Below are 55,370 nucleotides of genomic sequence, written 5' to 3' on the forward strand. Positions count from 1 at the left end.
CGGTCACGATCACGACGCGGTCGTCGAAGGAAAGCTGGTCCATCTGGGGTCCCTTCTCGGTCATGGACGGTTGGCTCCGCCGCTCACCTGGACCGGGACCTGCCAGATGGTCCCGCGGCGGTTGCGGCGGGACTCCGCCCAGTCCATGACGTCCAGGCCGGCGCAGATGTAGAGGGTGCGCCGGTCGGCGCCGCCGAGGACGCACGCGGGCGGCAGGGCCTCGGCGGCGTCGAACGGCACCACGTCGGTGATGGCGCCGCCCTCGACGAAGCGGGCGACGGCCACGCCGGGCATTCCCGCCCAGACGCCGCCGTCGTCGTCCAGGCAGATGCCGTCCGGTAGGGAGGGCGTAACGGCGAAGACACGACGGCCGTCCAGCCGGCCGAAGGCGTCGCGGTCCAGCACGGTGATGCGGTTGGCGAACGCCTCGGCGGTGAACACGTGGCGTCCGTCGGCGGTGATCGCGATGCCGTTCGCGCCGGACATGCCGCCCAGGCCGGTCAGGGCGTATGCGGTGCCGGCGGGTTCCACGACCAGCAGCGGCGAGTCGCGCGGCTCCTCCCCCTGGAACAGCTCGAAGCCGAGCTGGGTGACGTAGGCGCGGCCGTCTCCGTCCACGACCATGTCGTTGATCGGTCCGCTCGCCAGCTCCCGCAGGTCGGCGTGGACGGTGAACCGCTCGCCGTCGAAGGCCAGGACGAGCCGCTCGTGCATCGAGGTGACGATCAGTCTGCCGTCGGGCAGCCAGCCGAACCCGCCGGGGATGACCTCGGTGCCGTTGACGGACGTGCGCTGCGACAGGTCGGCCACGGTGTGCGAGGTGCCGTCGTCGTCGAGGCGCACGATGCGGTGGGCGTACATGTCGCTGAACCACAGCGCCCCGTCGTGCCAGCGGGGGCATTCGGCCCACGTGTACCCGCTCGACAGCCGTCTGGCTGCCAGTACGCGGGCGTCGGCGAACGGATCGGCCACAGGTTCTCCTAGGTCAGAAGGGCAGCGGGTGGGCGAACTTGGCGCGCAGCAGCGCGCCGATCTCGGCGACGGCCAGCCGGCCCCTGGCGAGGTGGTCGGACTGCGCGAGGAAGCCGTGGTAGGTGCCGGGATAGCGGGTGTGGGTCGTCTGGACGCCGGCCTCGCGCAGCCGGCGGGCGTAGCGTTCGCCCCAGTCCCTGATCGGGTCGGATTCGGCCGTCACCACGATGGCCGGTGGCAGGCCGCGCAGGTCGGCGGCGTAGGCGGGGATGCGGTAGGGGCTGTCCGGGTGGCCCTGTCCGGAGTCGGCGTTCTCGTTCAGGAAGAGGACGTCGTCCCTGCTCAGGATCGGCGCGTGCGCGTACTCGGTCATCGACCGGGCGGCCAGATCCCGGTCGATGCCGGGATAGGCGAGCACCTGGCAACGGATCGCCGGCCCGCCTCGATCCCGCGCGGCCAGGGCCACCGCCGCCGCCAGGGTGCCGCCCGCGCTGTCGCCGACGACGGCGAGCCGGTCCGGGTCGATAGGCAGGTCGGCGGCGTGTTCGGCGGTCCAGACGGTGGCGGTGTAGGCGTCGTCGAACTGGGCGGGCGGCGGCGACTCCGGCGCGAGATGGTATCCGACCGACACGACCGTGGCGCCGCTGTGGTGGGCCAGGTGGCGGGCCAGCGGTTCGAAGGAGTGGTTGGAGCCCAGGCACATGCCGCCGCCGTGGAAGTAAACCAGCACCGGCGCGTGCTCGTCGAGGGTCGGGCGGTGGACGCGTAGCGGGATCTCCCCCCACGGCCCGTCGATCGAGTGGTCCTGAGTGGCGGCCATGACGGGCAGGTCCGCGGGCAGCGGCATCGTCTCCATGGCGTGCCGGATCGCGGCGAGGCCGCGCTCGCGCATGGGCGGCACATCGGCCAGGGCCGCGGCGATGGCGGCGGCGTCCGGGTCCAGGTGGAAGGGCGAGGTCATGAGGCAGGGACGGAGAACTCGCCCTGCGGCAGACGCGGGGCACGGCGGTGGGTCAGGGTGTCGGCGCGTTCTGCCATGGCGTCGGCGACGAAGGGCTGCGACAGCAGGTAGAACTCGTCCGCGGCGGCCTGGTCGAAGAACACCCGGGCGGCGTCGAGCGGGTCCATCGCCTGGGCCTTGATCTGCAGCATGGCCGCGCGGTGGTCCTCGGCGGCGGCGACGTCCCCGTGTTCGACGGCGCCGGCGGACTCGAAGATGTTCGAGGCCACGGCTCCGGGAAGCACCGCCTGGACGTGGACGTGATGCCCGTGTCCGGCGAGCTCGACCTCCTGGCGCAGGCATTCGGTGAGCGCCAGGACGGCGTGCTTGCTCATGATGTACGGCGCCTGCAGAGGGCTGGCGCTGACCCCGCCGATGGACGACAGGTTCCACACCCACGACCGGCCCTGCTCGGCCATCATGCGCGGCAGGAACGCCTTGATGCCGTGGAAGACGCCGCTGATGTTGATCGCCACTAGACGCTCCCAGTTGGCCACCGGCGTGTCCCACAGGTAGCCGAACTGCTCCACGCCGGCGTTGTTCACCAGCAGCCGGACCGGGCCGAGCTCGGCGACAGCGGTCTCGGCCAGGCGATCGAGGGCGGCGGCGTCGCGCACGTCGCAGACGACGTCGAGGGCGCGGGCGCCGTCCTGCTCCAGCTCCGCCCGCAGGGCTGCGATCGCCCCGGCGTCCACGTCGGCCAGCGCCACGGTCATGCCGAGCTCACGGGCCGCATATCGGGCCAGGCCAGCGCCGATCCCCGCACCCGCCCCGGTGATCACCGCGACGCCGCCGCCGAACAATTCTCGTGCCGTACTCATCGCATGCTCTCCTCACGCTCGGCGACGATCTCGCGGATGGCGCGCACCACGGGCTCGAAGGCGCCCACCGGGGCGTCCATGTTGTTGTGGCAGATGGCGACCGCGATCCGGTCGCGGAGATCGGCCCAGGCGACGGAGCCTCCCGCGCCGGGGCTGTAGATGACGGAGCGGTGGTCGCCCACGAGCGGGTCGGAGGCGCCGGCCTCGCCACCGAGCCAGAACCCGTTCGCGCCGAACCACACCGGGATGGTCAGCACCTGGTCCGGGGCGTGCGCGTCCGTGCGCGGGCGGGTGAACCTGGCGACCCTGTCCGGCGACAGCAGCCGGACGCCGTCAAGTTGCCCGCCCTCGGCCAGCATCGCGAAGATCCTGGCCACCGAGCCCGCGGTGGCGATCGCGCCCGCGCCGGGGTCCACGGCCTGCTGCATGACCGGCTGATTGTGCACGTCGGAGCCGGGGAAGACGGCCTGGGGGCTGATGTTGTGCTCGTCGGTGATCGCGAACGCGTTGCCTCCGTACAGGGTGGCCACCCGTCCGAGGTCGCCGTCGGAGACCCCGAGGTGGAAGTCGGTGACGCCGAGCGGCGCGCAGATCTCCTCGGCGACGAAGACGTCGAAGGGACGGTGCGCGGGATCGGTGCGGCGCACGACCTCGCCGGCGATCCAGCCCCAGACCAGGACGTGGTAGGCGCTGGTCGTGCCCGGCTCGTGAAGAGGGGTGAAGCCGGCGATCTGGTCCGTCATCCAGTCCCAGTCGGCCAGCAGCTCCGGGGTGACGCCCTCGGGCATCTGCGGGATTCCCGCCCGATGCGACAGTGCCTGCTCGACCGTGATGGTCTGCTTGCCGTTGGCCGCGAACTCCGGCCAGTACCGGGCGATCGGCGCCTGGAGGTCGACCAGCCCGCGCTCGGCCTGCAGGTGGAGCGCCGCCGCGGTGACGCCCTTGGTCACGGAGAACACCGGGAACAGGGTGCGCTCGTCCACGGGTGCGCCGGTGGCGACGTCGGTGACCCCGGCGACGGCGTCGGCGATCAGCTCGCCCCGGTGGTAGGCGGCGACGGCGATGCCGATCTCCCCCAGATCGAGCGCGCGATCAAGGGCCTTGCTGAGGCGAGGGTCGGTGGTTGTCATGTGCTGTCCCCCTGCGGTGAGCGGCATCGCTTACGGGCTGGTGACCCGACGCTAGGGCTGAGGCGACGCGGTCGCGGGACGGTGTTCCGGTGAGTGGACGGCTATGCGCCTCAGGTCGTCACCTCGCGGCGTGCCAGGAGCCAGCGGCCGTCCTGGCCGCGTCTGAGCTCGTCCCGGTAGGAGCCTGCGACGGCAATCGCCGGCGGGCCGGACGATACGAGCAGGAAGTAGGACGATGCCGTGGCGCGGTCGCCGGCGGCGTGCACCTCCAGGTTGGTGATCACGTGCCGGTTGCCCGACTCCGGGCCCGCGTGTCCGAGCTCGCGCATCTGGGTGAGCCCGGCGACGGTCTGCTCGCGTCCGCGCCAGTGCGCCCCGGCCATCGTCCACTCCACGTCATCGGTGAGCAGGGCGCCGAGATCGTGCGGGGTGCCCTCGTCGGCCAGCCGAGCGAACGCGTGCAGGAGGTTGGCGATATCGGAAGTCATGGATATGCACTGTCCCCTTGATCGCTCGCCGTCCGGTGGCGGACGTCCACTGAGCGGACACCTCGGTGGGGGCGGTGACCGGTGTCGGGCAGCTTAGGAGGCGAACTCATTCCCGACGGTGTGGAGGCCGTTCGTGCAAGCAGACACCGCGGCCCGTTCAGGGCCGGACCTGTCGGTCACGGTGGAGAACGGGGTCGGGCTCCTGGAGATGCGCCGGCCGCCCGCCAACTACTTCGACGAGCACCTCATCGGCCTGATCGTGGACGCCGCCCGCGAACTGGACGACAGGCCAGAGTGCCGGGTCCTCGTCCTGGCGTCCGAGGGTAAGCACTTCTGCGCCGGCGCCGACTTCGGGACGGGCGGCGGTTTCGACAGCGACCGGGTGGCCGTGTCGGAGCGCCTGTACCGGCGGGCAGCGGAGCTGTTCGAGATCAGGACGCCGATCATCGCCGCCGTCCAGGGCGCCGCCGTGGGCGGAGGGCTGGGGCTGGCGTGCGCGGCCGATTTCCGGGTGGCCGATGAGCACACCCGATTCGTCGCGAACTTCGCGATGCTGGGCTTTCACCAGGGGTTCGGGCTGAGTGTGACGCTGCCGGAGATCGTCGGCCGGCAGGCGGCAGCCGACCTGCTGCTGAGCGCCCGTCCCGTGCGCGGCCGGGAGGCACAGTGCATCGGGCTGGCCGACCGGCTCGCCGAGCCCGGCCGGCAGCGCGAGCACGCGCTGGCCTGGGCCCGTGAGCTGGCGTCGGCGGCACCGCTGGCGGTCAGGTCGATCCGCTCGACGTTGCGTGCCGGTCTCGCGCGCCGCGTCGCCGAGGCTCTGGAGCACGAGCTGGCCGAGCAGGCGCGGCTGTGGGCGACCGCGGACTGCGCCGAGGGCATCGCGGCGAGTCTGCAGCGTCGGCCTCCGGTGTTCCGCGGGGAGTGACCACGTCAGGGGTGCGGGCTGCCCCGCATCCCTGACGATCAGCTTTCGGGCGCCGGGGTGAACACGTGGTCGCGCGGCTCCGGCACGCGCAGCATGGCCCAGTAGTCGACCAGCCGCCAGGGGCAGGCCACCCAGGCACGTCCGGCCTTGTTGCGGTAGTACCCGGTCGCCGTGCCGCCGTGTTTCCAGACGGTTTTGTCCAGCTCTTCATCGACGCGACGGTTGTAGTCGTCAGTCGCCTCCCGCGTCGGCTCCATCGCGGTGTGGCCGTTCTCTACGAGGTACTGCAGGCTCTCCACGATGTAGTGGACATGCTCCTCGCTGGTGACGTTGTGGCCGCCGCCGTGATTGGGTGCGGCGTTCGGACCGGCCGTGACGAAGAAGTTGGGAAAGCCCGGCACCGTGACGCCCAGATACGCCCGCGGGTTCTCCTCTGCCCATTCCTCGGACAGCCTGACGCCGCCGCGGCCGACGACGTCGAGGAAGCCGAGGTATTCGAGCTTGAAGCCGGTGGCCCAGATGATGATGTCGGCGGCGATGAACTTGCCCTCCGTCGTCACCACGCCGTCCGGGCGGATCTGCCGCAGCGACCCGCGGTGCAGCGACACGTTGTCGCGCTTGACGGCTTCGAAGAAGCCGGGGTCCTTGACGATCCGCTTGGCGAAGGGCGGGAAGTCCGGCGTCAGCATCTCCTTCAGATCGGGACGGTCCGCGAACGACCGGTCAAGGTAGTCCAGGCAGACCTGCATCACCATGTCGTTGGCCGGGGACGCCGAGACGTGCGTGGCGTACCACTCCTCGTCGATGCGCGGAATGGACCAGCCCTTGTCCGCGGCCCACCAGTAGGTCTTGACGCGGAACCACTGGTGGAAGTACGGAATGTGCTCCAGCGCCCACCTCATGCCCTCGGGCACGTCGGCGGCGACCTTGCGCTCGGGGATGACCCAGTGCGGCTGGCGCATCACGACGTCCAAGGACTCGACCTGCTCGGCGATGGTGGCCACCACCTGGACGGAGGTGCAGCCGGTGCCCAGAACGACCACCCGCTTGCCGCTCAGGTCCACGTCGTGGCGCCACTCGGCGGTGTGCATCGTCTCGCCTTCGAAGGTGTCCATCCCGTCGATGTCGGGGATGGCCGCGGCGTTGAGCACGCCGGTGGCGGTGACCACGGCGTTGGCCCGATGCGTCCGCGCGGAGCCGTCCTGGTGGCGGACCGTCACCTCCCAGACCTGGTCGTCCTCCTGCCAGCGACAGCCGAGCACCTTCGTGGAGAAGGAGATGTGCGGGTAGAGGTCGTATTTGGCGGCCACGTGGTGCAGGTAGCTCAGGTATTCCGGACCCGTCGGGTAGTACTTCGACCAGCAGGGGTTGAGCTCGAAGGAGTACGAGTAGAAGTGGCTCGGCGTGTCGACGGCGGCGCCCGGATAGGTGTTGCGCGACCACGTGCCGCCGAGGTCGTCGCGCTCCTCGAACACCTGGTAGCGGAAGCCGGCCTGGCCGAGCTTGATCGCGGCGTTCAGGCCGATCATGCCGCAGCCGATGATCGCGACGGTGAAGTCCGCCGGTGGCGTGCGGGTGGTGGGGACCACCCGCCGGGCGGCCTCGAACCCGCCCTGCTCCAGCAGGTGGGGGATGTACTCGTCGCCGACGGCGTCGTCCACGCACACCTCCGCCATGCGGCGGAACAGCGTCTCGTCCGGAACGGCGATCCTCGGGGTGAGCGGCCCGGCGAGCAGGTGCCGGGCGCGCTCGCGCACCTCGGCGGCGACCGTCGCGGGGTACTCCCCCATGATCGCCTGCGGGTGGCCGCGCTCCTGGTCGAGCCTGGCCCTGAACTCGTCGAGGAGACCGGTGTCCCCGCTGTGATGGACCAGCGCCATCAGCAGGGCGCCCGGCTCGGCGACGTCGATGGCCGCTTCGAGGGCCTGGCGGTCGACGTCGGTCATCGGGGCCAGGACGTAGGTGGGCTGGTCCGGCGATATCAAGGTCATGGGTTCACCAGTTCCTTCGTATGGGGGGTGGTTCAGCAGGTGCCGGTGATCGCGGCGGCACCCGCGGGCCGTCGGGGGCGGCGGGTAAGTCCGGAGGCGGCGTACCAGATGTCCATGGCGGCGATGCGCACCGCGTCGCCGGCTTCCTGGACCGGCATCGACTCGGCGGGCCCGCAGAGTGACAGGGCCGCGCGTAGGTCGCTGCCGGATGGTCCGATGGAGGCCGCCACCGCAGTGATGCCCGCGGTGCACCCCTGAACGTCAACGGCGACGCCGCCTCGGTCGCGTACGCGCTCCAGGTCGCGTCGCAGCTGGGTGAGGGTGTGGAGGCCGTACACGGTGGCCGGGGCGGGGAAGCTCAGGTCCGGCCATTCGGCTTCGGTGAGTTGCGCGAGGATGGCACGGCCCGCGGCCGAGTGCACGGCGGGCTGGCGGCCTCCGGGGCGCCAGGCGTCTCTCCTCTCCGGCCAGTCGCCGATGCGCTCCAGGTGCAGGACCTCGTCCGACATCAGCGCGCTCAGGTGCACCGTCAAGCCGGTGGAGCGGTGCAGGGCGTACATGAAGGGAAGGCATGCCTGGTGCAGGCGCTCGCGCTGGACGACCTTGCTGCCCAGCTCGAACATGCGCAGGCCCAGGCGGTACTGGTAGCCCTCTCGTTCCACCCAGCCGAGCTCCACCAGGCGTTGCAGGATCCGGTGCGCCGATGAGCGCGGCAGGTCGGCCTGCCTCGAGATCTGCGCGAGCGTGAGCCTGGGGTGGCCGTCGAAGACCTGCAGTAGGGACGCCACCCTGTCGATCATGGTGATGGGCGAGCCATGGCTCTGTGCCGTGGTCATGTTTGCCTCCCCGGCAACATCGCCGGTTGCACATTGTGCCTACATGGCACAAACTGACACCTCGTGAGCTTACGACCCCGTTGCAGTGGTGTAAACGGATCGGATCCAATTTCCGCATACGAAATGCGTAGCGGGCTTCTGGGAGACTGGGAGGCTATGAGGTGCTGCCCATGACGAAGCCCAGCCGGCCGAGCTTGACGGAGCGGCGTACCGAAGAGCTGCGGATGACGATCGCTCACAAGGCGGCCGAGATCTTCGTCGCCGACGGCGACACCTCGGCGACGGTCGAGCGCATCGCCGAGGCGGCCGGTATCGCCACGCGTACGTTCTACCGCCACTTCCCGGTGAAGGAGGACGTCGTACGGCCGCTGTTCCGCCACAGCTCACAGCTGGTCATCAAGGCGCTGCGGGACGCGCCCTCCGACGGGAACCTCGTCGAGGTGCTGGTCGCGGTGTGGATGTCTGCGCTCGAAGAACAGGTGGTCGGTCCCTCAGAGCGCCGCTTCCTGGCGGTGGTGGCCGCCAGCCCGCAGTACCGGCTGCGCTGGATGGAGGTCGACGACGAGCTGTCCGAGGCGGTGGCGGAGTTCCTCGCCCAGCGCATCGGATGGAGCGAGCGTCCCTTGGAACGCTCGCTCCCCGCTTACCTCGTGGTGCAGGCCACCCGGCACGTCTTCATGCGGTGGATCACCTCCGACGCCGGTCAGGACATCGCTGACCTGCTGCGGGAGGCCTTTCACATGGTGCTGGACGGCGTCCGGACGCCCTCAGGGTGAGTGCGGCCCGAAGGCCCCCGAACCGCCGAGCGCCGAGATCCGCTCCGGGCTGTAGCCCAGCTCGGTCAGAACGCGGCAGGTGTCGGCCCCTGCCGCCGCGGGGGCACGCGGCGGCACCCCCGCCGACCGGCCCAGCTTGATCGGCACCCCGATACCGCGGTACGCCCCGTCCTGGACGACCATGGCGCGGTGCCGCGTGTGCGGTGCGGACAGAGCGCCGTCGATGTCGTGCACCGGACTCGACGGCACGCCGCGCGCCGCCAGCTCTTCGGCCAGATCGCCCGCATCGTGCAGCAGGAAGACCGGCTCCAGCTCCGCCAGCAACTCCGTACGATGGCCCACCCGGTCCTTGTTGCGCCGGAAGCGCGGATCGCCGGCCAGGTTCGGGCGGCCGAGCACCTCGGTGAGCGCGGCGAACTGGGCGTCGCTGGCGGCGGCGACGAACAGACGGCCCCGGCCCGCGGTACGGAACACCTGGTAGGGCGCCACGGTCGGATGCGCGGCCCCGGTTCGCTCGGGCACCTCGCCCGACTGCAGGTAGGTGGCGGAGTGCGGATGCAGGATCGACAGAACCGCGTCGAACAGCGTCACGTCCACGAGTTGGCCCCGCCCGCCGCCGGTGCGCTCCAGCAAGGCCAGCAGCACACCCCCGAACGCCTGGTGGGCCGCGGTGAGGTCCACGATGGGCACCCCGACGCGTAGCGGGTCCCCGTCGCGTTCGCCGTTCAGGCTCATCAGCCCGCCGTAGGCCTGGAGCACGGCGTCGTAGCCGGGCAGACCCCCCAGAGGGCCGTCGACGCCGTAGCCGGTGATACGGCAGTAGACCAGCCGGGGGAACTCCCGCGCGAGCCGGGACTCGTATCCCAGCCCCCAACCCTCCATCGTCCCCGTCTTGAAGTTCTCCACGACCACGTCGGCCCGGGCGATGAGGTCGTGCAGCACCTCTCGGCCCGGTGGTGTGCGCAGGTCGAGCACGATGTTGGCCTTGCTGCGGTTGAGGCCCTGGTAGTAGGCGCTCGTCGTCTCGGACTCGTCGACGAACGGCGGCCCCCACCGGCGGGTCTCGTCGCCCGCGGGCGCCTCCACTTTGATCACTTCCGCGCCGTGGTCGGCGAGCATCTGCGCGCACAACGGCCCGGCCAGGACCCGGCTCAGGTCGAGCACGCGCACCCCACGGATGGCCCCGCTCACCTGGTGCCCCCTGCGAGCAGCGGCCACCAGGCACGGTCGTGAAGGGCGGCGGCCAGGCGGTCGTGCCAGTGGCTCTCGTCGCCGAACTCCTCGCGCCAGGCCCACAGCCGCGTGGTCACCGCCCCAAGGTGGTGCTCGCCGGTGTAGCCGAGCGCGCCGTGCAGCTGATGGCCGATCGCGGCGACCTGCTGCGCACCGGCCGAGGTGGTCGCCTTCGCCGCGGCGACGGCCACCTCGGCGTCCGCGTCCTCGTGCTCGACCGCGGCCACGGCGGCATCCGCGCTCACCTGCATGGCGGTGACGTCCGCGGCCAGTGCCGCCAGGTGCTGCTGCACCGCCTGGAAGCGGGCGAGCGGGCGGCCGAACTGCTCGCGTTCGGTGACGTAGTGGCGGGCGGAGGCCAGCACCGCGCGGGCCGCCGCCGCGAGCTGGACGGACCTGGCCAGCGCGCCCCGCAGCAGCAGCGCGGTGGTGTCCAGGCCGGGCGGCGCGGCGGCGGAAGCGTCCGCCACCGTTCCTTCCAGGACCAGCATGTCGCGTGGCTCGCCGGCGAGGTTCTCCGCTGTCACGAGGTCCGCCCGGGCATCGCCCGGGATGACGGCGACTACGTTCTCCTGCCCGCACCGGACCATCGTGACGACGTGGTCGGCATGGCGGGCCCACGGCACGCGAAGGCGTCCCGACAGCCGTAGCGCACCGTCCTGCCGGTGCCCGCGAGCCTCGTCCAGCGAGGCCACGACCAGCCCGTCGGGCACGGACAGCCCGGCGCCCGCCAGCAGCCAACCGGCGAGAAAGGCGGTCTCCACCACCGGCACCGGGACGGCGTGGAAGGCCGCGAGATCCGCCACCACCGCCAGATCGCCGAGGCTCCCCCCGCTGCCGCCGGCCGCCTCCGGAACGCCCACGAGATGGAATCCGCCCTCGCTCAGGTCCTTCCACACCCTCCGGCCGAAGCCGTCGTCGCACGTACGGCCCTCGCCTTGCCCGCCGAGGATGGCGGTCACCGCGGCGCGGATCTCCGCGCGCAGATCGTCGTTCATCGGACCCCCAGTCCTCGCGCCACGACCGAGCGGAGGATCTCGTTGCTTCCGCCTCGCAGGGTGAAGGCCGGGGTGTGCAGTATCGCCTCGGCGAGCAGCCCTTCGAGGCCGGGCCCGTTCTTACGAGGCTCGATGCCCGCCAGCCTCCGTACGGTCTCCACCACGTCTCCTTCGAAGCGGGATCCGAGATCCTTCACCAGCGCGGCGGCGATCTCGGGCGGCCGCCCCTCGGCCAGGGCCGCCGCCACGGACAGCGACATCTGGCGCAGGGTCCAGGCGCGTGCCGTGAGCCTGCCCAGCTCCCGCTCCGCGACCGCGTCGCCGCCCTGCTGCCGCATCTGCTCGGCCCAAGCGCGCAGCAGCGGCACCGTGCTCATGTAGCGCTCGGGACCGGACCGTTCGTGGGCCAGCTCGGCGGTGACCTGCCGCCACCCCGCGCCTCGCTCGCCCAGCAGGCTGTCCTCGGCGACGACGGCCGCATCGAAGATCACCTCGTTGAAGTGGTGCTCCCCGTCGATGGTGCGGATCGGGCGGATCTCGACGCCCGGCGCCGGCAGGTCCACGATGAACTGCGACAGCCCCGCGTGCCGGTCCGCCGGCGAGCCGTCCGTACGGGCCAGGACGACGATCGCGTGAGCGAAGTGCGCCCCGGTCGTCCACACCTTCGTCCCGGTGATCTCCCACCCGCCGTCGACCTGCCGGGCGCGGGTGCGTACCGAGGCCAGGTCGGAGCCCGCGTCGGGCTCGCTCATCCCGATGGCGAAGTAGCACTCGCCGCGCGCGATCGCCGGCAGGTAGCGCTCCCGCTGCGCCTTGCTGCCGTGCCGCAGGATCGACGGCGCTATCTGGCGGTCAGCGATCCAGTGCGCGGCGACGGGCGCGCCCGCGGCCAGCAGTTCCTCGCTCACGACGAACCGCTCCAGCGGTGAGCGGTCATGGCCGCCGTAGGCGCTCGGCAGCGTCATGCCGATCCAGCCGCGCGCGCCCAGCCGCCGGCTGAAGTCCGGATCGGTCACCGACATCCACGCGTCGCAGCGCGGGACGAAGGCGCCTGCTTCCAGCTCGTCGTTCAGGAAGCTCCGGACCTCGTCGCGGAGCCGTTGCGAGGCCGCGCTGAGGCGGTGTGGGGGAAGATGGATGGTCGTCGTCAACCGGACTCCTCCTTCAGTCCGGTTCACGCTATGAGGTCAGAGCCGAGCAAAGGAGACAATGTTCCGTTGAGCGGACGGTCAGCGTGCCATGCCTGGGGCCAGCATCAGGCTCAGCTGTGCCGCCGATCCCGCGCGGTGCGTGTCCATCAGCTCCACCAGCCGGTCCACGTCACCTGCACCGAGCGCGGCGACCATCGCGCGATGCTCGTCCAGGATCCGTGCCCGTCCCGCCTCGTCATGGAGGTAGACCGCGTGGTAGGGCAGTGCCCGCGTCCAGATGCGTCTGATCTCGCCCACCACGAGGTTCAGCTCGCTCAAGGCGAAGATCGCGAAGTGGAACCGGCTGTTGAGAGTGCGCATGCGCGGCAGATCCACCTCGGCGGCGGCTCGTTCGACCTCTTCGGCCAGGGCCGCGATCTGGTCGAGCTGCTCGGTGGCGGGCTGCGGCAGGCTACGGATCACCTCGGTCTCCAGCAGCCGGCGCATGAGATACACCTGGTCGAACTCCACCCGGCTCAACCGGGCCACGGCGAAGCCGACATGTTGCTCATGGACCACCAGGCCGTCCGCGGCGAGCTGGCGCAGCGCCTCGCGCACCGGCAGCCGGCTGACCCCCAGGGCGGCGGCCATCTGCTCCTGCCGGATCTGCTGACCGGGCAGCAGATCCCCCGACACGATCAACTGCTTGATCTCGTCGACCACCCGTGACACCACCTGGCCGGCGGCAGGCGCGACGGCGGTGGCCGAGGTCTTCCTGGACGGCATGGCACTCCTCACGATCCCCCTCCACCGTAGGGGTGGGCCACCCCGGTACGCTCCCCGGTACTCAGGCGGTGACGCTGCCGCCGTTGAGGTTGAGGGTCTGGCCGGTCATCCAGGACGCCTCCGGCGAGGCGAGATAGACGACGGCCGCTCCGACGTCCTCCGGCGTGCCGAGCCTGCGGGTCGGGATCCGCTGCGCGAACTCCTGCGTGCTGTCTCCGGCGACGTTGCTCTGCAGCCCGAGCGCGAGCGAGTTCGCGGTCACGCCAAACGGGGCGAACTCCTGGGACAGATGCCGGATGAAGCCCTCCACGCCGCTCTTGGCCGCCCCGTACAGGGAGATGCCCGCCGCCGAGCCGGTGCGCGCCGCCCCGGAGGAGATCTGGACGATCCGCCCCCAGCCCGCCTCGCACATGTCGTCGGCCACCGCTGCCACACAGTTCATGGCGCCGAACAGGTTGATCTCCACCGGTGCCCGCCACCGCTCCGGCGCAAGCGTGCGGAACGGTCCCTGCCCGAAGTCGGCAGGGATGCCCGCGTTGTGGACCAGGATGTCGAGGTGACGCCCGAACTCCGCGCGGGCCCGGCCGACGCCCTCACGCACCGCCTCCAGGTCGGTGACGTCGAAGACGACGGGCACCGCGATGCCGCCGGCGGAGGTGATCTCTTTGCTGACCGCTTCGGCGCGCTCAGGCACCAGATCGTTGACGGCCACGCTCGCGCCCTGCGCTGCGAGCGCCCTGGCGATCCCGGCCCCCGCGTTCTGACCCGCTCCGGTCACCAACGCGGTCTTGCCCGACAGATCAAACATCGTCTCCCCTTTCCTTCGCGCTTGTCATCTGCACCAGCTCCACCGCGTGGCCTTCGGGATCCTCCACCTGTGCGACGCGCACGCCCGCCTGCGGCACCGCCGTGGGTCCGGAAACCACGACGCCGCCCGCGGCCCGCGCCTGCCGTACCACCTGCTCCACGTCGTCGACGACGAAGCCGAGCACGGTCTCACCGGGGTCGGGGGCCGCTTGGTGAGGACGGTGCAGCAGGATGAGCGAGGGCCCGTCGTCTTCCGCGGCGGACAGGATGATCTCCTGGTACGCGGCCTCGCCTTCCCCGCCGGTGACGCGGTGCCTGGTGAGCAGGCCCAGCACCGCGGAGTAGAAAGCGGCCGCGGCTTCCAGATCGGCGACGAGGAGCTTGGTGAACGCGAAGCGCTGGCCGACGGCCATGGTGCCTCCCGGGACGTGGTGGGTCGCTCGGCCCAGTACATCGGCTGGCGGACGGAAGCGGACGCCGGTGTTCCACTGACTGGGAGCACCAGGGGCGTTACCCCAGTGTGGATTCGCGGCCCATGACGGCGAGGTGCAGGGCCAGGCTCGCGAGGCGGCGCCCCAGGCCGACGCTGTCGACGCTCACGCTGGACAGCGACGGGTAGAGCATGCCCGCCAGCGGGGTGTCGTCGTGCCCGATGATCGATGGTCCCCGGTGACAGTCAGTACGAGTAGACGGATATGCGTGCGATACCCGCGTCAGGAATACGGGTCGGGATGACGCGTCCGGGAATCAGCGGCGACCCCGCGAACGGGAAGGCAATGAGGGTCCCGCCCGCCGTCTCGTCACCATTGAGGTGCCGGACCGGCCGCAGGACTTCTTCCTCGAGGCGGTAATGGGTTGCCGACGCGAACGACACCTGCTTGTCGTCGCTGCCGGCCAGCGTGATCCAGAACCCGCGCCCGATGATGTACAGGCCGTCACCGTCCTCGATCGCGATTCCGTATGCGGGATGGACCGGTGTGACCATGCCCCACTCGTCCTTCGAGTGAATATGGACCGTGGCGTCGCCGAATCGCAGCTGAGCTCCCGGCTGAGCCTCTGACAGCACGAACGCCTGGACGGCAGCGTCCGGATTCTCGCGGATGAGGAGCGCGGCTGCCCTGAGCAGGTAGTACGCATCGATGAGCTGAGCGCTTGCCCGATCGGAGGGGTCGAGGCTGTCCACCCCGAACGGCGACACTCCCAGCGCGCGGTGGGTGCCCAGCGCGGAGAACATCTGGCCGATGCCGACGGCGTCCGCGCGCAGTTCCGGGATGAAGAGCCGGCCGCGGCGGCTGCGGTAAGCCTCGAACACCTCCTCGCCCTCGTCGACGTACATGTCGACCGCGAGAAAGTGCAGCGCGGGCGCGAGGCTCTCCCAGATCGCGGCCATGGGAACGACGGGGCCGCCGCTGGGATAGTCTCCCGGGCGTTTGCCCCCCGCGACGGCGACGGGCCCATCGAGCACGCTGTCCGCGTCCAACCAGGCGTTGACGAACAAGGGCACGTCGTGCTCCGCGGCGCCGGCGGCTGCGACGTGACCGACGTAAGCGGCGAAAGCCGCCGCCATGAAAGCCTCGTCGCGCCGGTCGCTGTCGGGGAAGATCTCCGACCAGGTACCCTCTCGACGAGATCCGTGGTCGGCCCACTCTGCATGCAGCGGCATCGACCGGTCGCTCGCAACGGCGTCCACCACCTCGGCGGGCACGGCCGACGCGAAGGCGGCTTCCGCGAACTCGCCTCGGTCGCGCGTGTCTCCCAGAAGTCCGATCTCGTTCTCGACCTGCACGGCCAGGACGATGCCGTCCGTGTCGACCTCGCGAATGCGCCGCATCAACGCGGCGAACGCGCGGGCGTCGGCATCACGGGATTCGGGGCAGAACGCCGTGAGATGCTCGATGCGGCGCCCGCCGCTGAGAACGGCACGAGGGAAACGATCGAGGTCGGTCTTGACCCAGCGCGGCACGTAGGTCGACACGGCGTTCTTCCACGTCCCGAACCACAACGGGATCAACCGCAACCTGAGGCTGGATGCTGTGGAGATCATTGTGTCGATCAGCGAGAAGTCGAACGCCCCCTCCGCCGGCTCGAAGAGCTCCCACGCCACTGGCGCCAGCACGGTGTTCGCACCGAGCTCGCGCACTGTCGAAAAGGACTCGGTGATCGCGTGGGCCGTGCTCGAACTCGAGTTGTGGACCTCGGCGCCGATGATCGGGAACGGGGCGCCGTCGACGGCGATGTAGGAGCCGTTCCAACGGGGTGTCGCGGTGCTGTCGCTCATTCTGTATCTCCGTGAAGAGGTGTGATGTCGGGAGGAGTGGTCGTGGGCGGCCAGAGCCCTCTATGCGGCGGCCACGATCAGCGCGGCCGGCCGGCGGCTGGCTCGGTACTCCACCTGTCCTGGGGCACCTTTACTCCCAGTCTCATCGCGAGCGTGCCAATGCGGTCTCCAGGTCGCTCTTCAGCTCCTCGGACGCGCCGGGGATGAAGCCGACGATCTGATTGAGCGAATAGAGGGCCGCCTCGGGGGCGGTTCCGTCGAGGGGCATGCCGGGGAAGTGCTTGGCGAACACCTCCGTCAGCGCCCGCCACACCGTCAGATCACCGGCGAGCGTCTTCAGCGCGGTGTCCATGGTGTACGGCTCGCGGGGGGCGTCCTTTCCGGGTAGCTCGCAGTTGAAGGAGTGATCGCCGCCGGTGACCTCGGCAGTCTGACCGTCGGGCAGTTCGACCAGGGCGTGGGTGCCGTCGGGGATGGTCACGTCGAGGGTGAACCGGTCGGTGACGCGCCAGCCGATGCGGACCTCCCCGTGGACGGTCGTGTGGGTGAGGGTGGTGTGGGTGAGGCCGCCGCCGGGCTTGGGGGCGATGCGCATGCGCCGGTAGCCGGGTTCGAGGGGGGCCAGGCCGCCGACGGTCTTGTGCAGCCAGTCGCAGACCGCGCCGAGGGCGTAGTGGTTGAGCGAGGTCATGCCGGTGGAGTTGAGGCTGCCGTCGGGGCGGACGGCGTCCCAGCGCTCCCAGATCGTGGTCGCGCCCATGGTGACCGGATACAGGAAGGAAGGACAGCCGGTCTCCATGAGCAGCAGGTACGCCTCCTCCAGGTGGCCTGTCCTGCTGAGAGCGGGCAGGATCAGCGGGGTTCCCGCGAAGCCGGTGGAAATCTTGAATCCAGCCTTGGCGACCAGTTGCGCCAGCCGGGTGCCGGCGTGCGCTTCTTGGGCGGAGTCGAGCAGGTCGAAACAGATGGCCAGTGCGTAGGCGGTGGCGGTCTCGCCGGCGACCCGGCCGTTCTGGGTGACGTATTCGGCGCGGAACGCCTCCCGTGTCCTTTCGGCCAGCGACGCGAAGTGAGCGGCATCGGCCGTGTCCAGGATGCGAGCGGTGTCCGCCATCTCGCGTGTGGTCCTGGCCAGGTAGGCGGCGGCCACCAGATGGCGGTCGGTCTTGCCGCCTCCGGCGTTCTCCGGTGGCGCGTCGGGGTCGAGCCAGTCGCCGAACTGGAAGCCGCTGCTCCACAACCCGGTGTCGTCGAGCCGGGTCTCGACGTCGCGGATGAAGGCGGCCATGGAGTCGTAGCAGCGCCTGAGGATCTCCTCGTCACCGTACTCCTGGTACAGAGCCCACGGCAGGCTGACCGCCACGTCGCTCCACAGGGCGGTGGGAGAGGAGGGAGTGGACAGCACGTCCGGCACCACCCAGGGCACGAAGCCTTTCTCGCGCTGCTCGGCGGCGAGGTCTTCCAGCCAGGAACCGAGAACGTCGCGGACGTCGTACAGGAAGGCGGCAGTGGGGGCGAAGGCGTTGAGGTCGCCGGTCCAGCCGAGTCGTTCGTCGCGTTGCGGGCAGTCGGTCGGCACGCCGACGAAGTTGCCGCGCATCGACCAGACGGTGTTCGCGTGCAGCTTGTTGACCAGGTCGTGGGAGGTGTCGAGCCAGCCGGTACGGCGCATGTCGCTGTGCACCACCACCGCTTTGACCTCGTCGAACGGGCCGTCGATCTCGGCGTGGCGGAAGCCGTGGAAGGTGAAGCGCGGCTCCCAGATCTCCTGGCCGCCGCCGCGCAGCGTGTAGCGATCGGTGGAGCGGGCCGTACGCAGCGTTTCGGTGTCGAGGGCGCCGTCGCGCAGGAGCTCCGCGTGGCGGATCGTCACGCTCTGCCCGGCCTCGCCGGTGGTGGCGAGCCGCACCCAGCCGGAGATGTTCTGCCCGAAGTCGACGATCGTCTTGCCGTCCTTGACGACCGTCTCCACCGGGGTCAGCTCTTCGATCCGGCGAATCGGCGTGGCGACCGTGGGCGCCAGCGTGCCGAGATCCCAGTCGAAGAGCTCCACCGGCGACCAGGCGCCGGTGAACCCCGGCAGGTTCCAGCCCTCGGGCTCCTGCCGGGCGTCGTGTGTCTCGCCGTCGTACAGGCTCGCGGCGAGCACCGCGCCGGTGCCAACCGTCCACTGCTTGTCGGTGGTGACGATCACCGTCTGCTCGCCGTAGGTGAGTTCCAGCCGCATGTACAAGGCGGGCTGCCGCGTGTAGTGGTGCCTCTTGCCCTCGTAGCCGAGGCGCCCGGCGGCCCAGCCCTCGCCGACGATCGCGCCCAGGGCGTTGGCGCCCGGGCGGATCAGCGGGGTGACATCGTAGGTACTGACCTGGAGCCGGTGCCGGTAGGAGGTCCAGCCGGGGGCCAGCACCTCATCGCCCACCCGGGTGGCGTTGAGGTATGGCTCGACGATACCCAGTGCTGTCACCTGGAGCCGGGCGTGGTCCGGCGGCCCGTCGGAGGTGAACTCGCGCCGGAAGTAGGGCGCCTCGGCGGGGAACGGCGCAGTGACGAACGACATGAAGGCAAGCTCCTCAGCGGACGGACTTGATACGGAGAATGACCAGGCCACCGAGCAGGGTGCAGGCGGCGGCGACGAGATAGAGCAGGGCGTAGTTCTTCTCCCCGCCGCCGGCGCCGACGGCGAGGAAGAAGGGCGCGATGAACGGCGCGACGGATTGCGGGACCGAGGCGGCGAAGCCGAGCACGCCCAGGTAGCGGCCCGCGTCGGTGTCCCGCTCCGGCAGCACGTCCAGAGCGAGCGCCTGGTCCACGGCCGAGAACATGCCAAGTCCGAGCGAGCAGACGAGCGATCCGGCGAACAGCAGCGGCACGCTGGCCGACAGCGCCATCGCCGCCGTACCCGAGGCGTAGACCGCTCCGGCGGCCAGCACGAACACCCGGCGGCGGCGCAGCCGGTCCGACAGGAATCCGCCGCCCAGCGCCCCGCCGGCGGTGGCCAGCACGCCCAGGCCGGCGACCGTCGCGATCGTGCCCGCCACGTGCTCCACACTCACACCCAGCCGGGAGGCGAAGAAGAAGGCGGTGAAGGTTGTGTTCAGGGCCAGACCGAAGTAGAAGGCAAAGCGTCCCAGCCAGTTCAGGGAGAAGTCCGGGAAGCGACGCACGCTCCAGGTGTACTTCAGCAGCAGCGACCCGAAGGTCAGCGGCTCGGCGGGGGGCAGGTGCCTGCTGTCGGCCTCGCCCGCCAGGCAGACGAACAGGATCACCGACAGCACGCCGACGGCGCCGGGGACGAGGAACAGCAACAGGGCGTTGCTCGAGAGCGTCCCGGCCAGGATCACGCCGACCACGGGCGAGACCAGCGCGGCGAAGCCGCTCAGCCCGGCGACCTTGCCGCGCTGCTCCTCCGGCAGCCGGTCGGCTTGGGAGCTCAGCAGACCGCCCAGCGTGCTGCCCCATCCGAACTGGGCCAGGACCCAGCCGGCCCCCAGGACGAGGATGCTCGGGGCCAGTGCCATCACGATCAGGGAGGCGACGCCCACGAGCGCGCCGCCGATGATGAACGGCCGGCGGCGGCCCAGGTGGGAGCGGGTGCGGTCGCTCCACGTGCCCATCAGCGGCCCGGTCACGAGCGGGACCAGCGCGCCGACGCCGGTGAGGTAGCCAAGGTACTGCTCCTGACCCGGAGCGAGCTGGGCGACACGGATGGACAGGGAGATGGCGAGCGGCGTGGTCAACGCCATGAAGACCCCGAACTGGGCCAGGACCATCAGCGAGATGTACGTCGGGCCGACTTTGGGAGGAGGGGAGAGTGCCGGTGCGCTCATGGGCGACCCCGTGGTTTCGAAGGGGTGAGATGTGTTGATCACCCGCTACTTTCGCGCGCAAGTAGGGCGTCGTGCGTCGGCGCGAAGCGGTGGGCAGCCCGTCAGGGCTGGGTCGTGGTGGTGTTGTGGGGGTGGTAGGAGATCTCGTGGACCACGACCTCGCCGACGACCGGCTCGACGCCGAACGTGCGGCCGGTGAAGCCGCCGGCCACTTCCGTCGACAGGTAGCGTCCGTCGAACGTGCCGAGGGCCTGAGGCGTGCCGTCGGCGGCAAGGATGGCCAGTTCCACGAGGTCGGGCTCCGGCGGCGGCATGAGACCGCCCGCCGCGGGTTCCCGGACCGAGATGCGCAGCTTCACGCTGTCGCCCGGGGGGACCGGCACCCGCGCGATGGTCGTGCTGGCGGGTCCGATGACCACGCTGGCCTCGACCGTCTCGGCGTCGGCCGTGAGCCCGTACCAGTGGGAGTCGTCGATGCCGACAAGGAGGCGCCCGGTGCCCCTGGAGGTGTCGAGCCGGGCCTCCGCGGTCCATTCGAGGTCTCGTGCCCGCGCCGCCAGCACCGGCCTCGGGCCGCCCTTGGCAGGCGCTGTCAGCACGAGGCGGCCGGGCGCCTGCCACCTGGCGAACGTGTGCGGGAACAGGTTCGGCGACACCCAGCGCTGGTCGAGTTCGGAGGAGGCGAACCGATCGACGAACGAGTGGTCCGGCGGAACCGGGGTGAAGCGGTCCTCATCGACCACAGGCCAGCCGTCAACCCACTCCACGCCCGCGATGAACGTCTCACGACCGTTGACGTGGAACATGGGGCTCTGGCCACGGGGGCGCACCCCGAGATACACCATCGCCCACGAGCCGTCGGCCAACTGGACCAGGTCGGCATGGCCGGTGTTCTGCACGCGATGGCTCGTGCTGCGATGAGTGAGGATCGGATTGGTCGGTGCCGCCTCGAAGGGCTCGTGCAGTGAACGGGAACGCGCGATGGTCACCGCATGCCCCCGCTCCGTTCCGCCTTCCGCGAGCATGAGATACCACCAGCCGTCACGCCGGTAAAGGTGGGGCCCCTCCGGATACGCCAGCCCAGTGCCGAGCCAGAGCAACCGTGGCGGAGCGAGCATCTTGCCCGTCGCGGGGTCGATCGGCGCGCTGGTGATGCCGGTCAGCTCAGGCGCGGCCGACGCCCAGGTGAGGTGACAGGTCCCGGCCTCGTCCCAGGCGAGGTCCGGGTCGATACCGATGGCGCCATCCACGTAGACCGGCTCCGACCACGGGCCCGCGGGGTCATCAGCCGAGACGATCAGCTGGCCACGGTGGATGTCCACCACGTTCGTCGTGACAAGCCAGAACTTCTCCCCGTGGTGGCGAAGCGTCGGTGCGTACACTCCTGTGCTCGCCGGGGCGGTATGGACATTCAACTGGTCGGGACGCTGCAGCGCGTTGGTCACCAGCGTCCAGGTCACCAGGTCGGTGCTGCGGTGGATCGGCACCCCTGGCGCGAACTCGAAGCTGGAGCTGGCGATGTAGTAGGGGTCTCCCGCCCGGCAGATGGTCGGGTCGGGGTGGAACCCGGCGATGATGGGTGTCGTCGTCATTGTGCGGCTCCTACCGCCGGGTTGACTCGCGGACCACGATGGCGGCGTGCAGGTCTGGCGGCGCTTCAGGCAAGGGACGGTCCTCGGCCGCGTGCAGGGCCTGATTCGCGAGGTAACGGCCGAGGCCGACGCTGTCGATGCTCACGCTGGAGAGCGACGGGTAGAGCATGCTCGCCATCGGCGTGTCGTCGTGACCGATGACGGCCAGGTCGTCGGGGACGGACAGACCGGCCCGCAGTGCGGCGGCCACGGTCATCGCGGCGATGTCGTCGTTGAAGGCGGCCACGGCCGTGACGCCTTCCGCATGCCATTCCCGTACGGCTTCCGCGACACTGCCATCGCGGTGATCGACTGGGCGGACGTCGAGCAGGTCGACGCCGACCCGGTCGGCCGCCTCTCGCGCCGCCTCCGCACGTCCTTGGGACAGCAGGGAGAAGCGCTCGTTGACGCTGGTTGCGAAGGCGAGCCGCCGGTGGCCTTGTTCGTGCAGATGATGGATCTGCAGGTGAGTGCCTGCGGTGAGCGTCGGCGAGGCCAGTGCGGACCGCTCCTGCTGCAACACTGGAAGGATCTTAGTGATGCCGCTGGCCTGCATGGAGGTGCGCTCGGCGGCGGTGATGGACGTCCAGGCGATGACTACGTCCGGGTTGAGCAACTCCCACAGGGGCCGGGCCTGGCCGCCTTCGTGGCGGGTGTAGGTCACCAGGGCGTAGCCGGCGTCGTCGAGGAGGCGGGAGGCGGTCTCCAGGTTCTGGCGCAGGCTGTGTTCCATCGGCCAGTCGGGCAGCACCAGCAGGATGATCATGCTGCGTCCGCTGGCGAGGGCCTGGGCGGCCCGGTGCGGCCGGTAACCCAGGCGCGCGGCCTCGGCCATGACCCGCTCACGGGTGGCGGCGGGGATGCTCTGCCCGGGAGTGTTGTTCAAGACGTATCCCACGGTGGCGCGGGACAACCCCAGCGAGCGGGCCACGTCGGTGGCGGTGACGCGCCTTCTGCGCTCCGTCACGGGAAATTTCACCTCTGACTGCGACAGGGCTTGCACGCGTAAGCTCCCCCATCCTCTCACGAAATCGGACATGACCTTGTCTACGCACCGCCACCATCGGCAGTTGAAAGCGTCAGGCGCCACTGCCAGGCGTACTCACGTTGTGACAGTCGATACGCGGGCCGGGTGTCCGGGCCCAGCAGTCCGGTGCCGACACCGCGGTGGGCGACGTCGAGATGGACGACGGTTTTGCCGCTCGGCTGCAGTTCCCACCAGTGGCCGGCCGTCTCCAGCTCGCTGGTCGAGTGACGGCTCACGTTCATGTGCAGGGGCGTCGCGTGCACGGTCCGCACGGTTCCGGCGGGGCCGGACACCAGCAGTTCGGTGACCTCCCCGCGGGTGCCGTTCTCCTGTGGTTTCAGGTACGGCACGGCAAGCTCGTCGATGGGGCTCTCCCACGCGCCGAGCAGGGCCGAGGCTCGCCGGTCGGGGTAGTTCTCCCACGGCCCCAGGCCCACCCAGCGTGCCTGTTCAAAGCCCTCGACGAGCTCGAAGTCCATGCCCACCCGCAGCCTGTCGCCTTCCGGCAGGGTCACGTGCTCGGCCAGCAGGTAGTCGCCCTCGCCCAGCACGGTGACGGTACGGGTGTGCACGACCTCGTCGCCGAAGGCCGCGCGGTAGCGAATGGTGGTCGTCGCCGCGTCGGTGTGGACGTCGATCGGGGTGAGCTGGAAGAAGCCGGAGCGGACGAACCGGTTGTCCAGCGCGATGGACTGGTCGTTGTCGGTGAGCGCCCGCCACAGGGACAGTCGTGGCGTCCGGCGCAGTAGCGGATGCCGCAGCTCGGCCGGGGCGGTGCCGGTACCGCGCGGAAGGCGCGGCAGTTGACGGGGGAAGGTGATCTGGTGGGCGGCGAGCTCCGTGCCCGCCGGCGCCCAGACGGAGTCCCGGCGGGTGTGCACGGTCACCGTCAGGGCTAGAGCCGTGTCGAGCAGAGCGCGGATCGCATCGGGCACCTCGATGGCGGCCTCCGCGCCCGGCGCGACCGGCGGCGCGGTGAGCGTGACCACGGCTGCCGGACCGGCTTCGGCTTCCACGCGCATCTGCAGGTCGTAGGCGCTGAGGTCGGCGAAGGTCTGCCGGTTGCGCAGCCGCAGCGTTCCGGCCCGCGCCTCCTCCGCGCCGGAAGTGAGGCGAATCGGGCTGAACAAGCCGCGCGCCTCGTACAGAGCCGGCTTGGGGGTGAGGTCGGGGAAGACCACGCCGTTGAGGAGGGTGGTGCCGTCGTTGGGCTCGTCCCCGAAGTCGCCGCCGTAGCGGTAGTGGCCGTCACCGTCGGGGTCGAGCGCGTGGTCCTTGAATTCCCAGATGAAGCCGCCCTGCAGACCCGGCAGGCCCTCGAACAGCCGCCAGTATTCCGCCAGTCCTCCGGTCGAGTTCCCCTGCGAGTAGGCGTACTCGCACAAGATGACCGGTCGATCGGCTCGCGGATCGGCCGAGAACGCCGTGAGGGCCTCGAACGAGGGATACATCGGGCAGACCAGGTCGCTGGCCGCGTGACCGGCGTGCCAGTCCCCCGCGATCGCGCCTTCGTAGTGCAGGGGACGGGTCGGGTCGGCGCCGCGCACCCAGGCGGCGGCGGCATCATGATTGGGCCCGTAACCGGTCTCGTTGCCGAGCGACCAGATGATCACCGAGGGGTGGTTGCGGTCGCGCAGCACCATGCGTGAGACCCGCTCGACGAACTCGGGCAGGTAACGCGGGTCGTGGGCGAGCGTGGTGGTGAAGGCGTGCCCCTCGATGTCGGCCTCGTCGACGACATAGAAGCCGATCTCGTCGCACAGGTCGAGGAAGACCGGGTCGTTGGGGTAGTGCGAGGTGCGGATCGCGTTGACGTTGAACCGCTTGAGCAGGGACAGCTCGGCCAGCATCAGCTCGCGTGAGATGACACGGCCGGTGCGCGAGTCCACGTCGTGGCGGTTGACGCCTTGGATGAGCACCCGCTCGCCGTTGACCAGCAGGTCGCGCCCCTCGATGCGGACGCGCCGGAAGCCGATCCGCAACCGAGCCGCGTCCACGGCCTCGCCCTCGGGCGAGATCAGCTCGACCAGGAGGTCCTCCAGATGCGGCGTCTCGGCCGTCCAGGGAGCGACGTCGAGGGCGTCGATCGTGAACACCGCGGTGCCGGCCTTCGCCCGTGGCGGCATCATGCGCTCGGCCGTCGGGCGCAGTTCCTCGGCGATGGGCGCGCCGGCCGGCTTCAGGCTGAACAGATCCATCAAGCCGTCGGGGATTCCCAGCGGCTCAGGCCGCTGGGAGCGATCGGACAACGGCGGCGTGAAGCCGGATTCGACCACGCGCGGGTTGATCGGGCGCGTCTCCGTCCGGCCGAGCACGCCGATCCGTGCCGACCACCCGACTTCTCGAAGATGATCCAGTCCAGTTGTGGCCACTGTGACCTTCAAGTGACCCCGCCCGGCCTCATGGTCTGCCACTACGGCCACGTCGGCCAGGTGCACTTCCGGCACGGTGTAGAGAAACACCGACCGGGAGAGGCCGGATTGCCACCAATGGTCCTGGTCTTCCAGGTAGGTGACCGGCGACCATTTGGCGACCGCGAGTTCGATGGTGTTGGAGCCCGCCATGACGACGTCGGTGATGTCGAACTCGGCGGCGAGATGCGAGTCGGTGCTGGTGCCCATGACCTGGCCGTTGACCGTGACCGTCAGATGGCCTTCGGCGGCGCCGACGTGCAGGATCGTCCGGCGACCTGATGATGGCACCAGGTCCACGCTCCGACGGTAGACACCGATCGGATTGTGCTTCGGGACCACCGGAGGCGCCTCGTCGAACGGCATCGCGACGTTCAGGTAATGCGGCGGATCGTTCTTCTCCCGCATGGTCCACAGTTCCGGTACCTCGACGTTCCTCCACTCCTTCTCATACGGCAGGAGCCGGAATTCCCACGTTCCGTCGAGATCGATGTCGGGAGCACGGCGTAGCGCTCGCATGGGCAAGCGGTTCACAGACGGCATGGACAACCCCTCCGAGGCGGCAGGGGGCCTCACTGTAGGTCGCTCAACTTTCGCGCGCAAGTACTTGTTTGTGAAAGTTGAGGCAGCTACGGTACCGGGCAAGCTTGCACGCGAAAGCGCGCGGAAAGTTCCAAGCAACGATGACAGCCAGTTCCCTGGCCTGCCAGACGATTCGCCGTCTGCCCTCGTCACCGCTCAGAGCGGCATCCAGCCCGACCCAAGGACTCCGCAGATCATGACCGATATTCGTCAGCTCGTCACGCGCATGGACCTCGACCAGAAGATCGGTCAGATACAGGGTGTCGTGCCCATGGACCTCGTGGACTTCGAGAAACTCCGGGACCCCGCCAACCCTCCCCCGGACCTTTCGAAGGGGTTCCCGTACGAGATCGACCGTCTCCCGCTGGTCCGGCCGCACGGGGTCGGGCACCTGTCGCTGGGCTGGCAGCTCGACCAGGACATCGAGCGACTCCGCCGTGACCTCGTCAGGTTCCAGGAGGTCGCGCGAGAGGTGAGCCCGTTCGGCATCGGAGTACTGATCCACGCCGAAGGCGTCAACGGGCTCGTCCACCCGCAGGGCCACCAGTTCACGACGCCCTGGGGACAGGCGGCGAGCTGGGATCCCGCAACCTCCGGGGCAGTGGGCCAGATCGCCGGACGGCAGGCTCGCTCAGTCGGCATCCACCTGTTCTTCTCTCCCCTCCTGGATCTTGCGAGGGACATCCGGTGGGGCCGCGTCCACGAGACCTACGGCGAGGACCCTGAGCTGGTCGCACGCATGGGCATCGGGTTCATCCGCGGCGTCCAGGGCGACAGCGGTGAGACCGGCATGCTCGCCACCGGCAAGCACTTCCTCGGCTACGGATCCTCACTGGGCGCGCTCAACCAGGCCGCCACCCAACTCGGCCGGCGAGAGCTGACCGACGTGTACGCGGAGCCGTTCCGGCGGGCAATCGCCGAAGCCGGACTGTCCGTGATCATGAACTCCTACAACGAGATCGACGGCATCCCCGCGGCCGCCAACAGGTGGCTGCTGACAGAGCTGCTGCGCGGGCAACTCGGTTTCGACGGTCTCGTGGTGAGCGACTACGACTCGGTCACCATGCTGCACAAGACGTACCGGGCCGCGGCGACCCCGGGGCACGCCGCGGCCCAGGCGCTCAGCGCCGGGCTCGACGTGGAGCTGCCGAGCGCCCCCATGACCAGTCATCTCCGGCCGCTGGTCGAGGACGGCACCCTTCCGGAGGAGGTCCTCGACCGCGCCGTCGAGCGCGTCCTCCAGCTCAAGGCCCGGTTCGGGCTCATCCCGGAGATCCAGTCCACGCCTCCCGCCGAAGCACGCGCCATCGGTGCGGCCGAGGCGGACGAGCAGGCGCGCGCGGTGGCCAACGCCGGCATCACCCTGCTCGCCAACGACGGCATCCTCCCGCTGGCTCCGGGCAGCGTCAGGGTCGCCGTCGTCGGGCCGGTCGCGGACGAGATCCGCATCCACTTCGGCTCCTACTCCTCAGTCGCCGACGCCGAATTCCCGCAGGCGATCGCCCGCATCGCGGCTGGCCAGGTGCCCGGCGTGCAGACCTCGCCCGACGTGTTTCCCGACCTGTTCCAGACGAAGCTGCCCGGTATCGAGCCGGTCTTCGAGGAGGGCGCGCGGCGCCTCCACCCGGATGCCCTGACCGTCCTCGAAGCCGTCCGCGCGCTCGACCCGAAGGTGGCGTACCACCCACTGGGCAGCCTGGAGGCGGACGCGCCGGCCATCGACAGCTCGGCCGTCGAAGCTGCGGCCGCGGACGCGGACGTGGTGATCGCGGTCGTGGGCGAGCGGACCGGGTGGGTCGGCAACCACACAGCCGGCGAGGGCCGGACCACCGCGAACCCAGCCCTGCCCGGCAACCAGACCGCGCTGGTCGAGACGCTGCACGCCGCGGGCAAGCGCGTCGTCACCGTCGTCATCTCCGGGCGGCCCCTGCTGATCGAGCCCGTGCACCGGGCTTCCGCGGCGGTGCTCCTCGCGCCGCTGCTGGGCCACGTCGCCGGCGCGACGATCGCCGACGTGCTGTACGGGGTGACCGAGCCGGGCGGTCGCACTCCCTCGACGTTCCCTCGCCATCTCGGCCAGATCCCGATGTACCACGGCCATCCTGCCGGCAGCGGACACGACCATCCGACACTGCCCCGCCACGGCTACATCGACCTGCCGGACAGCAGCCCCCTCTACCCGTTCGGCCACGGACTCACCTACACCTCCTTCGACCTCACGCTGGAAGAGGCACGCCTGGAGGGAGACGTGGTCCGCGTCCACGCCACGGTGCACAACACCGGGCCGAGGGCCGGCACCGCGGTGGTGCAGCTCTACGCACGGGACGAGGCCGGAAGCGTGGTGCGTCCCGTTCGTCAGCTCGTCGATTTCGCACGGGTGCCTGTCGAGGCCGGGGCGAACCAGGACATCGGCATGGTCGTACCGCTGGAGCGCCTCGCCTACACCTGGCCGGACGGCCGGCGCGGCGTCGAAGCGGGCGAGGTCACCCTCCTGCTCGGCCTGTCCAGCGCCGACATCCGGCACACGAGGACGATCGACGTTCCCGAGCTCGTCCTCGCATAGCCGCACCGTCCACCTTCGCCGAGACGGCAAGGGAGCCGCACCATGACCCTCCATCCCCCAGACCCCACACCGATCGACGTCGCCGGCGAGCTCGGCCCGGACGGTCCCGTCGCCACCGACGTCCAACCCGAGCCACCTCCCGCGTCGAAGTGGTTGATCTCCGTCTATGCGATCACGATGTTGGCCGGCAGCTTCGCGCTGCTCACCCCGACGCTCTTCGCCGTCGCCTACAAGGTGCAGCTAGTGGATCCGCAGGGGAAGGAGACGGCCCTCGGCGTCATCTTCGGGATCTCCGCTGTGATCAATCTGGTGACCGGGCCGCTGTTCGGCGTCCTGTCCGACCGGACCCGGCTGCGATGGGGGCGGCGACGCCCTTGGATCGTTGCAGGGATCGTCGTATGCGTAACCAGCGGCGTGCTCATGGCTTCGGCGACGAGCACGCCGATGATCGGCGTCGGGTGGGCCCTGTACGGCATGGGTGTGGGATGCGCTTTGGGCGCCATGAACCCCGTACTCGCGGAGACGATCCCCTCCAGCCAGCGCGGAACGGTCGGTGCCCTGGTGGGAGTCGCCGGCCAGCTCGGGGTGTCGCGGCGACCCTCGTCGGAGGCATGCTCACCGGCGACCTGCTGCTGCTGTTCCTGTTCCCCATCTCCGTGTACGCGGCCCTGTTCGTGGTCTACGCCTTCACCATCCCCGACCGCCCGGCCCCGGCCACGACGGACCAGTTCGCCCTGTCGGCGGTGTTCCGCCTGCTGGTGTTCAATCCGCGCGAGCATCGCGACTTCGCCCTGGTATGGCTCGGCCGTTTCCTCATGCAGGTGGGGCTGACCTTTCTGAGCACCTACCAGCTGTACTTCCTGCTCGACCGGCTCGGCCTCGTCCCGGAAGAAGCCGGGCAGCAACTGGCGTTCGTCGGGGGGATCGGCATTCTCGTGACCACCTCCTTCGCGATCGTCGGCGGGATCCTCTCCGACCGGCTGAAGCGGCGCAAGGTGTTCATCTACCTCTCCACCGCGCTCTCCGCGACCGGTCTGATCATCATGGCTTTCGCGGGCGGTATCCCGCTCTTCGCGACCGCCGTCGTCTTCATCCTCGCCGCGGCGGGACTGTTCGGCTCCGTCGACCTGGCCCTGGCCAGTGATGTGATCCCGGACAGCGCCGAAGCGGGCCGGTGGATGGGCATCTACTACGTCGCGAACACCACCTCCAGCGCCATCGCCCCGATCTTCGCGCCGGTCATCCTGCTCATCGGCGGTGGCAAGAACTACACAGCCCTGTTCCTGGTCGGCGCGGTGGTGGCCCTCGGGGCCAGCCTCTCGGCCTGGCGCATCCGCGCCGTTCGATAGCACCACAGGTAGACGTCCGACAGCACCGCAGACAGACAGGAACGATGACCGCTCACCACGACACCGCCCCGCTCGCCGGAATCTCCGCAGAGCGGAAGGCGAGACTCCTGTCCGGCAGGAACTTCTGGAAGACCGAGGCACTGGAGGAAGCCGGCATCGCCGCGATCTCGATGGCCGACGGGCCCTACGGTCTGCGCCACCAGTCCGGCCGGCACGACAACCTCGCGCTGTTCGACAGCGACAAGGCGACCTGCTTCCCGCCCGGCGTCGCGATCGGCTCCAGCTGGGATCCGGACACCGCGGCGCGACTCGGCGCCGCGCTGGGCAGGGAGGCGGCCGCCCAGGGCGTCGATGTCGTTCTGGGCCCCGGCGTCAACATCAAGCGCTCCCCGCTGTGCGGCCGGAACTTCGAGTACTACTCCGAGGACCCGCATCTGTCCGGCGTGCTCGGGGCCGCCTTCACCCGCGCTCTGCAAGCCGAAGGGCCGGGGGTGTCGGTGAAGCACTTCGCCGCGAACAACCAGGAGACCAACCGGCAGACGATCAGCTCCGACGTCGACGAGCGCACGCTCCGCGAGATCTACCTGCCGGCGTTCGAACGCGTCGTCACCGAGGCGCGCCCGGCCACGGTGATGGCGTCCTACAACAAGATCAACGGCGTGGCCGCCTCGGAGAACCGATGGCTGCTCACCGAGGTCCTCCGCGACGAGTGGGGCTTCGACGGGGTCGTCGTCTCGGACTGGAGCGCGGTGACCGACCGGGTCACGGCCCTGAAAGCGGGACTCGACCTGGAGATGCCCGGTGGTGCCATGGGGCACGACGCCGAAGTGATCGAAGCCCTCCGATCCGGCGATATCTCGGAATCCGACGTCGATGCGAGTGTCGCCCGGATCGCCGCGCTGGCGCGGCGCAAGGTGACGTCCGCCGTCACGGTCGACGAGGACGCGCACCACGAGATCGCCCGGCAGATCGCGCAGGAGTGTGCGGTGCTGCTGCGAAACGAGCATCAGGTCCTGCCCATCCCGGCAGGCGCCCGCGTCGCGGTCATCGGCGCGTTCGCCGGACAGCCGCGCTATCAGGGCGGCGGCAGCGCGCACGTCAACCCCCCGCGCGTCGACCAGCCCCTCGACGAGATCCAGGCGATCGCGGCCGAGCAGGGAGTGACCGTCAGCTACGCGCCCGGGTTCACGGTCGACGGACCACGGGACGAGCGGCTCGTCGGCGACGCGATCGCCGCGGCCCGTCGCGCCGACATCGCGGTGGTGTTCGCCGGCCTGAGCGAGGAGCGGGAGTCGGAGGGATTCGATCGCGACACCATCGACCTTCCCTCGCCGCAGGTCGAGCTCATCCGCGAGGTCGCGGCCGCCGCGCGCCGCACGGTCGTCGTGCTGGCCAACGGCGGAATCGTCTCCCTCGAAGGGTGGCACGACGAGGTGGACGCCATCCTTGAGGGCTTCCTGCTCGGCCAGGGAGGCGGGCGCGCTCTCGCCGACATCCTCTTCGGCCGAGTCAACCCGTCCGGACATCTGGCCGAAACCATCCCGATCCAGCTCCAGGACCACCCGAGCTGGCTGAACTTCCCGGGCGAGCAGGGGCACGTGCGCTACGGCGAAGGCGTCCTGGTCGGTTACCGGTACTTCGCCACCTCGGGAATGCCCGTGAGGTACCCGTTCGGGCACGGCCTGTCGTACACCACCTTCGAGACGCGGGCACTGAGCATCACCCGAACCGGCGTGGACAGCGCGACCGCGCACGTCGAGGTGGCCAACACGGGCGACCGGGCCGGCAAGCACGTCGTCCAGGTCTACGTGTCGACCGAAGCCGGACCCGTCCGGCGGCCGGTGCGGGAGCTCCGAGGCTGCGCGAAGGTCCAGCTCGAACCCGGCGAGACGAGGACCGTGGAGATCGACCTTCCCCGGCGAGCGTTCGCCTACTGGGACATCGCCGCCGGCCGCTGGGTCGTGGCCCCGGGCGACTACCGCATCGACGTGTGCGCCGACGCGAACACCGTGCTGCGGTCCTCGGCCCTCACGCTCGAGGGTGAGCACGTCGCCGTCGAGCTGACCATGGACACCCCCGTGGGCGTGTGGTTCGAGCATCCCCAGGTAGGCCCGGACGTGATGGACACGCTCGGCCTCACGGGCGCGCCGGTCACCGAGGAACAGCTGGCGATGATCGCGTCCATGACCATGCGTCAGTTCATCGGCATCTCAGGCCTGGACATCTCCACGGACGCGCTCCAAGCCCTCATGACGGCCAGCCGTTCCGCCTGAGACCTGTCCCACCAGCAACATCGTATTGAAAGGAGACCGGTGTCCCGATCATTTCCGCAGGGCTTCCTCTGGGGAGCCGCGACCGCCGCTCACCAGGTGGAAGGAAACAACCTCAACAACGACTTCTGGCAGCTGGAACATGCCGCCGCGGAGCATGGCGTCCAGTTCAGCGGGGACGCGGTCGACAGCTACCACCGCTACCAGGAGGACATGCGCCTGCTCGCCGACGCGGGCCTGAACGCCTACCGGTTCAGCATCGAGTGGTCCCGTATCGAGCCGAGCCCCGGCAAGTTCTCGAAGGCCCAGCTCGCTCATTATCGCCGCATGATCGACACGGCTGACCGGCTGGGCATCAACCCGGTCGTGACCCTGCACCATTTCACGCATCCGCTCTGGTTCGGAGAAAGAGGCGCGTGGCTCGGCAGGGGTGCCGTCGAGTCGTTCTCCCGCTATGTCGAGCAGGCGTGCACGATCCTGGGCGGCGTCGAGTGGGTGTGCACGATCAACGAGCCGAACGTCCTGGCGGTCAACCACGGCCAGCTGCGGCGGGTCGCTGAAGGGAAGGAGTACCAGCGCGTCGGCGCCCTGCCCGACGTCGAGATCGGGGAAGCCCTCATCGCCGCCCACCGCGCAGTCGCTCCCCTCGTACGCGAGGCGACCGGCGCCAAGGTGGGATGGACGGTCGCCAACCAGGCGCTCGTCCCCGCTCCTGGCGGTGAGAGCAAGCACGCCGAAGCGCAGCACATCTGGGAGGACATGTACCTCGAACCGGCACGCGACGACGACTTCGTCGGCGTGCAGTCCTACACCAGCCAGCCCGTCGACGAGAACGGCATCGTTCCGCATCCCGAACACCCGGACAACACCATCATGGGCTGGGCCTACCGGCCGGACGCCCTCGGCATCGCCGTGCGGCACACCCATGACGTCGTCGGCGGCGTCCCCATCGTCGTGACCGAGAACGGGATCGCCACGAGCGACGACCAGCGCCGCATCGCCTACACCGGCGAGGCGCTGCGGCATCTGCGCGACGCGATGGACGACGGCATCGACGTACGCGGCTATCTGCACTGGAGCTTGCTCGACAACTTCGAATGGGGACGCTGGGATCCCACCTTCGGCCTCATCGCCGTGGACCGCGGAACCTTCGAACGCCACCCCAAACCCAGCCTCACCTGGCTCGGCGGCATCGCCCGCGCCAACGCGATCTGACGCGCCTGCGCGACCTGGTGCGGTTGTCCGGGCCAGGCACGCCACTGTCACCTGTAACTCGCGGGTCGCGCGCGGACGCTGACATCGTGACGTACGGGCAGCGGCGACCAAGGACGGCAACGGGCGCCCAGCATCGTCGTGCAGCAGGCCGAACTCCGCGGGCATGGTGGACGTCGGCGGGCGGCCGGCGAGTTTGCGGCGATCAGAAGTGATGCGTAGCCAGCCCTTGGTCGGGTCGCTCTCTTCGCCGAGGCGGATCGTGGTGAGCCCACTCACCTCTCTGGGCGGGTCGCGGAGTGGTCACGGCAGTCGATGCGTGGGCAGCGCTCTTCTCCAGGCTGCGTAGCGTTTGCGCGTCCGCTAACGATCATCTGCAGAGGCCAACCGGGCGAAGGCGTCCGGCGTCACGATGGGGATGCTGTAGGCGCGGGCCTTGCGGGCCTTACCGGACATGGTGTCGGGGTCCGCGGCAACCAGCAGTCGGACCCGCTTGGTGACGGTGGAGTGGGGAACGCAGCCCGCCTGGCGGGCTCGTTCTTCCCAGCTCTCGCGGCCTCCTGCTATATCTCCCGTGAAGACCACGAGATCCCCGGGTTGAAGGCGGAAGCCGCCGGCGGTGGTGAGGTGCTGAGGTGGGGCGGCGGTGGCCAGGGCCTGCTCCACCGCAGCGGGAGGCAGACCGAGCAAGGCGGCGACCAGGTCGAGTTCGTGGCGTTCAGCGGCCGTGACGACGCCGTCCGCCTTGGCTGCATGGGCCAACGCGCTCAAGTAGTCGTGGTGTAGACGGAGGGCGTCGGCGCGGCTGAGATCCAAACGTGCGGCCAAGGCGATCAGCATGTCGGCTTCGGTCGCTGAGATGTGATGATCGAGAAGCACCTGGTCGAGCAGCGCGAAGTACGGGTCGGCCTGGACGGTGTCGCACGCGCGAGGCAGCCGATCGAGGAGCCGGGCCAGGAAGTGGCTGTCGCGCTCGGCCGAAGCGCCTCGCCGTACGAGATTGGCGGCGCCGCGGGAAACGGCCGGCCAGGCGGTTGCGAAGGCAGCCGTGAGGCAGGCGCCCCACGGCGATTCCGGGTGGGCCAGAGCGAGGTAGTGCCGCAAGAGCTCGGCGGCGGCACGGGCGTCGATGAGCGCGTCGTGGTGTTTGCCGAGCGGGATGTCGGCGACCGCGCAGCAGCCGGCCAGCGTGCGCGGGGCGGCGGGCAGAAAGCGGACGGCCTCCGTCATGGTGCAGATGCCGATGGAGCTCAGGTCGGGGATCTGCGTCCCGGCCCGCGCGTATTCTGAGTGGAGGAAGCCGAGGTCGAAGCGGAGGTTAACTTCGTCGCCACGACATCGAGCTGGAGCTACTGAGCGGCCCGTTGCAGGGCATCTACAACCCCTCGGGGCATGGGGCGGCGTTGTTCGCCTTCTTCGCCGGGATGGCCGAGTCCGAGCGGGAGTACATCCGGGAGAAGTACACCGTGATGTTCGGGTGGCCATCGAGCGAGGGCCCGTAGGCGTTGCACCGGCGGCTCAGCCCCGCCCTGCGTCGTGCAGGCCCGCAGGGCAGCCGGCCATCGCTGCGGCCGCCCGGACGACGGCCGGCCGCACAGCATCGGGCTCGACCAGTTGGTCGAAGAGGTCGATGATGCGCAGGGCGCTGGCGGTGTCGTCGACGACCTCGACCCTGGCGATCAGCTTTCGCTGATGAACCTTCCCCGTCACTGTCGCCGGCGAGCGGCGTCGGGCAGTCCACATCAGCCTTCCAGCGCCCGCGGCGGAGGAACTCGTGTCGGCGTACCTCTGATCGTGCAGACGGAGGAACGAGTAAACGTGCGCAGCTGAGGGATGGCTCTGCGCGAACCAAGGCGGTGCGGCCTGGTCGGGGCCGACCAGACCGCCATCGCCGGGGCATCGATCTCGATCAGGGTGGATATCTGCCTCGTACCGTCCGCTCAGAACATCCCGTGGGGAACCTGCGCCGCTTCCGGCACCGGCTGGACGACATCCCAGTGCTCGACGATCTGCCCGTCGACCAGCCGCCAAATGTCGACGACTGCGATGCCGCGCGGGTCGTCGTCCGTGGCCATGTGGTAGTGCATCACCACGTAATCGTCGTCGGCAATGACCCGTTTGAGCTCGAGCCTGGCGCGGGCCACCGGCGCGGCGGCGGTGAACGCGATGAACGGCTCCCGCCCGGAGGGGTTTCCCGGGCTGTGCTCGATGAAGTTCTCGTGCAGGAGGGTGCGGAGCACATCGATGTTGCCCGCCGCGAACTCGGTGAAGCCATGGACGGCGAGTTGCTTGTTGCGTGCGGCCTTGCTGCTTTCGCTCATGCGGCCACCGTTCCAGCAGCCGCCCGGCCCTGTCGATTACATGTCATGTAATCGCGGTGATCGACCAGGCGGGGCCATAATCGCCGCATGGTGCAAGATCGGCCGGTCGGCGAGCTGCTGCGCGAGTGGCGTCACCGCAGAGGGCTCAGCCAGCTCGATCTGGCGATCCAGGCGGAGGTGTCCGCCCGGCACGTCAGCTTCGTGGAGACGGGACGGACCATTCCCAGCAGCGCGATGGTGTTGCGTCTGGCCGAGAATCTGGGCGTGCCGTTGCGGGAACGCAACCGCCTGCTAGTGGCGGCCGGGCACGCGCCCGTCGTCCGGGAGCGGCCGCTGGACGATCCGCACCTGGCGTCGGCGCGGGAGGTCCTGGAGCAGATCCTGCGGGGGCACGAGCCGTATCCGGCGCTGGCCGTGGACCGCCGCTGGAACCTGCTGCTGGCCAACAGAGCGATTGACGTCTTCCTGGAGAACGTCGATGCGTCGTTGCTGCGGCCGCCGGTCAACATGATGCGGCTGGGCCTGCATCCGGGCGGGTTCGCGCCGCGGCTGCGCAACCTCGGGCAGGTCCGCGGCTATCTACTGCCCCGGCTCGCCCGCCAGGTGGCGCAGGCGGGTGATGCTGAGCTGAGCGCGCTGTATGAGGAACTGCTGTCGTACGGACCCGAAGGGGATCCGGCGCCGCTCAATCCCGCCGACATCGCGCTGCCCATCCGCATCCGTCATCGCGGGGTGGAGCTGTGTTTCATCAACACGGTCACGACGTTCGGCGCCGCCTTCGACGTCACACTGGAGGAGATCGCCGTCGAGGCGTACTTTCCCGCCGATGACGACACCGCCCGCTTCTTTCGGACAGGAGCCGGAGGACCATCTGTATGAGGGATCCTCAGCACGTCCTGCTGTGGATGGTTAGCCGTACACGGCTCTGCAGGTGAAGCTGGTCGGCGGTGATCTGCCAGCCCTCGGCGACCAACTGCCGCACGACGTCGGAGATGTCCAGGGCGTTGTGGAAGACGACCAGGTCGGCCAGCAGGGTGCTGATCTTGATCAGTTTCTCCTGCTCTTCGGGGTCGTTGTCGGCCAGCACCCCGCCGAAGCCGAGCCACTTGGAGAATCCGTTGTAGGACTCGACCTTGTTGGTCGCCGCGGTGACGCGCGCTCGCAGCGCGGGGTCGGCCGGGTACCGCAGCAGCGCGACGGTGCGCACGCTGCCGCCGACCTCGCGGAAGGCCTTGTAGACGCGGTTCTTGCGGGAGTTGGACCGCAGCCGCCGCATCAGCGTGGCCGAGTACAGGCGGCCCTCGCTGATCGAGATGGCCACCTGCATCAGGTCGACCCAGTGCTTGTCGATCAGCTTCCAGTCGATGACGTTGCGGCCGCTCTCGCCGAACAGCTGGTCGATGTGCGGATAGGCGATCTTCTCGGAGGCGCGGAAGAAGATCAGGTCTTTGAAGTTGCGGATGCGTGGCATCAGGTCGAACCCGAACAACGTGGCCAGCGTGAAGACCGGGAAGTTCTGGCCTTGGGTGTCGGCGTGCACGGTGGAGGGCTGGATGTCGGAGGTGTTGGCCAGCAGCCCTTCGATGAGGTGCACCGCCTCCCACACCCCGCACGGGATGAACCGGGAGAACAGCGCCACGTAGGTGTCGGAGATGTGGTGGTAGGCGATGCCGCCGAATCCTGAAGCGCGTGGGTTCGTCGATTCCTGGCAGTGGACATGCGGGAACTCACACGCCGACGTGGTGTTGAGGGTACTTGGTGGTGCGGGTTCGAAGCTGGGTGGCTGGCGGCGGCGTTCTGGGTCAGATGCCGGTGGGACGGCGCTTCCTGCCTTCCGGGGTGAAGGTGAAGCCGGTTTTGAAGTCGCCCGGGCCGTAGTGGACCGCCAGGAGGACGGCTTCGTCGTAGCGAGGAGGCCAGGTCGACTCGGCATCTGGATCAACGCCGTTCCACAGATGAAAGAAGATCATCGGGATTTCTGTGGGTTCGGTGAGGTAGCCGAGGGTCTTGCCGTGGTAGGGGTTGTTGCCGCCCAGCAGCACGGAAGGTGGCCCGAAGGTGTTGATCACCTCGCTGAGCGAGCGGTCGCGTGTGGTCCAGGTGGGGATCTGGGTTCGCATCTGGTCGTACTCAGCACTTGTCAACGTTCGGTCAGCCTCCAGCCAGCCGCGGCCGTGGGCGAACTCCGAGTAGACAGCGGCCATCCCGGATTCGTATGGACCAGGGATCAAGTTCCGGAAAGCCCCGGACACGCCGGTCGAGGTCCAGGCTCCGCGCAGCTCCAGAGCTCGCTGTTCTTCGGCCCAGGCTTCGTCGCTGTGCTCGAGGTGGAGCAGGTGATCAAGGACGAGTCGAACGCTCACTTCTCCGCCATACATCCCTGGGCGGCGCAGTACCGAGTTCAACTGGAGGACGAGGTAGTCCCGCATCTCCGACGGGGAGCGCAACCCAGGAAGCTCTGCCACGAAGATCAGTCTCTCAACATGCGAACCGGAAGGGCCAGATGGGGCAGGAATCGCCCAGCGAAATCACTACCGGGGCAGGCTCGATCGCTTCTCGGGGTGGGCGGCGTAGACGTACTTCATGGGGTCCTGGCGCCGATGCCGAACACGCGCATGAGGTGGACGGGGTCGGCGGTGTGCTTGGCAGCACATCATCGACCGCATCCAGGCCGAGAGCGTACGCAGCCCGGACGACCGGCTCCAACGCCTGGCCTCCGAACTCACCGACCTGGCACCGCCACGTCCGCGCGAGTCCCCGCACCACCTCGGCTTCGCCGTACCGCTGCGCCTGCGGGCACCTGATCCAGGCGACGGCCGGGAGCTGACGCTCATCACCACGCTCACCCATTTCGGCACCGCCATCGACGTCACCATCGCCGAACTACGACTTGAGGCGTTCCTACCGGTTGACCAAGCGACCAGTGCCATGCTGGCCGAACTCCTCAAGCGGTAACCGATCCGCCCGCCACAGCCCCGCGCGGCGAAGCCACCGACCCCTTGGAATTGATCATCTGGTCCGCAGCGCCCAGCTGAAGGCCACCAGCGAGCCGGTGCTGGCCACCGCCCGCACCACGTTCCAGGTGTTCCAGGGATCCTCGAACCCGGACCGCGTCACCTTGCCCGCGGCGAGCGCGTCGTTGAGCGGCACGTTCGCCGCCATGGTGACCAGCAACATCACCACCGACAGCGCGAACCCGACCGCAACCGTCCAGCGGCGCTCCAGGACGAGCGCCACCAGGCCGAGCACCGGCCCGCCCAGGAACACCAGCAAGAACAACGGATTCACGATGGCGACGTTGATCTGGTTCATCGCCTCGACGAACATCGCGTCACCCGCCCCGGCCAGCCCCGGCATCACCGCGTAGGCGAACCCGGCGAACAGCCCGGCCATCAGGCCGGCAGCCAGGGTGGCCGCGAGCAGGAGCGCTGATCTCATCACACGCTCCAGATTCCGGTCGCCGCACTCTCCCGGGCGAAGTCGGCGAAGGCGCGCGGCTCGCGGCCCAGCACGCGCTGGACCCCGTCGCCGAGCGAGGCGTTGCGGCCGTCGAGCACCGTCGTGAACAGGTAGGCCAGGAAGCCGGCGACGTCCTCGGGCACGTGCTCCACGTACGCCTCGACCGGGATCTGCGTGTAGCGGATCCCGCGCCCGGCGGCCGCGGCGATCTCGGCGGTGGCCTGGGCGAACGTCAGCAGCCTGGGCCCGGTCAGCTCGTAGGTCTCCCCCGCGTGCCCGTCTCGGGTGAGCGCGGCGACCGCCACCTCGGCGATGTCGTCGGCGTCCACGAACGGTTCGGGCACCTCACCCGCCGGGAGGTAGACGTCTCCCTCCTGGAGGGGCGCGAGCATGTAGCCCTCGCTGAAGTTCTGGTTGAACCAGCTGCAGCGCACCACAGTCCACTCGGCCGCGGAGGCGGCCAGGATCTCCTCGCACTGCTGCGCCTCCTCCTCGCCGCGGCCCGACAGCAGCACCAGCCGCCGCGAGCCGGCCAGCTCGGTGAAGGCCGCGATGTCGTCGGCCGCGCCGGGGACGGCCAGGTCAGGGTAGTAGGAGACGTACGCGGTGCGGGTCCCCTCAAGCGCGGGCGCCCAGGTCGAGCGGTCCGCCCAGTCGAAGGGGACGCCGCCGGAGCGGGTGCCGACCCGGACCGGCACGTCCATCGCAGTCAACCGCTCGACCACACGCCGCCCGGTCTTGCCAGTTCCGCCCAGAACAAGAGTCATGTTTGTCATGCCTCCACGATGCTGTTTGCCCGGGTCGGCAACAATGAGAGTGTCGGCAACGATCGTTAACATGGAGGTTCACGGAGTGGAGCGGCGGGACTTGGAGATCTTCCTCATGCTCGCCGAGGAGCTGCACTTCGGACGCACTGCGGAGCGGTTGCACGTCTCCACCGCCCGCGTCAGCCAGACGATCAAGAAGATCGAGCGCCGCATCGGCGTCCCGCTGTTCGAACGCACCAGCCGCCAGGTCGCGCTCACCCCCGTCGGTCAGCGTCTCTTCGACGACGTACGGCCGGCCGTCCAGCAAATCGAGGACGGCATTGCCCGGGCCGTCGCCGCGGGCAGGGGCATCGACGGCGTGCTGCGGGTGGGGTTCGTGGGCACCGCGGTCGGCCAGTTCGCCATCGAGGTCTCCGATCTCTTCCACAGCCGCTACCCCGAGTGCGAGGTGGAGATCACCGAGAGCCGCTACGCCGGGGGCACCTCGCTCCTGCACAGCGACCAGATCGACGTCCTGCTCGTCGGCGCGCCGTCACTGGAGCCAGAGGTGGCCGAGGGGCCGATCCTGTTCCGCGAGCAGCCGATGCTGGCAGTCTCCTCGCGGCACCCGTTCGCGCGCCGCGCGTCGGTATCGATGGAGGACCTGGCCCGCGACAGGGTGCTGCGGCCCAGGGAGTTCACCGACGAGGTGGACGCGCTGGTGGTGCCGCGCACCACCCCGGGCGGCCTGCCGATCCCGCGCGGCCTCACGTTCGGGACCATCCAGGAGATGCTCGCGCTCATCGGGGCGGGCAAGGGCGTCTTCGTCGTGCCCGCGCACGCGCGCCGCTACGACTCACGGCCGGACGTCACCTACGTGCCGATCCAAGATGGCCGGCCGTTCGAGTGGCGGCTGGTGTGGTTGACCTCCGCTGAGAGCGCCCGCGTACGCGCGTTCACACAGGCGGCGACCGACTACGTGCGCCTGCATCCGAACCCGCTGATCGGCCCCAGAGAAGGATCTTGAAATCCCATCCCCTCGCGGACCGCGGCACTGTCGATCCCCAGCTCCGGCGGCCGCCACGGCGGCGTGCGCCAGCGAAAGCGGTCACACCGGAACCCAGTTCCAGCGCTCCTGCCTGACCCGCACGGCCCTGTCCGTGCGGCGCCCCATCCAGAGCGCTCGCTCACCTCGATCGCGAACTGCTGGGCGTCTCCGTCGGAACGCCTGTACAACCACATCCCCGACCTGCGGGAACTTCGGGCCGCACCGCAGCCACCCGCCCTGAAGGCCTGACCCAGGAGGGTTCTGCAAGTCTCCATCCCGGGTGCCGGTGCTTCATGGTCACCTGCGCAACGCTGCCACAAGAACGGCATGACCCTGCAACAGACCACCAGCTACCTCGCCCATCACGTCGGCCCGGCCGGCCGCTCCGACCCACTGTTCACCGACGACGCCCTCGCCAAGCGGCTGCGATCGTCGACCCCATCCTTTCGGCTGACCAGACGCACGTGCAGATCGGTCAATCCGCGGATCTGTCACCCCTATCTGCGACACTCCCGGGATGCTGAACGTAGAACTGTTGCGGCCGCTACTGCGGGCCGCCTGGGGGCCTGACACCTGCGATCCAGTTGGCCGTGAACAGTGGCGGCCCGACAACCCGGCAAGGAGCCAGTGCGGGACGACGGCACTGGTAGTGCAGGACCTGCTCGGAGGTGACCTGATTCTTGGCGAGGTTCATATCGATGGCGTCAAGGTCTGGAACCACTATTGGAATCGGCTGCCTGACGGCACCGACGTGGACTTCACATCCGATCAATTTCAACCCGGCGAGGTCGTGGCCGGTGGTCACGTACAGCAGCGGCCACCAGGACCGCCCCGCCGGTGTCGCGAGGAGTACGAGCTACTGCGGCAACGGGTACTTACCGCCCTAGCCGCGTGACCGCGGCCTCGCCGCGACTCGACCGAGGAGACCTGCCGGTGGCGTCACGGAGCACGATCTCCTAACGCGCCACTCACAGAGGCGGCCACTCATCAATGACCTGGCCGGACGCGATCCACGGCTGAGCCCGGGCCTCCGCGACCGGCTGCCGATGCGCACATCAAGCCGCCAACCCATACGCGCAGACCCCGTCAGCTTCACGCTGCCGGGATCTGCTCACACCACCACGTCCTCACGGTGAATGATGCGCTCGTCCTCATCTTGAGTGTCCGGGAACATGAAGGAACCGCCTGGTGGCGTGTCCAGCGAACCGGCCGGCCATGCGCTGGGCCGCTCGCGTGACGCCCAGTTGCGGGCCGCTCTCGGCGACGGCGCCCTGCTGAGCGACCTGGGCGAGGACGGCTGGTCATCCTCGATGCTCATGGCCCTGTCCGGCCACCGGAACCTACGCTCCCCCGGCATCTACGTCCAGCCCAGCACCGAAGCCGTCGCCGCCGCGCTCGCCGAACACGACATGACCAAGGGCCCGCTGCTCAGTCGTAGTCATCGTGACGCCTCGAAAGCGTGCAACAGGAAGGCCAGCACATCAGCGAGCAGGGCATGTTCCTGCTCTCGGGTCGAGCCGGCGCCGTGACCGCCGTGCTCCTCAACACGCAGCAGCACCGGCCGGCCGGAGGCGCGGGCCGCCTGGAGGCGGGCGGCCAGCTTCGCCGGCTGCCACGGCGGCACCCGCGCGTCGCGCCGTCCGGTCGTCAGCAGCACCGCCGGGTACGGCACGCCGTCCTCGACCCGCAGGTAGGCATCGGCGATCAGCAGGCCGCGCAGGCCATCCTCAGTGGTGACGCTGCCGAACTCCGGCACGTTGATCGGCCCGTTCTCGCTGAACTCGGTCCGTGTGGCGTTGACCGTCGGCACCTGCATCGCCATGGCGGCCCACAGCTCCGGCCGGCGCACCAGCGCGCCGCCGGTGGGGATGCCGCCGGCGCTGACGCCCTCGCCCGCCAGCCGTCCCGGCCGGGTGTAGCCCAGGGCGATGAGGTGCTCGGCGCAGTCGATGAAGTCCGTGATGGTGGTCTCCTTGCGCGGGCCGCGCCCGGCCTCGTGCCACTCCCGGCCGTAGGCGCCGCCACCGCGCAGGTGCGCCACGGCGTAGACGCCGCCGCGCTCGTACCAGGCGAGCATCTCGGGACGGAACTCAGGCAGATCGGACATGCCATGGGAGCCGTAGCCGGTGAGCAGGACCGGGTTGTCGCCGTCCAGCTCCAGGTCCTTGTGGTGGATGACGGTGAGCGGGATCCGTGTTCCGTCTCTCGCGGGCACATGCAGGGTCCGGGCGTGCACGTCGCCGAAGTCGACCGGTGAGCGGGGCGCCAGCCCGGTGTCCTCGAGGGTTTCGCCGTCGTAGCGGTAGAGCCGCGGCGCGTCTGTCCAACCGGCCGCCAGCAGCAGGGCCTCGGGCCGTTCCGGGTGGGTGGTCAACTCCCAGAGAGCGCCCTCCACCGGTAGCGGGAGGTCGGCGGGCTCGCCGCCGGACAGGGGCGCATGCCTTACCCGATGGACGCCACCGTCGAGATCGCGCACCAGCAGCCGGTCGCCGACGACCCGCACCGCCTCCACCACGCGCTCACCCGCGGGCACGACCACCCGGGCTCGAGACAGATCCGGTACGGCAAACGGAACGGCCAACACCTGGGAGCGGGGCGCGTCCCGATGGGAGACCAGATAGAGGGTGTCGGGGCTGGTGGCGAAGGCGGTCACACCGTCCGCCACGCCCGCCACCTTCCGCCACGGGCAGGTGGCCGGATCGGCGAGCGCGGCTCGTGGCGCCACGTACAGCGAGCAATCGCTGCCGGACCTGCCGTTCCTCGTCCGGGTCGCGGCCGGCCCGCGCTTCAGCACGGCCAGGCGATCGTGTGCGGGCGGCACGCTGGGCGGCTCGGATCTGCTGCTGCCGGTCTTCCTCGCACGGTGGTGTCCATGGCATCCGCAGGTAGGCGCAGATGACGTCCACGACGGTCTGCCTCAGCCTGGGGTTGTTCTGGGCGAGCTGCTCCAGCGCGTACAGGCCGCCCAGGCGGACCGGGGCCTGGCCGCTGCCGAGCTGCTCGACCGCCTTGCTGAAGCGGTCGGTGTCATGGCCGCGCTCGCCGAGTTGAAAGGTGCGCCGGGCGGTGTCGGCGTTGCGGGCGGTGTAGAACACGGCCAGCAGCGCGGCCAGGCCGGTGGCCACCGCCAAGACGTTTCCTCGGATCGCCGCCAGCGCGGCAGCCCGATCCTTGTCCTCGGCGAAGACAGTGGCGTGGTCGAGGTGCTCCAGCACCCACGTGGCGCCCGGGCCGAGCATCCACACCAACGTCGGAATCGCTACGAGAATCAGCACGCCTACGACGATCGATGAAGGCTTCACCGCTCGAACCAACACTTCGAGTTCTTCTCGACCATGGGCTGATGATGCGTCGGTGGCTGAGACAACGGACATCCAGTGACGTGATCGTTACCTGGAAGGGAGGCGGCTCGTGCGTGCGGATATTACGGGGTTGAGGAACCCAGGAACAGCCGTCGGCGGTGAGAATGATCTTGTGCGAATAGCTTCACCGCATTCCAGCCCACAGAAGGGCTGCGGCCCCTGCGCGATCCAGCCCGAGCTGAGAGCGACGACACCGACCAATAAGACCCCCAGGGCCCCGAGCAGGCCGCCCAGCAGGCCCATGACGTGGCTTCGAGTCCGTCCCCCCGTCGTTCCACCGGCAGCTACTGGGCCCACCATTCGGGTCGGCGCGACCAGCCCCAAAGTAGCCCTGTGTAATCATCGCTACTCTTCGTGTTCTCAGGAATGAGGAGTTCTGCTAGCGATCATCATCGGTTCCCGCGCGTCCCCGAGCGGAACGCAGTAGTTCAGGCCCCCGCCGTTGTCCGACAACAAGCTCAGCGACCGCACCACTCCATCCATCCCGGTCGGGCGCCGCTGCTCCTTACGGAGGAGCTGGACTCGAAGCTGCTGATTCGTCGCCGCTGTTTCGAGTGCGTTGGGTGATGGTGTGTTCGAGGCCGTCGAGGAGGGTGTGCAGGCCGAACTCCTGGGTCGTGGTGGCGGAGGGGATGGCCATGGTGGTGGCCAGCAGCGGGAAACGGTCGGCGTTGCGGAGTAGCAGGTCGCGCATGATGGGGGCGGCGCTGCCGTCCGTCCAGGTCTGAGTGCCTTGGGTGGCGGCTGGGTGGGTGGCGCGGATGTGATGGGAGATCAGCATGACCGCGTCCAGCCGTTCGCGTTCGGTCAGGGGCGTGTCGGCCAGAGCGCTGAGGGCTCTTTCGGTCCATCCAGTTTCGCATGGACCCATGACGCGGTCGCCCACGGTGATCGACGGCAGCCAGGGGTGGCGTCGCCAGGCGGCGGACAGTTGGCGGGCGTACTCTTCCAGCTTGGTCCGCCAGCTGGTCACGCCGCTCAAGTCGGGGGGTGTGCCGACTGCCGCCTCGATCATGATTGCCCTCAGCTCGGACTTGCCGTTGACATAGCGGTACAGGGCCATTTTGGTGAGGCCGAGCTCGGCGGCAACCCGATGCATCGAGACCGCCGCCAGTCCCTCGGTATCGGCCACCTTGACAGCGGCGTCGGCCACCTGGGCGAGGTCGAAGGCGGGCCTGGGGCCCCTGGTGCGCGGCTTCCGCAGGCCCCACAACAGTTCGGCCAGTGCCATCGAATCCTCGTTAGCCGACATCGCAGCCCCCCACTTGCCACCTTAAAAACTGTATCTATGATACACAGTGTCATGGAGACACAGTTAATCCCCGAACTCGGGAGCAGGCGGCGTGGCTGAGGAGTTGCACCGTCGCAGACAAGGAGCGGACTATGTCCACATCAGTGCTCGACATGTCAATGTCGCTCGACGGGTACGTCGCCGATCCCAACGACTATCTCGGTGGCGACGATGGCGAGCGGCTGCACAAGTGGGCTGACGCGGGCCCGCAGACCGGTCCGTCGTCCGGGCCGATCCAGCAGTTCCAAAGCGAATGGAAGGCGGCCGGTGCGGTCCTCGCAGGGCGGCGGACCGCCGAACTCATGGATCACTGGGGAGGCGATCACGACGGTCTCCCGATCTTCGTCCCCAGTCACCGGCCGCCCAGCCCGGCCGCCCGTTGGGGTCATCCGCTGGTGACATATGTGAACGACGGGATCGAAAGCGCGATGGCGCAGGCGAAGGCCGCCGCCGGGGGCCGGGACGTCCAGGTGCGTGGCGGCGCCTACACGGTGCAGCAGGCACTCGAGGCCGGGGTGCTGGACGAGGTGCAGATCCATCACATCCCGGTGCTGCTGGGCGCCGGCCGCCGGCTGTTCGACGTCTTGCCGTCGGAGATCGAACTGGAGATCGTTCAGGTGATCGACACACCGGAGGCCACCCACATCCGCTACCGCATCCGCCGCTGAGCCGATCGGTCAGCGACCCAGGCCAGCGGCGCTCCGCCTCTCCTTCCCGGAGATGGGCACCGAGTACGAACTGGTGCGGTTACCTGTCAATCTCTTTGAGGTGACTTCGGCTGATCCTGGGTGGTGTTCGGTGGCTCTTCTCGGCCGACGGGCGTGTTGATCTGTAGGCGGCCCGACAGCGATGGCAGTGCCCCAATCAGCAATCAAGATCGTTCTCAGCGCTAATGGCTGTACCGGTGTTCCTCAACCCCGGTATCAGCCGACCGCCGAGGACGACTGCGCAGGACCCAATGGTCAGCAGCCCCCCGGCGAGGAAGGTGCCTCGTACCTCGGCGAGTGGCAGGAGCAGAGCCCCAAGCGCGGCACCCGCCGCTATGCCGGCGTTGTAGGCGCCGGAGTTCGCCGCAAAGGCGATGTCCGTGCGACCCGGCGCGCAGTGCAGCATCGCGTTTTGCGTAGTCATGAACACCGGCCCGAGTGCACCGCCCATCAGTACCAGGAACACCACCGCCGCCACCTGATGAGCGCCGAACGCGTACAGGCCGAGCATGCCCACCGCCTGCGTGGCCACGGCGGTGGCCAACGCGGACTGCGGAAAACGGTCCAGGAACACCCCGGTGATGCTCACCCCGATCAGGCACGCGACACCGAAAACCACGAACAGGACGCTGACCGCGCTCGGGGAGAACCCGCTCACGTCTCCCAGGAACGTCACGATGTAGGTGTATCCCGTGAACGCCCCGGTGGCGGACAAGGCTCCGGCCGCCAGTACCGTGCCGAACCGTCGCACGTCGGGACTGGTGGCGTATGCGGCAGGCTCTTCTTCCGGGCGCGAAGTCGGCAGCAGGACGGCGATCGTCACTAGGGAGACAAGCCCCAGAGCCGCCAGTAGGGCGATGGGTACCTGCCAGTTGCTCTGCTGGCCCAGCCAGGTCCCAGCGGGAACACCGAGCACGAGGGCGAGAGAACCGGCGACGGACAGCGCCCCGACCACCCGCCCCCGGACCTCGGGCGCGAACAGGCCCACCGCGACCGGCCCCATCACGGCCCAGAACAGCGCCTGGGCGAGCGCAGTCAGCAGCCGCGCCACCAGGAGCAGCCCGTACGAGGGAGCCAGCGCCGCAACGAGACTGGACACCACGAGCGCGGCCAGCAGCCCCGTGAGCACAAAACGTCGGGGCACGGCGCGGACAACATGGGCAATCGGCACAGACGCGATGGCCACCGTCACGCCGTAGCCGGTGACCAGGAGGCCGACCGCTGACAGTGACACCCGGAGGTCTTCGGAGATGAGCTCCAGGAGGCCGACTGGTAGGTTCTCCGCGGTGTTGAAGGTGAGGGCGGCAAGCATCAGGGCCCCGAGCACCGCAAGCCTGTGCCAGGGAGCAGGTGGTCGCGTAATCGTTCGGCCTCTTCGAGCGCTCGCCCATTGCACCTGCTCAGTGGCACTGTCCATGCAGGTACTCCACCAAGCCCATCAATCACACCGCAACCGAATTCATCCGGGCAGTTTCTGCTGCGTCAGCCACGACATTCAGACGATCGCGAGCTTGTCTTTCCTGCGAGTCGCGAGGGTTCGAGCTTCAGAGACCTCCGCTTTACGCCCTCCTCGTCCATGCCGCCGCCATCGGTGATGACCGGGGCCGGCCGCCGTGCTTGCCCTTGTGGGCCGCGGCGTCGAGTCCTTCGAGCGTGGACTCGCGGATGTTCTCCCGCTCGGTCTCGGCCATCGCGGTGAGTTCGGCGGCGGCGCGGCCGAGTCGCTTCATCTCGTACCCGGTGAAGATGACCCGGCAGTGTGGGGCGTGGGCGTTGACCTCCCGCGCGGTCCGCAGTGCTTCCTCGAACTCGGGGCGTACGCGGACGCGGGTGCTGATCTTCTCGCTGAAGATCTTGTCCCTCGGGATGCCGTGCTTGCTGAGTGCGTCGAGCTGGGAGCTCGTGGTCCACCTGTTTCTCTTGCCTCAGCAGGCCATTGGCGCTGGCGATCGTCGATATGTCTCCTCGGCGCCGACCAGGGCGACGGGTCCGCCGCCCTTACGTCGTCCGCAACGTCGGGTACTCCCCGGGCAGCGCGATAGGCGGCCTGGCCCTGGCCACCGGCACCGGTCATCTCTGCCCGAACCACCACGCCTGCACCACCGCAGAGCTGGTCTGCATCGCCGCGATCGCGGCAGCGCGCGCACAACACGCAGGGTGTTGCTGTCGAGGTGGAGGTCGAGTCGACAGCCCAGGCAATCGAGGCCCTGCACGCGGAAGTCGAGTGGATCACGCTGGACAAGGCCTTCGAGCTCAGTCGGCTGTTGACACCGACGACGCTCGCGGGCGAATCGCCGCGCGCCTCGGCCGATGGACGCCCGGCGCAGAGGTTCGGATGAACCACCGGGAAGCGTACGGTGCGTCGTGGCTAGGCGGAAATGGAGCCCGCATGGCCGGCGGCCGGATCCGGGGCACGGAAGGTGCGACGGTACGCCGACGGGGCGACTCCGGCCTCCGCCGCGAGGTGCCGCCGCAGCGAGGTGGCGGTGGCGAATCCGACCTCGTGGGCGACGCGTTCCACCGGCAGATCGCTGGACTCCAGCAGGTGCCGGGCCCGCCGCAGCCGCTGCGAGGTCAGCCAGCGGCCGGGGCTCAGACCGGTCTCCTCCTTGAAGCGCCGGGCGAAGGTACGGGTGCTCATCGCCGCGTGCGCGGCCAACTCGTCCAGCGACAGCGGCAGTTCAAGCCGCTGCAATGCCCAGTCGCGGGTCGGACCGGTGCCGGTTGCGCCCGTCGGCGGCAGTGGCCGCTCGATGTACTGTGCCTGCCCGCCGTCCCGGTACGGCGGCATGACGCAGAAGCGGGCGACCTGGTTGGCGACCTCGGTGCCGTGGTCCTGGCGCAGCAGGTGCAGGCAGACGTCGAAGCCGCTGGCCGCCCCCGCTGAGGTCAACACGTCACCGCCATCGACGAAAAGAACGCCGGCGTCGAGCTCGACCCGGGGGAACAGTTCCCGGAAGCGGTCGCTGAGCGCCCAGTGGGTGGTGGCCCGGCGCCCATCGAGGAGACCGGCGCCGGCCAGCAGGAAGGCACCGCTGCAGATCGACACCAGACGGGTGCCGGGCCGGACGATGGAAAGCGCGTCCAGGGCCTTCGAGCCCGTAACGGCGGCCGAGGCCTGGGTGATCGCGTACCCAGGGATGATCACGGTGTCCGCCTCGGCCAGCACCTCAGGGCCGTGCCCGGGGGTGACGGTCAGGTCCGAGACGGTGCGCACGGGCTTCCCGTCCACGCCCGCGGTCACCACCTCGTAGCGGCCACCGGCGGAGCCCAGGACGTGTTGAGGTATGCCGAGTTCGAAGGGGTAGATCCCGTCGAGTACGAGGACGACCACCTTGTGGGCGCCAGGCCGCGGTTCTGGGCGCGTCGCCCGATCCTGTTCGGCGGTGCGACCGGCCGGGTCGCGGGTGCCGGGAGCACCGGGGGCGGCATGGTGGACGGGCATGGCGAGAATATATCGGAGGATGACTTCTCCGCCATGGCCGAGGCCGGGTCGAACGGCAAGGATCGAGGCATGACCTCGACGGAGACATTTGAGAACCTCGAGCCCCTGGGCCGTCGTCGGGGTCGAGCCATCTGAGCGTCAATTCGAAGTCGGACGTGTCCGGCCGAACACAGGAGGTTTCCATGGCCAAGGGTTACTGGGTCAGTGTCTACCCCGCCATTTCCGACCCTGAGAGGCTGACTGCCTACACCAAGCTGGCGGGTCCGGCTGTCAGGGCTGCGGGCGGGCGCACCCTGTCCCGTGGCGGTCGAGTCGTCGCCCACGAGGCCGGAATCACGCAACGCGTCGTTCTGATCGAGTTCGACAGCTTCGAACAGGCCGTCGCGGCATACGAGAGCGAGGCGTACCAGAAGGCGCTGGTGGTCCTCCCCGACGGCTTCGAGCGCGACTTCCGCATCATCGAAGGCATCGACTGACCGGCGGGCCCAGCCATCGCCGTGCATCCGTCACCTGATACGCCCGCGATGCTGAACGACGACTCTCGCCGTCATCTTGGGTTGTGAAGTGTTTGCGCAGGTCAGCGAATTGGATGACGTTAAGGCAAGTTAGGCAAGTAGTGAAGGCGTGGTCGGTCGGACCTGGCGGGAGTCGTTGTCCAACACCGACAGTGTCGATGTTGGGATCATCGATGGGCTACGCCACCGGCTGAGGCAGGCCGGTACGCTCCGGGACGCGTTCGGTCGGCCGTTGCGGCCAGGCCCGGCTACAGGTTGAAGATCAAGGCGAGGCGCAGCGGATCAGCGACCGCGGATGACAGGGCGACGGCGGCATCCAGGTAGCGGGTGTTCCACAGGACGACGGCGTTGAGGACCAGGCCGAGCATGGCGAGCTGGTCCTCCTGGCCTTCGCGGTACGCCTGGCGGATCTGGCCGCCGGCCGCCGTGGCGAATTGCACGGGCCAGGCGGTGGCGGGACTCTTGCACGGTGAGCTGCCGTTTCATCAGCCGCCGGTAGGTGTCGTCGACTGGGTCGACCACGGCGAGCAGGTGCATGGTCTTGTCGATCCGGCCGTACTCGGCGAACGCGGCCCCCAGCGGGGTCGGGTGGCCCTCGCGGCCGAACATCCTAGCAGGTCGTACGCGCGCACCTGGTTGGTGATCAGCGACCCGACGATGAGGAGCATGTCCGGCCGCTGCGTGACGATCCGCTTGAGGTTGACCTTGTTGCAGGCACTGCGTCCAGCGGCCCGTATCCCGACGGTTCGTCGCCGTCGGGCAGGTCCGCGCCAGAACCGCTGGTTGCGACCTGCCGCTCGGCCGCCGTACGGGCCTCCGACACCTGCCGGGCCAGCACCGAGACCCCGGGCAGCAGCACCCGGTTCTTGCGCAGCCACGTCACCGCGTGGTTGAACAGCGCCACCGGCCCCTCGGCGTGCGCCCACGCCCGCCCGCACAGGAAGCTCCGGAACTCCCGGCCCCACTTCCGGTCGGTGAAGTCCCGGTACTTGAAGCGCTCCCGGATCTCATGCGCGTGCTCGTACACCCTGCGGCTCGGGGTACCGCTTCACGCACGAGGAGTCCTCGATGCCGAGCTGCCCGGCGAGGTACTCCACGACCTCCCACGGCACCGCGAGCGGATCTTCGCCCAGGAACCGGCCGATGTATCGGACCGTGCAGATCGGCACCGCCATACCCAGACGGTGCGCATCCGTACGACGCCGCGCGATCAGATCGCGGTCGTCATCGTCGAGGGAGAAGAACCGCTCCAGCTCCGGACGCGTGGGCACCGTGGTGAACGTCCCGTACGCCTCGGCCTGCTCATCAGTCAGAAACTCCACCGGCACGAGCCGGACCGTAGCCAGCAGCGACGAGCAACCGGCGGCTTTCCGTGAACCCCAGCAGCAGCCGCATCCGGTGTGCTAGCCGACCATGATCGTTCTCACCGGGCTTTCCTGTACCGCAACTACTCACCCCCGTATCCCTCCAGGAGCCCTACGAGTTACAAGCTGCCGGCGGCCCCGAGCGCCCGCGGCCGCGTCGTCTCAGGCTTCGTCGGTAGCGGCGTCGGTGAGGGCGCCTATCAGGGGATTGGCGTTGGCGGTGAGCCAGGCGAAGGCCCATCGGATGGGTGGGGCGTCGCGGACGGGGATGTAGACCACGTCGGGTCGGGCGTAGAAGCGGGCGGCCTCGGCGGCAGCGGCGGCGACGGCCTGTCCGGTGGCGGTCGCCTTGAGCTCGTCCTCCCAGTTGGAGACGCGCGGGCCGCGGGCGATGAGGCGGCCCGACGGGGTGCGGAAGGGTTGGAAGGCTTCCTCCATGGACGCCGGGAGCGATGACTGGGGCGTCATGAAGGTCAGGTCGCCGTAGTCCTCCAGGCTGACCGAGTCGCGGTTGGCGTAGGTGTGGGTGGCGGCCATGGCCAGGACGACTGGTGAGGTGTGGGTGATCGGTCCGACAGTGATGTCGGGTTCGCGGATCGGCAGCCACAGGTGGGCCACGTCGATCGTGCCCTCCCGCAGGGGTGTGAGCGGGTCGACGACGTTGAGTTCGCAGTGCACGAGCCGGGCGGTCGGGTGCCTGGCCTGGAACCGTTCGACGATGCCGTTGATCATCCAGCACTGAGGTCCCATGGTGCCCAGGGTGAGGGTGCCGCTGATGTCGCCGGTGGAGACCGACACGTCCTCGACCCCATCGACGATCTGCTGGTAGGCGGGCCGCAGTGACTGGTAGAGCCGCTGCCCGGCAGCGGTGAGCCCCACAACGCGACTGGTGCGGTCGAACAAGGGCACGCCGATCCGGCGTTCGGTCTTCTTGATCGACTGGCTGACGCGGGCCGGGGTGACGTGGAGGCGTTCGGCGGTGCGGCTGAAGTGCAGTTCCTCGGCCAGCGCCAGAAAGATCTCGAGATCGCGGAGCTCCACGGGCCTTGTGTCCTGATCTTTAAGCGTTCGGTTAATAGCAGGTTATCGGACTCGTCGTTGATCGGGACCAGCCCGCAGGCGAGAGTGGGACGCGTCATCCCTGCTGAACGGCCTGAACCAGGCCCCCGAAGGAGCCCCTCGAATGTTTCAGGAGATGTGTTACCGCGGACCGTCGCTCGACGAGCTGCACGAGAACTACGCCAAGCGGCACCGGATCGACGAGGCCGCGCCCATCCGATCCACGCACGAGGTGGTGATCGACGCACCTGCCGAGCGCATTTGGGCCCTGCTCGCCAACCCCGCCGACTGGTCGGCATTCGACCCTGCCATCCACGACGTGCGCATTGCCGGCGACGGCGACGTCACGGTGGACACACGGTTCACCTGGGTCAACGGCCGCACCTCCATCGCCTCACGGTTCGCCGTCGTCGAGCCGCTCCGCGAGATCACCTGGACCGGCAGTGCGATGGGCTCGCGCGCCGCGCACCGCCACGTCATCACCGCCCGTGAGGACGGCACCACGCTCCTGCGAACTGAGGAGTCGATGGCCGGAACCCTGCTTGGGCTCTTCTACAACAGCGCGAAGCTGCACGCCGAGCTGACGCGCTGGCTCGGCTCGATCAGGACCGCCGCGGAGGCCCGGGTAGCCACCATCTGATCAGGGACCCTCCCCAGCGCCGATCACTGTTCCTGGAGTGAACCTGGGGGACGTCGAGCACGAGGAGCGAACCCCTCCCGGCAACATCAAGACCGGCTGTCTCGGAAAGACGTCGATCTCGGCGAAGGTTTCGTGCAGAGCCGCGGGCACCTGCCCGGTTCCCGCGCCCAGGTCCAGCAGCCGGCGTACCGGGTGCCAGGCGGCGCGGCTTTCAGCAGGTCGCTGCGGGTGGCCTGCAGCAAGGCCAGCATGTCGGCTTTGCGGCCGGGGCGGATGGTCGGGCTGGTATCCCACAACGGTCGATTGGAGTCAGTCAACGCCTCCAGGTGGGCAGGGGCGCGAGAAGAAGCCGGTCAGATCTCCTCATACCGCCCATCCTGGTGTTGCCGTCCCAGGATGAACGACCAGCCCAGGAGCGCCATGCGCACGGTCGAAAGCAGCCAGCTGCCGCCCTGCTCCCGCTGCGGCCAGACGGTGGCCATGGTGGTGAACCTGAGCCGATCGGGCGGGACACGGCCGAGCTGGAGCAGGCCGGGCAGCTGTGGGCGGCGTGCCTGGGGTCCTAGGACGAAATAGGCCCTATTTGTAGATCATGGTTGGATGCCACCGGTACTCCCCCGACCAGCCCGCTGAGATGATCGCGCCTGTAGCGCCGTATGAGCTGGTGCGCATCGTGCCGACCCGCCCGGATGGCCGGCCCGACCGGCTGGGCCGCAGGCCGATCAGCTCAGCTGACCGCGACAAGACTCTTTGTGCTCTGCGCCTCGATCAGGGTGAGCAGAACGCCGTGGAGCGCCGCGACAGTTTGCAGCGCGCCGCTGTTCTGCTGTCTGACGATCGAGGGCTTCGGCGGTCAAGACGACCCTCGTAGGATCACTCGGTTGCGCGCCAGCATCAACGCGGCGTGCCGTGTGGCCGCTGGTGACCGGCGAACCGGCTACCACGCCACCGATGAGCGCATCACGATCGGGATCGCCGGCCCCGACGCCCGTGAACGCATCGCTGACCTGCGTCGGCAGCTCGCCCGGATGGGCCGCGATCGGGGCTGGACGATCACCGAGGACCTGCGCTGATCCTGGCCGCTCAGATGGACCGTCGGCGAGCGGCGGGGTCGCGCCCGGCCACGGGGTCGGCGACGGCGTCGACGCCGGGCCTGGCATAGCGTTCCAGGGACCGGACGGAGGCGTGCCGGGATCGGGCGAGCAGCGTGGACGTGTTGGTGCCGTCCTCGGCTTCGTGGGTGAGGGCGGAGTGGCGGAGTGGGTGCAGTGTCCAGCCGCCGCGTAGTTCGAGTTCGGCTGCGCCGGCGATTCCGGGATGTGCCGGCGGCCGGGTGAGGGCCTCGAACAGCTCGGCGGCGCGCCGGTAGGACAGCCGTCCGCGTCCGGTGATCCTGCACGCGTCTGGGGCCGGGGTACGGGCGGGAGCTTTGCGGTCGGTGAGGAAGACCGGACCCCGGGTGCGGCCCGCCACCAGCCGACAACGGCCTTCATGATCGACAGCTCCCGGTTGACGGTGTCGGCGTCCACGAGGCGGGCCCGCTCAACGAAGGCTCCGGCGAGGAGTCCGGAGGTCGCCGGATCGGCGAGTGCCGCGAACCTGATCGCGGGCGCCTGGGCGGCGCGGCGGTCCTTGCCGAGCGGCGGTTGCTGTCCGCAGGTGAGCCAGGCCCATGTCGTCAACGAGGTGCGACAGATCCGCTTGGAGGCCTCGCCGATCCCGGCCGAGCGCAGATATGCCCGGTACTTACTGCGGCAGTCATTCGGCAAGGCAGAGATCCGCCTCGGCGTAGTAGGGCTGGGGCGATGGACCGCTTCGGGCGTCACCGGGCAAGACCTTTACGGCGATCCTTATGATCCTTTAACATCTGGGACTCTAAAGTGCTAGCAAGCTAGATATATGGAGGACCCAGATGATCGAGTTCCATCTGGACGGTAGGTCGGGCGTTTCGCCGTACCTGCAGCTGGTCCAGCAAGTACGGCATGCGCTACGGCTCGGCGTGCTGCGCGAGGGCGACCAGATGCCCACCGTCAAGGAGGTCGTGGCGCACTTGGCGATCAACGCCAACACCGTCCTGAAGGCCTACCGGGAGCTCGAGCACGAGGGCCTGGTCGCCGCCCGGCCGGGGGTGGGGACGTTCGTGACGGCGACGCTCACCAACGCCTCGCTGGCCGCGCACGGCCCGCTGCGGCTGGAGCTGCAGCGCTGGCTGGCCAAGGCCCGCCGGGCCGGCCTCGACGAGGAAAGCATCGAGGCCCTGTTCATGACCACTTTTCGGACCACTGCTCAGGAGGACATAGCGTGACTTCGGTCCTACAGGCCCAGGCACTGGGCCGGAAATACGGCAGACGCTGGGCGCTGCGCGAG

54 protein-coding genes and 4 pseudogenes (2 of these 58 cut by a window edge) are annotated in these 55,370 nt (G+C 69.3%); 19 read left to right on the forward strand and 39 right to left on the reverse strand.

Translation table 11 applies throughout. The features are described from left to right. The 6 genes from ACIBG4_RS32540 to ACIBG4_RS32565 all read right to left on the reverse strand — a co-directional run. On the reverse strand, window positions 1–43 hold the 5' end (the start) of the coding sequence (locus ACIBG4_RS32540; RefSeq protein WP_397205170.1) for an SDR family NAD(P)-dependent oxidoreductase. The gene continues 860 nt to the left of window position 1, outside the view; the window shows 43 of its 903 coding nt (coding positions 1–43); its start codon is at window positions 41–43; the stop codon falls past the left edge of the window. A 17-nt stretch (window positions 44–60) separates the two neighbouring features. Next, window positions 61–972 (reverse strand): SMP-30/gluconolactonase/LRE family protein, encoded by a 912-nt coding sequence (locus ACIBG4_RS32545; protein WP_397205172.1) that lies wholly within the window; start codon window positions 970–972, stop codon window positions 61–63. Window positions 973–985: 13 nt separating this feature from the next. Continuing rightward, window positions 986–1,933 (reverse strand): alpha/beta hydrolase, encoded by a 948-nt coding sequence (locus ACIBG4_RS32550; RefSeq protein ID WP_397205174.1) that lies wholly within the window; start codon window positions 1,931–1,933, stop codon window positions 986–988. Beyond that, the gene (locus tag ACIBG4_RS32555) at window positions 1,930–2,793 is read right to left on the reverse strand and encodes an SDR family NAD(P)-dependent oxidoreductase (protein ID WP_397205176.1); all 864 of its coding nucleotides are present in this window, start codon (window positions 2,791–2,793) and stop codon (window positions 1,930–1,932) included. The genes ACIBG4_RS32550 and ACIBG4_RS32555 overlap by 4 nt, the downstream gene beginning before the upstream one ends. Continuing rightward, entirely contained in the window at window positions 2,790–3,923 is a 1,134-nt protein-coding gene (locus ACIBG4_RS32560; RefSeq protein ID WP_397205178.1) for a serine hydrolase domain-containing protein, read from the reverse strand. Before ACIBG4_RS32560 ends, ACIBG4_RS32555 begins: the two co-directional genes overlap by 4 nt. Window positions 3,924–4,033: 110 nt before the next feature. Continuing rightward, window positions 4,034–4,411: a nuclear transport factor 2 family protein gene (locus ACIBG4_RS32565; protein WP_397205180.1), complete on the reverse strand. Its 378-nt coding sequence runs from the start codon at window positions 4,409–4,411 to the stop codon at window positions 4,034–4,036. Window positions 4,412–4,544: 133 nt separating this feature from the next. Between ACIBG4_RS32565 and ACIBG4_RS32570 the strand changes: the two genes are divergently transcribed. After that, window positions 4,545–5,339 (forward strand): enoyl-CoA hydratase/isomerase family protein, encoded by a 795-nt coding sequence (locus ACIBG4_RS32570; RefSeq protein ID WP_397205182.1) that lies wholly within the window; start codon window positions 4,545–4,547, stop codon window positions 5,337–5,339. A gap of 38 nt (window positions 5,340–5,377) precedes the next feature. Here the strand turns inward: ACIBG4_RS32570 and ACIBG4_RS32575 are convergent, their stop codons facing one another. Next, window positions 5,378–7,330, reverse strand: a complete 1,953-nt coding sequence (locus ACIBG4_RS32575; protein ID WP_397205184.1) for a flavin-containing monooxygenase — start codon at window positions 7,328–7,330, stop codon at window positions 5,378–5,380. A gap of 32 nt (window positions 7,331–7,362) precedes the next feature. Beyond that, window positions 7,363–8,166, reverse strand: coding sequence for an IclR family transcriptional regulator (locus ACIBG4_RS32580; RefSeq protein ID WP_397205186.1), 804 nt, complete (start codon window positions 8,164–8,166; stop codon window positions 7,363–7,365). Between the two features lie 170 nt (window positions 8,167–8,336). Here ACIBG4_RS32580 and ACIBG4_RS32585 point away from each other — a divergent pair, with 170 nt between their 5' ends. After that, on the forward strand, window positions 8,337–8,942 hold the full coding sequence (locus ACIBG4_RS32585; protein ID WP_397205188.1) for a TetR/AcrR family transcriptional regulator: 606 nt from the start codon (window positions 8,337–8,339) through the stop codon (window positions 8,940–8,942). Here ACIBG4_RS32585 and ACIBG4_RS32590 read toward each other — a convergent pair. From ACIBG4_RS32590 to ACIBG4_RS32650, 13 genes are all read right to left on the reverse strand, one after another. Next, window positions 8,934–10,133 carry a CaiB/BaiF CoA transferase family protein gene (locus ACIBG4_RS32590; RefSeq protein WP_397205190.1) on the reverse strand — a complete coding sequence of 400 codons (1,200 nt, stop codon included), beginning with the start codon at window positions 10,131–10,133 and terminating at the stop codon, window positions 8,934–8,936. The genes ACIBG4_RS32585 and ACIBG4_RS32590 overlap by 9 nt on opposite strands. Continuing rightward, the gene (locus tag ACIBG4_RS32595; protein WP_397205192.1) at window positions 10,130–11,173 is read right to left on the reverse strand and encodes an acyl-CoA dehydrogenase family protein; all 1,044 of its coding nucleotides are present in this window, start codon (window positions 11,171–11,173) and stop codon (window positions 10,130–10,132) included. Before ACIBG4_RS32595 ends, ACIBG4_RS32590 begins: the two co-directional genes overlap by 4 nt. Then, window positions 11,170–12,324 (reverse strand): acyl-CoA dehydrogenase family protein, encoded by a 1,155-nt coding sequence (locus tag ACIBG4_RS32600; protein WP_397205194.1) that lies wholly within the window; start codon window positions 12,322–12,324, stop codon window positions 11,170–11,172. Before ACIBG4_RS32600 ends, ACIBG4_RS32595 begins: the two co-directional genes overlap by 4 nt. A gap of 78 nt (window positions 12,325–12,402) precedes the next feature. Beyond that, window positions 12,403–13,089, reverse strand: coding sequence for a GntR family transcriptional regulator (locus ACIBG4_RS32605; RefSeq protein WP_397205196.1), 687 nt, complete (start codon window positions 13,087–13,089; stop codon window positions 12,403–12,405). 61 nt (window positions 13,090–13,150) lie between these two features. Further along, window positions 13,151–13,897 carry an SDR family NAD(P)-dependent oxidoreductase gene (locus ACIBG4_RS32610; RefSeq protein ID WP_397205198.1) on the reverse strand — a complete coding sequence of 249 codons (747 nt, stop codon included), beginning with the start codon at window positions 13,895–13,897 and terminating at the stop codon, window positions 13,151–13,153. After that, entirely contained in the window at window positions 13,890–14,309 is a 420-nt protein-coding gene (locus ACIBG4_RS32615; RefSeq protein WP_397205200.1) for a VOC family protein, read from the reverse strand. Before ACIBG4_RS32615 ends, ACIBG4_RS32610 begins: the two co-directional genes overlap by 8 nt. 97 nt (window positions 14,310–14,406) lie before the next feature. After that, window positions 14,407–14,613 carry a substrate-binding domain-containing protein gene (locus ACIBG4_RS32620; RefSeq protein ID WP_397205297.1) on the reverse strand — a complete coding sequence of 69 codons (207 nt, stop codon included), beginning with the start codon at window positions 14,611–14,613 and terminating at the stop codon, window positions 14,407–14,409. Then, window positions 14,573–16,174, reverse strand: coding sequence for a DUF5597 domain-containing protein (locus tag ACIBG4_RS32625; protein WP_397205202.1), 1,602 nt, complete (start codon window positions 16,172–16,174; stop codon window positions 14,573–14,575). Before ACIBG4_RS32625 ends, ACIBG4_RS32620 begins: the two co-directional genes overlap by 41 nt. Before the next feature lie 142 nt (window positions 16,175–16,316). Beyond that, window positions 16,317–18,731: a family 78 glycoside hydrolase catalytic domain gene (locus tag ACIBG4_RS32630; protein ID WP_397205204.1), complete on the reverse strand. Its 2,415-nt coding sequence runs from the start codon at window positions 18,729–18,731 to the stop codon at window positions 16,317–16,319. A 13-nt stretch (window positions 18,732–18,744) separates the two neighbouring features. Then, window positions 18,745–20,001 carry an MFS transporter gene (locus ACIBG4_RS32635; RefSeq protein WP_397205206.1) on the reverse strand — a complete coding sequence of 419 codons (1,257 nt, stop codon included), beginning with the start codon at window positions 19,999–20,001 and terminating at the stop codon, window positions 18,745–18,747. 101 nt (window positions 20,002–20,102) lie between these two features. Continuing rightward, entirely contained in the window at window positions 20,103–21,593 is a 1,491-nt protein-coding gene (locus ACIBG4_RS32640; protein ID WP_397205208.1) for a glycoside hydrolase family 43 protein, read from the reverse strand. Window positions 21,594–21,603: 10 nt separating this feature from the next. After that, on the reverse strand, window positions 21,604–22,671 hold the full coding sequence (locus ACIBG4_RS32645) for a LacI family DNA-binding transcriptional regulator (RefSeq protein ID WP_397205210.1): 1,068 nt from the start codon (window positions 22,669–22,671) through the stop codon (window positions 21,604–21,606). Between the two features lie 8 nt (window positions 22,672–22,679). Next, window positions 22,680–25,715 carry a glycoside hydrolase family 2 TIM barrel-domain containing protein gene (locus ACIBG4_RS32650; RefSeq protein WP_397205212.1) on the reverse strand — a complete coding sequence of 1,012 codons (3,036 nt, stop codon included), beginning with the start codon at window positions 25,713–25,715 and terminating at the stop codon, window positions 22,680–22,682. 133 nt (window positions 25,716–25,848) lie between these two features. Here ACIBG4_RS32650 and ACIBG4_RS32655 point away from each other — a divergent pair, with 133 nt between their 5' ends. From ACIBG4_RS32655 to ACIBG4_RS32675, 5 genes and pseudogenes are all read left to right on the forward strand, one after another. Continuing rightward, window positions 25,849–28,215 (forward strand): beta-glucosidase, encoded by a 2,367-nt coding sequence (locus tag ACIBG4_RS32655; protein ID WP_397205214.1) that lies wholly within the window; start codon window positions 25,849–25,851, stop codon window positions 28,213–28,215. 42 nt (window positions 28,216–28,257) lie between these two features. Beyond that, a pseudogene (locus ACIBG4_RS32660) lies at window positions 28,258–28,791 on the forward strand (MFS transporter); the annotation flags it as partial. 35 nt (window positions 28,792–28,826) lie between these two features. Next, window positions 28,827–29,564 (forward strand): MFS transporter, encoded by a 738-nt coding sequence (locus ACIBG4_RS32665; RefSeq protein ID WP_397205216.1) that lies wholly within the window; start codon window positions 28,827–28,829, stop codon window positions 29,562–29,564. 44 nt (window positions 29,565–29,608) lie between these two features. Further along, complete coding sequence (locus tag ACIBG4_RS32670; RefSeq protein ID WP_397205218.1) at window positions 29,609–31,837, forward strand: beta-glucosidase; 2,229 nt, start codon at window positions 29,609–29,611, stop codon at window positions 31,835–31,837. A 39-nt stretch (window positions 31,838–31,876) separates the two neighbouring features. Then, window positions 31,877–33,049 (forward strand): glycoside hydrolase family 1 protein, encoded by a 1,173-nt coding sequence (locus ACIBG4_RS32675; protein WP_397205220.1) that lies wholly within the window; start codon window positions 31,877–31,879, stop codon window positions 33,047–33,049. Between the two features lie 360 nt (window positions 33,050–33,409). Here the strand turns inward: ACIBG4_RS32675 and ACIBG4_RS32680 are convergent, their stop codons facing one another. Next, the gene (locus ACIBG4_RS32680; RefSeq protein ID WP_397205222.1) at window positions 33,410–34,276 is read right to left on the reverse strand and encodes a BRCT domain-containing protein; all 867 of its coding nucleotides are present in this window, start codon (window positions 34,274–34,276) and stop codon (window positions 33,410–33,412) included. Between the two features lie 134 nt (window positions 34,277–34,410). On the opposite strand from ACIBG4_RS32680, the gene ACIBG4_RS32685 reads away from it, so the two are divergent. Then, window positions 34,411–34,548 (forward strand): hypothetical protein, encoded by a 138-nt coding sequence (locus tag ACIBG4_RS32685; RefSeq protein WP_397205224.1) that lies wholly within the window; start codon window positions 34,411–34,413, stop codon window positions 34,546–34,548. A 16-nt stretch (window positions 34,549–34,564) separates the two neighbouring features. Here the strand turns inward: ACIBG4_RS32685 and ACIBG4_RS32690 are convergent, their stop codons facing one another. After that, window positions 34,565–34,789: a hypothetical protein gene (locus ACIBG4_RS32690; protein WP_397205226.1), complete on the reverse strand. Its 225-nt coding sequence runs from the start codon at window positions 34,787–34,789 to the stop codon at window positions 34,565–34,567. A 197-nt stretch (window positions 34,790–34,986) separates the two neighbouring features. Further along, entirely contained in the window at window positions 34,987–35,367 is a 381-nt protein-coding gene (locus ACIBG4_RS32695) for a nuclear transport factor 2 family protein (protein WP_310714462.1), read from the reverse strand. A gap of 87 nt (window positions 35,368–35,454) precedes the next feature. Between ACIBG4_RS32695 and ACIBG4_RS32700 the strand changes: the two genes are divergently transcribed. Then, window positions 35,455–36,246, forward strand: coding sequence for a helix-turn-helix domain-containing protein (locus ACIBG4_RS32700; RefSeq protein WP_397205228.1), 792 nt, complete (start codon window positions 35,455–35,457; stop codon window positions 36,244–36,246). Between the two features lie 7 nt (window positions 36,247–36,253). Here ACIBG4_RS32700 and ACIBG4_RS32705 read toward each other — a convergent pair. The 4 genes and pseudogenes from ACIBG4_RS32705 to ACIBG4_RS32720 form a co-directional block, all read right to left on the reverse strand. Then, a pseudogene (locus tag ACIBG4_RS32705) lies at window positions 36,254–37,066 on the reverse strand (Tn3 family transposase); the annotation flags it as partial. Window positions 37,067–37,169: 103 nt separating this feature from the next. Beyond that, window positions 37,170–37,832, reverse strand: coding sequence for a hypothetical protein (locus ACIBG4_RS32710; protein WP_397205230.1), 663 nt, complete (start codon window positions 37,830–37,832; stop codon window positions 37,170–37,172). Window positions 37,833–38,376: 544 nt separating this feature from the next. Then, a complete protein-coding gene (locus tag ACIBG4_RS32715) occupies window positions 38,377–38,805 on the reverse strand; it encodes a DUF1772 domain-containing protein (protein WP_397205232.1) in 429 nt (142 codons plus the stop codon). Then, window positions 38,805–39,593, reverse strand: a complete 789-nt coding sequence (locus tag ACIBG4_RS32720) for an NmrA family transcriptional regulator (protein ID WP_397205234.1) — start codon at window positions 39,591–39,593, stop codon at window positions 38,805–38,807. The genes ACIBG4_RS32715 and ACIBG4_RS32720 overlap by 1 nt, the downstream gene beginning before the upstream one ends. Before the next feature lie 70 nt (window positions 39,594–39,663). Here ACIBG4_RS32720 and ACIBG4_RS32725 point away from each other — a divergent pair, with 70 nt between their 5' ends. Both ACIBG4_RS32725 and ACIBG4_RS32730 read left to right on the forward strand, forming a co-directional pair. Next, window positions 39,664–40,599, forward strand: coding sequence for a LysR family transcriptional regulator (locus ACIBG4_RS32725; protein WP_397205236.1), 936 nt, complete (start codon window positions 39,664–39,666; stop codon window positions 40,597–40,599). 538 nt (window positions 40,600–41,137) lie between these two features. Further along, window positions 41,138–41,515, forward strand: coding sequence for a hypothetical protein (locus ACIBG4_RS32730; RefSeq protein WP_310714474.1), 378 nt, complete (start codon window positions 41,138–41,140; stop codon window positions 41,513–41,515). Between the two features lie 543 nt (window positions 41,516–42,058). Here the strand turns inward: ACIBG4_RS32730 and ACIBG4_RS32735 are convergent. Continuing rightward, a complete protein-coding gene (locus ACIBG4_RS32735; protein WP_397205238.1) occupies window positions 42,059–43,285 on the reverse strand; it encodes a prolyl oligopeptidase family serine peptidase in 1,227 nt (408 codons plus the stop codon). Here ACIBG4_RS32735 and ACIBG4_RS32740 point away from each other — a divergent pair. Continuing rightward, a complete protein-coding gene (locus ACIBG4_RS32740; protein WP_397205240.1) occupies window positions 43,257–43,913 on the forward strand; it encodes a hypothetical protein in 657 nt (218 codons plus the stop codon). The two genes, ACIBG4_RS32735 and ACIBG4_RS32740, sit on opposite strands and share 29 nt — an antisense overlap. A 574-nt stretch (window positions 43,914–44,487) precedes the next feature. Here the strand turns inward: ACIBG4_RS32740 and ACIBG4_RS32745 are convergent. After that, window positions 44,488–45,213, reverse strand: coding sequence for a TetR/AcrR family transcriptional regulator (locus ACIBG4_RS32745; protein ID WP_397205242.1), 726 nt, complete (start codon window positions 45,211–45,213; stop codon window positions 44,488–44,490). Window positions 45,214–45,365: 152 nt separating this feature from the next. Between ACIBG4_RS32745 and ACIBG4_RS32750 the strand changes: the two genes are divergently transcribed. Further along, entirely contained in the window at window positions 45,366–45,941 is a 576-nt protein-coding gene (locus ACIBG4_RS32750) for a dihydrofolate reductase family protein (protein ID WP_397205244.1), read from the forward strand. A gap of 196 nt (window positions 45,942–46,137) precedes the next feature. Here ACIBG4_RS32750 and ACIBG4_RS32755 read toward each other — a convergent pair whose 3' ends face one another. Together ACIBG4_RS32755 and ACIBG4_RS32760 are read right to left on the reverse strand one after the other, a co-directional pair. Then, entirely contained in the window at window positions 46,138–47,292 is a 1,155-nt protein-coding gene (locus ACIBG4_RS32755; RefSeq protein ID WP_397205246.1) for an MFS transporter, read from the reverse strand. A gap of 247 nt (window positions 47,293–47,539) precedes the next feature. Continuing rightward, window positions 47,540–47,710, reverse strand: a complete 171-nt coding sequence (locus ACIBG4_RS32760; RefSeq protein WP_397205248.1) for a hypothetical protein — start codon at window positions 47,708–47,710, stop codon at window positions 47,540–47,542. A gap of 441 nt (window positions 47,711–48,151) precedes the next feature. Here ACIBG4_RS32760 and ACIBG4_RS32765 point away from each other — a divergent pair, with 441 nt between their 5' ends. Beyond that, window positions 48,152–48,319: a hypothetical protein gene (locus ACIBG4_RS32765; RefSeq protein ID WP_310714486.1), complete on the forward strand. Its 168-nt coding sequence runs from the start codon at window positions 48,152–48,154 to the stop codon at window positions 48,317–48,319. A 29-nt stretch (window positions 48,320–48,348) separates the two neighbouring features. Here the strand turns inward: ACIBG4_RS32765 and ACIBG4_RS32770 are convergent, their stop codons facing one another. After that, window positions 48,349–49,425: a GlxA family transcriptional regulator gene (locus tag ACIBG4_RS32770; protein WP_397205250.1), complete on the reverse strand. Its 1,077-nt coding sequence runs from the start codon at window positions 49,423–49,425 to the stop codon at window positions 48,349–48,351. A gap of 182 nt (window positions 49,426–49,607) precedes the next feature. Between ACIBG4_RS32770 and ACIBG4_RS32775 the strand changes: the two genes are divergently transcribed. Continuing rightward, window positions 49,608–49,901: a DUF1330 domain-containing protein gene (locus ACIBG4_RS32775; RefSeq protein ID WP_310714491.1), complete on the forward strand. Its 294-nt coding sequence runs from the start codon at window positions 49,608–49,610 to the stop codon at window positions 49,899–49,901. A 320-nt stretch (window positions 49,902–50,221) separates the two neighbouring features. Here ACIBG4_RS32775 and ACIBG4_RS32780 read toward each other — a convergent pair. The 4 genes and pseudogenes from ACIBG4_RS32780 to ACIBG4_RS32795 form a co-directional block, all read right to left on the reverse strand. Continuing rightward, window positions 50,222–50,725 (reverse strand): annotated as a pseudogene (locus ACIBG4_RS32780) (Tn3 family transposase); the annotation flags it as partial. 86 nt (window positions 50,726–50,811) lie between these two features. Beyond that, window positions 50,812–50,967 (reverse strand): annotated as a pseudogene (locus ACIBG4_RS32785) (DUF4158 domain-containing protein); the annotation flags it as partial. Further along, window positions 50,948–51,268, reverse strand: a complete 321-nt coding sequence (locus tag ACIBG4_RS32790) for a DUF4158 domain-containing protein (protein WP_397205252.1) — start codon at window positions 51,266–51,268, stop codon at window positions 50,948–50,950. The gene ACIBG4_RS32790 and the pseudogene ACIBG4_RS32785, both read right to left, overlap by 20 nt. Window positions 51,269–51,466: 198 nt before the next feature. Beyond that, complete coding sequence (locus tag ACIBG4_RS32795) at window positions 51,467–52,345, reverse strand: LysR family transcriptional regulator (RefSeq protein ID WP_397205254.1); 879 nt, start codon at window positions 52,343–52,345, stop codon at window positions 51,467–51,469. Between the two features lie 142 nt (window positions 52,346–52,487). Here ACIBG4_RS32795 and ACIBG4_RS32800 point away from each other — a divergent pair, with 142 nt between their 5' ends. Then, window positions 52,488–53,003: an SRPBCC family protein gene (locus tag ACIBG4_RS32800; RefSeq protein WP_397205256.1), complete on the forward strand. Its 516-nt coding sequence runs from the start codon at window positions 52,488–52,490 to the stop codon at window positions 53,001–53,003. A 353-nt stretch (window positions 53,004–53,356) separates the two neighbouring features. Here the strand turns inward: ACIBG4_RS32800 and ACIBG4_RS32805 are convergent, their stop codons facing one another. Beyond that, window positions 53,357–53,485: a hypothetical protein gene (locus tag ACIBG4_RS32805; protein ID WP_397205258.1), complete on the reverse strand. Its 129-nt coding sequence runs from the start codon at window positions 53,483–53,485 to the stop codon at window positions 53,357–53,359. A 399-nt stretch (window positions 53,486–53,884) separates the two neighbouring features. On the opposite strand from ACIBG4_RS32805, the gene ACIBG4_RS32810 reads away from it, so the two are divergent. Beyond that, window positions 53,885–54,076, forward strand: coding sequence for a hypothetical protein (locus ACIBG4_RS32810; protein WP_397205260.1), 192 nt, complete (start codon window positions 53,885–53,887; stop codon window positions 54,074–54,076). A 10-nt stretch (window positions 54,077–54,086) separates the two neighbouring features. Here the strand turns inward: ACIBG4_RS32810 and ACIBG4_RS32815 are convergent, their stop codons facing one another. Then, entirely contained in the window at window positions 54,087–54,476 is a 390-nt protein-coding gene (locus ACIBG4_RS32815; protein ID WP_397205262.1) for a hypothetical protein, read from the reverse strand. Window positions 54,477–54,915: 439 nt separating this feature from the next. Between ACIBG4_RS32815 and ACIBG4_RS32820 the strand changes: the two genes are divergently transcribed. Next, entirely contained in the window at window positions 54,916–55,308 is a 393-nt protein-coding gene (locus tag ACIBG4_RS32820; protein ID WP_397205264.1) for a GntR family transcriptional regulator, read from the forward strand. After that, window positions 55,305–55,370, forward strand: the 5' end (the start) of a protein-coding gene (locus ACIBG4_RS32825; protein ID WP_397205266.1) for an ABC transporter ATP-binding protein. It continues 825 nt past the right edge of the window; 66 of the gene's 891 nt are visible here — the first part of the coding sequence; its start codon is at window positions 55,305–55,307; its stop codon lies beyond the right edge, outside the window. The genes ACIBG4_RS32820 and ACIBG4_RS32825 overlap by 4 nt, the downstream gene beginning before the upstream one ends.

Source organism: Nonomuraea sp. NPDC050383 (genome assembly GCF_044459125.1).
Lineage (GTDB): Bacteria > Actinomycetota > Actinomycetes > Streptosporangiales > Streptosporangiaceae > Nonomuraea.

Excerpts from the sequence above, each read along its gene's own strand:
- ACIBG4_RS32775 (WP_310714491.1), top strand. The coding sequence starts at position 49,608 with ATGGCCAAGGGTTACTGGGTCAGTGTCTACCCCGCCATTTCCGACCCT.
- ACIBG4_RS32800 (WP_397205256.1), top strand. The coding sequence starts at position 52,488 with ATGTTTCAGGAGATGTGTTACCGCGGACCGTCGCTCGACGAGCTGCAC.
- ACIBG4_RS32770 (WP_397205250.1), bottom strand. The coding sequence starts at position 49,425 with ATGCCCGTCCACCATGCCGCCCCCGGTGCTCCCGGCACCCGCGACCCG.
- ACIBG4_RS32690 (WP_397205226.1), bottom strand. The coding sequence starts at position 34,789 with ATGTGGACTGCCCGACGCCGCTCGCCGGCGACAGTGACGGGGAAGGTT.
- ACIBG4_RS32670 (WP_397205218.1), top strand. The coding sequence starts at position 29,609 with ATGACCGCTCACCACGACACCGCCCCGCTCGCCGGAATCTCCGCAGAG.
- ACIBG4_RS32550 (WP_397205174.1), bottom strand. The coding sequence starts at position 1,933 with ATGACCTCGCCCTTCCACCTGGACCCGGACGCCGCCGCCATCGCCGCG.
- ACIBG4_RS32720 (WP_397205234.1), bottom strand. The coding sequence starts at position 39,593 with ATGACTCTTGTTCTGGGCGGAACTGGCAAGACCGGGCGGCGTGTGGTC.
- ACIBG4_RS32615 (WP_397205200.1), bottom strand. The coding sequence starts at position 14,309 with ATGGCCGTCGGCCAGCGCTTCGCGTTCACCAAGCTCCTCGTCGCCGAT.
- ACIBG4_RS32655 (WP_397205214.1), top strand. The coding sequence starts at position 25,849 with ATGACCGATATTCGTCAGCTCGTCACGCGCATGGACCTCGACCAGAAG.
- ACIBG4_RS32595 (WP_397205192.1), bottom strand. The coding sequence starts at position 11,173 with ATGAACGACGATCTGCGCGCGGAGATCCGCGCCGCGGTGACCGCCATC.
- ACIBG4_RS32665 (WP_397205216.1), top strand. The coding sequence starts at position 28,827 with ATGCTCACCGGCGACCTGCTGCTGCTGTTCCTGTTCCCCATCTCCGTG.
- ACIBG4_RS32610 (WP_397205198.1), bottom strand. The coding sequence starts at position 13,897 with ATGTTTGATCTGTCGGGCAAGACCGCGTTGGTGACCGGAGCGGGTCAG.
- ACIBG4_RS32750 (WP_397205244.1), top strand. The coding sequence starts at position 45,366 with ATGTCCACATCAGTGCTCGACATGTCAATGTCGCTCGACGGGTACGTC.
- ACIBG4_RS32565 (WP_397205180.1), bottom strand. The coding sequence starts at position 4,411 with ATGACTTCCGATATCGCCAACCTCCTGCACGCGTTCGCTCGGCTGGCC.
- ACIBG4_RS32755 (WP_397205246.1), bottom strand. The coding sequence starts at position 47,292 with ATGCTTGCCGCCCTCACCTTCAACACCGCGGAGAACCTACCAGTCGGC.
- ACIBG4_RS32560 (WP_397205178.1), bottom strand. The coding sequence starts at position 3,923 with ATGACAACCACCGACCCTCGCCTCAGCAAGGCCCTTGATCGCGCGCTC.
- ACIBG4_RS32625 (WP_397205202.1), bottom strand. The coding sequence starts at position 16,174 with ATGAGCGACAGCACCGCGACACCCCGTTGGAACGGCTCCTACATCGCC.
- ACIBG4_RS32695 (WP_310714462.1), bottom strand. The coding sequence starts at position 35,367 with ATGAGCGAAAGCAGCAAGGCCGCACGCAACAAGCAACTCGCCGTCCAT.
- ACIBG4_RS32645 (WP_397205210.1), bottom strand. The coding sequence starts at position 22,671 with ATGTCCGATTTCGTGAGAGGATGGGGGAGCTTACGCGTGCAAGCCCTG.
- ACIBG4_RS32725 (WP_397205236.1), top strand. The coding sequence starts at position 39,664 with ATGGAGGTTCACGGAGTGGAGCGGCGGGACTTGGAGATCTTCCTCATG.
- ACIBG4_RS32635 (WP_397205206.1), bottom strand. The coding sequence starts at position 20,001 with ATGAGCGCACCGGCACTCTCCCCTCCTCCCAAAGTCGGCCCGACGTAC.
- ACIBG4_RS32700 (WP_397205228.1), top strand. The coding sequence starts at position 35,455 with ATGGTGCAAGATCGGCCGGTCGGCGAGCTGCTGCGCGAGTGGCGTCAC.
- ACIBG4_RS32715 (WP_397205232.1), bottom strand. The coding sequence starts at position 38,805 with ATGAGATCAGCGCTCCTGCTCGCGGCCACCCTGGCTGCCGGCCTGATG.
- ACIBG4_RS32760 (WP_397205248.1), bottom strand. The coding sequence starts at position 47,710 with ATGAAGCGACTCGGCCGCGCCGCCGCCGAACTCACCGCGATGGCCGAG.
- ACIBG4_RS32680 (WP_397205222.1), bottom strand. The coding sequence starts at position 34,276 with ATGACGGAGGCCGTCCGCTTTCTGCCCGCCGCCCCGCGCACGCTGGCC.
- ACIBG4_RS32555 (WP_397205176.1), bottom strand. The coding sequence starts at position 2,793 with ATGAGTACGGCACGAGAATTGTTCGGCGGCGGCGTCGCGGTGATCACC.
- ACIBG4_RS32580 (WP_397205186.1), bottom strand. The coding sequence starts at position 8,166 with ATGACCACGGCACAGAGCCATGGCTCGCCCATCACCATGATCGACAGG.
- ACIBG4_RS32730 (WP_310714474.1), top strand. The coding sequence starts at position 41,138 with ATGCTGAACGTAGAACTGTTGCGGCCGCTACTGCGGGCCGCCTGGGGG.
- ACIBG4_RS32630 (WP_397205204.1), bottom strand. The coding sequence starts at position 18,731 with ATGTCGTTCGTCACTGCGCCGTTCCCCGCCGAGGCGCCCTACTTCCGG.
- ACIBG4_RS32640 (WP_397205208.1), bottom strand. The coding sequence starts at position 21,593 with ATGACGACGACACCCATCATCGCCGGGTTCCACCCCGACCCGACCATC.
- ACIBG4_RS32605 (WP_397205196.1), bottom strand. The coding sequence starts at position 13,089 with ATGCCGTCCAGGAAGACCTCGGCCACCGCCGTCGCGCCTGCCGCCGGC.
- ACIBG4_RS32575 (WP_397205184.1), bottom strand. The coding sequence starts at position 7,330 with ATGACCTTGATATCGCCGGACCAGCCCACCTACGTCCTGGCCCCGATG.
- ACIBG4_RS32745 (WP_397205242.1), bottom strand. The coding sequence starts at position 45,213 with ATGGCACTGGCCGAACTGTTGTGGGGCCTGCGGAAGCCGCGCACCAGG.
- ACIBG4_RS32585 (WP_397205188.1), top strand. The coding sequence starts at position 8,337 with ATGACGAAGCCCAGCCGGCCGAGCTTGACGGAGCGGCGTACCGAAGAG.
- ACIBG4_RS32805 (WP_397205258.1), bottom strand. The coding sequence starts at position 53,485 with ATGGCCACCGTCTGGCCGCAGCGGGAGCAGGGCGGCAGCTGGCTGCTT.
- ACIBG4_RS32820 (WP_397205264.1), top strand. The coding sequence starts at position 54,916 with ATGATCGAGTTCCATCTGGACGGTAGGTCGGGCGTTTCGCCGTACCTG.